This is a genomic window from Niallia sp. HCP3S3_B10 (genome assembly GCF_052064465.1).
GTDB lineage: Bacteria > Bacillota > Bacilli > Bacillales > Cytobacillaceae > Niallia > Niallia hominis.
Map to the genome: position 1 here is coordinate 1 of NZ_JBQHVO010000027.1, position 57,671 is coordinate 57,671.

The window sequence follows — 57,671 nt, forward strand, 5'->3', positions numbered from 1 at the left end:
CCTGAAAGATGATCAGGTTGATAGGTCAGAGGTGGAAGCGTGGCGACATGTGGAGCTGACTGATACTAATAGATCGAGGACTTAACTAAAACGAAAAGCGGAAACGCCTGTTTATCGGCGTACAAACTGGAAGAGCGTCGACTGAGATAAAGGAAACACGATGAACGCAAGTGAATCGATGTTGACTTATCGTAGGGAGATGATCGGAAGTTTGCTAGGCGATAGGCGTTGGAGCTGGACAATAATGATTACTTGGCAAAATGGTTTACTTCTAAATGATTTAGTTTTGAGAGAATAATTCTCTAAATAAATAAGTCTGGTGGCGATAGCGAGAAGGTCACACCCGTTCCCATACCGAACACGGAAGTTAAGCTTCTAAAGCGCCGATGGTAGTTGGGGGTTCTCCCCCTGTGAGAGTAGGACGTCGCCAGGCACGAATAAAACAAGCATCTACTTTGGTGGATGCTTGTTTTTTTATAGTTTACTAATTATTAGATAGATTATTCATCCAAAGATTAGGCTTGGCGTCTTTCTTGTAAAATCCGTGCTTTTCCCATTTGATAAACAAAAAATTGATATTTTGGATCACTTGTTTTGGTGTTGACGATTTCTCTCTCGCAGTCCATACATATAAAAGATTGAAAGAGATGAATTCCTTCTAATTTATTATTTTCACATATAAGACATTTTTCCCCTTTAATTGATTGGGTATGATATTTCCCCATTTTTTCTCCACCTCCATAGAAACTATTTTAACCATTTTAGTAATCATTTATACATTGACTCTCAAAGTCTATCAATCACTTATTTACTTCGTTCTAGCAAGTTTAAAGCTAGGCAATGATAAGATAGTCAAAAAAGTGATACTATAAATAGAGAGAAAAAAGAAAAGAGGAGTACTATTGCAAGAAAAAACACCATTATATTCTAAACTCTTACAGTTTCAGTCGGAAAATAATATATCTTTTCATGTGCCAGGCCATAAGAATGGAGAATTGATTTCTTATAATGACGAGGAATGGAGAAGACAATTATGGAAATTTGATGTTACGGAGCTTAATGACCTAGATGATTTACATGCTCCTATGGGCGTTATTGGTGATGCAGAGAAACTATTAACAGATCTTTATGGAGTGAAAAAAAGCTATTTTCTTGTAAATGGAAGTACTGTTGGGAATTTAGCTATGATACTTGCCTCTTTAAAAGAAGGAGATAAAGTATTTGTTCAAAGGAATAGTCATAAATCAGTAATGAATGGAATAAAGCTTGCTAAAGCAAAACCGATTTTTCTAAGTCCCGATTATGAGGAAGAATGGAAGGTGGAAACAGTCCTTTCAGAAAGAACCGTAAAGCAAGCGATTGCTCAATTTCCTGAAGTGAAAACACTTATCCTAACGTCTCCTAATTATTATGGTATGATTGGAAATTTAGAAGAAATCATTCAATTAGCCCATGCTAACGGAATTTGTGTTTTAGTTGATGAAGCCCATGGTGCTCATTTTATAGGAAATGATAAATTTCCACCATCAGCTGTTCAATTGGGGGCTGATCTAGTTGTTCAGTCCGCACATAAAACACTTCCTGCCTTAACCATGGGAGCATACTTACACTATAATACTGATTTTATAGAGGAGCATGAAGTAAAATATTATCTGGAGATATTGCAGTCCAGTAGCCCCTCTTACTTAATCATGGCTTCCTTAGATAAGGCTAGACACTATTTAGCAACATACAGTGAGGAGGATTGGGATTACCTGCAAAATACTATTAGTCTGTTTCGTAGTGAGCTAGCAAAGGTTTCACAGCTAAAAGTGTTAGGTTATCCTTATATAGGGGATCCCTTAAAAATTACTATTCAATCGACAGTAGATAAAACTGGTTTTATTCTTCAAAAACAATTAGAAAAAGAGGGGATTTATACAGAATTAGCTGATTCTAATAATGTACTATTTGTTTTTCCATTGCTAAAAAAAGAAATAGCATTTCCTCTTAATGAGATTATTACTAAAGTAAGAAAGGCATTGTCTGAGAACCTATCTGAGATTCCCTATGAAAGAAAAGTGTCAGCATCTATAAAAAAAGGGCAGGATATAGTAGAATTAAAACTTGGTGAAACAGAGCAAGCTTTACGAAATAAAAGAGAAATATCATTAAATGATGCCCATCATGCTATTTGTGCAGAAACAATTATTCCGTATCCACCAGGAATCCCTATTCTAATGCCTGGTGAGGAAATAACGATGTATCATATCAATCAAATAAAGAACTTATTAAAAGATGGAGCGAGATTCCAAGGAAGCCCATCTATTTATGAAAATAAAATTACAATTTTCGAGAAATGACAGCTTTAGGAGGACAATACGGTGACAAAAGGGCTCTTTATTACATTAGAAGGACCAGAGGGAGCAGGGAAAACAACGATTATTGATATGTTGTTAAACTATTACCAGGAGCAAGAGAAGCAGATTATTAAGACGCGAGAACCAGGTGGAATCCCTATTTCTGAAAAAATTAGAAGTATTATATTAGATCCCAAGCATACTGAAATGGATGCTAGAACAGAAGCTTTACTTTATGCAGCTGCAAGAAGACAGCATTTAGTAGAGAAAGTAATACCAGCTTTAAACAGTGGAGCAATTATTCTATGTGATCGTTTTATTGATAGCTCTTTGGCATATCAGGGGTTTGCTAGAGGAATTGACATGGATGAAATTTGGGAGATTAATCAATTTGCTATTGGAGATGTGATGCCGGAGCTAACGATTTATTTTGATCTTGACCCACGAGTTGGTTTAGCGAGAATTAACACTACTAGTGATAGGGAGATCAATCGTCTAGACTTAGAAAAAATAGAATTTCATGAATTGGTCCAAGAGGGCTATTATAAGGTGATAGAGAAATTTCCAGAAAGAATTGTTAAAGTGGATGCATCTAAGCCTTTAGAGCAGGTATTTCAAGATACGGTAGAGATTATTAATCAATTTCTGAAATAGTATGGGTACCTTTAAACAAAATATTCATGTAAATCTATTACTTCTAAAGAATGAGTGCTGACAATGCGCCTGAGGAATTATTTTTCCTTTCAGCTGTTTGTTTTTGCATTTATTGCTATAATAGGAACAAGTTATAAAATCATTCGGAAACTATAATAAGGGGCGGGATAAAAATGAAATTAATTCTAACAGTCATTCAAGATAAAGATAGCAATAAATTGCTTAATGCACTTGTTGAAAATAATTTTAGAGCGACAAAGCTTGCGAGTACGGGCGGATTTTTGAAATCTGGAAATACCACCTTTATGATAGGAACGGAAGATATACGTGTGGAAAAGGCTTTGCAAATTATTAAAGATAATTGTCAATCAAGAGATCAATTAGTAGCTCCTGTTTCGCCCATGGGAGGGAATGCAGACTCTTACGTTCCTTATCCAGTGGAAGTGGAAGTGGGAGGAGCAACTGTTTTTGTATTACCTGTTGAGCAATTTAAGCAATTTTAAATCATACATCGGTTAGCTTCGAGTTGCCGATGTACTTTCATGCTTAATGGATAATGGTAGTCTATGCTATCCAGTAAGAAGTAGAACGTTCTTCAGGAGGAAGAATATGAAGATAAATAAAGACATTCGAATTAAGCCTGAAGGGACTAAAATAGAAACAAAAGGTAGTCTAGGTGGTTCGAAATTTCAAGGATATGTCCAACAACAAAACGAGAAATTGAAGATCGAACAGCTTCAGACATTAATGAAAAACATTGATGATATTGGTAACAGGTTGGGGAGATCTCAAAATCTAAAGGATTTGACTAAGTATAAATCCCTTGTAAAACAGTTTGTAAAGGAAGCTGTTGAATATGGGATGGAAGTGAAAAAAGATAATTCTTGGGATCAGTTTGGTCAGGGTAGAGATTTAAGTATTATACATGTCATAGATGATAAATTAGTTGAACTGACAGAAGAAGTAATAGCAAAAGAGAAAAACAGTTTAAATATTTTGGATAAAATTGGTGAAATCAAAGGTTTGCTGATTAATATATATACGTAATGGAGTGATTGTCTTGACAAGAACATGGGAACAGCTTGAACAGACACAGCCCATTGTTTTAAAGATGCTGAAAAACAGCTTAAAAAAAGAACGACTAGCACATGCTTACCTTTTTGAGGGAATGAAAGGTACGGGGAAAAGGGAAATAAGTCTTGTTCTCACAAAGAGTATTTTATGTGAAAATAGTATAAAAGGATATGTTCCATGTGAAACATGTTCTAATTGCAAGAGGATAAATAATGGAAATCATCCAGACGTTCACTTGCTTGAACCAGATGGATTATCAATAAAAAAACATCAGATACAAAGCCTGCAAGAAGAATTTTCAAAAACTGGGGTGGAGTCAAATCAAAAGGTTTACATTCTTGTTCACGCAGATAAAATGACCACCAATGCAGCTAATAGTTTGTTGAAATTTTTGGAAGAACCTAATGCAGAAACAACTGCCATTCTATTAACGGAACAAATTCAGCAAATATTGCCGACTATTTTATCTCGATGCCAAACACTTTCCTTTAAACCATTATCCCCAAATGAAATGGCAAAAGAACTAGTAAGAAATGGAATTAAACCAAATGAAGCCCCTTTGCTTGCGCAGATTACCAATAGTTTTGAAGAAGCATTGACTCTAAGTACAGATGAATGGTTTGTACAAGCACAAAAAATAGTGGTAAAATTATATGAGGTTCTGAATAGAACCCCATTAGAAGCATTAGTGGCTCTTCAAAGAGACTGGTTTTCACATTTTAAAGAAAAAGATCAGTTTGATAGAGGGCTCGATTTATTATTGCTACTATATAAAGATTTATTATATATACAGCTTGGCAAGCACGATCAGATTGTATACGTTGGCGAGAAAGAACGTCTAGAGGCATATGCCTTAAGAACTTCTAATAGGCGCTTAACGGAACAAATGACAGCTATTTTTGAAGCAAAGCGAAAGCTGCAAGGGAATATGAATCCACAGTTATTGATGGAGCAGCTGGTGCTAAAGCTGCAGGAGGGATCTTCAGTTGTATGATGTCGTAGGAATCCGCTTTAAAAAAGCTGGAAAAATATATTATTTTGATCCAAATGAATTAATTATCCAAAAGGGAGACTTTGTCATCGTTGAAACTGTTCGGGGTGTAGAATTCGGGAGAGTAGTAATTGGCCCGAAAAAAGTAGATGAAAATGACGTTGTTTTACCTTTAAAGAAAGTATTAAGAATTGCGGATCAGAAAGATCAAATGATTGTAGAGGAAAATAAATTCGCAGCCAAAGAAGCATATGATGTTTGCTGTGAGAAAGTGACGCTACATGAATTAGAGATGAAATTGGTTGATGTAGAATATACATTTGACCGTAATAAAATCATTTTTTATTTTACCGCAGATGGTCGAGTAGATTTTAGGGAATTAGTAAAAGATTTAGCATCCATTTTTAGAACTAGAATTGAGCTTCGTCAGATTGGGGTTAGAGATGAGGCGAAAATGTTAGGTGGCATTGGTCCTTGTGGAAGGATGCTTTGCTGTTCAACTTTCTTAGGGGATTTTGAACCAGTATCTATTAAGATGGCAAAAGATCAAAACCTTTCCTTAAATCCAACAAAAATTTCTGGATTATGTGGACGATTAATGTGTTGTTTAAAATATGAAAATGATGATTATGAAGCTGCAAAAGAACTTTTACCTGACTTAGGTGACTGGATTAATACACCGGATGGAAAGGGAAAAGTTGTTGGTTTAAATATTTTAGAACGTGTACTCCAAGTGGAAATTTCTGAACAAGAACGAGTGCTTGAATATACATTAGATGAAATACTGCAAGAAGATGCTGTTTCAGTTCAATCCACAGATTAATGAGGTGGAAGAGTGGATAAAAAAGAAGTTTTTGAATCAGTAATAAATATGGAAAGTCAAATTGGTAATTTATATAAGCAATTAGGTGATCTTAAACAGCATGTAGCTGAACTTATTGAAGAAAATAATAGGTTGAAGCTAGAAAATGAGAATCTAAGGAAGCATTTAGAGGATATACCAAGAGAGAAAGAATCAAGACAGGATAATCAGAAAAAAAGAAACGCAAAACAAAGTAAGATGATAGAGGAAAAAAACATTGATATAGGGGAAGGATATGATAACCTCGCAAGATTGTATCAAGAAGGTTTCCATATTTGTAATCTTCATTTTGGGAGTCCCCGAAAAGATGGTGATTGTCTATTTTGTTTGTCGTTTCTTAATAAAAAATAAGGATGTCTCAAAGAAAATAATCCCAGTGAAAATAAGCAATACAACCAATTGTATTGGATGGGATGACTCTTTCTTCTTGAGACATCTCTTTTTCTATGTAGGTAATAAATAAATGGAGGTTAAAGGTAGTGGTACCATTAATTGGAGATGAAAGATTAGATTATTTATTGGATGAACGTTTAAGGATTATCCAAAGTCCATCCGTATTTTCATTCTCGTTAGATGCAGTATTATTAGCTGATTTTGTAGGTATTCCCTTAAAAAAAGGGAAGATAGTCGATTTATGTAGTGGCAATGGGGTTATTCCACTTTTTTTATCACTTCGTACACAGGGAGAAATCATAGGAGTCGAGATACAGGAACGATTATATGATATGGCGAATCGAAGTATACAGTATAATCAGTTAGAAGAGAAAATTAAAATGATTCATGGTGATATTAAGAATGCCCCTAGCTTCCTTGGATCGGAGAAGTATGATGCAGTTACGTGTAATCCCCCTTACTTTAAGAAGACTAATTCTATAGAAGAGATTAATATAAATGAGCATCTTGCTATTGCGAGGCATGAACTCCTCTGTACGTTGGAGGACTCCATTAGTGTAGCTAGCCAATTAGTTAAACAAGGTGGAAAAGTGGCTTTTGTCCATAGACCAGGAAGATTATTAGATATCATTACATTAATGCGAGCAAATCGATTGGAGCCAAAGCGTATACGATTCGTTTATCCAAAAGCAGGGAAGGAAGCGAATATTTTGCTAGTCGAAGCGATAAAAGATGGCAAACCGGACTTAAAAGTTTTACCTCCGTTATTTGTTTATAAAGATGGCAACAATTATACAGAGGAAATGAGTAAAATTTTATATGGAAAGTAAGAAGCATTATTTCTATGTACTAATTTGTAATGATGGAAGCTATTATGCAGGCTATACAAATGATCTTCAAAAGCGTTTGAATACACATAATGCCGGAAAAGGGGCAAAATATACTAGAGGGCGTTTGCCAGTAGCGATTATTTATCAGGAGGAATTCCAAACAAAACAGGAAGCCATGCAACAAGAGTATGCCTTTAAACAATTAGGGAGAAAGAAAAAAGAGCAGTTTCTAAAGAAGGAGCTTGGTGAAGGAAATGAAGCAACAAAAAAGCTATAAAGAAAAAAGAGGATCTCTGTATCTAGTCCCTACTCCTATTGGGAATTTAGAAGATATGAGTTTTCGTGCAATCAGGATTCTGAAAGAGGCAGATGTTATTGCTGCCGAAGATACACGTAATACAAAAAAGCTTTGTAACTATTTTGAAATCACTACACCTGTGGTTAGTTATCATGAGCATAATAAAGAGACGAGTGGCCAGAAGCTAATACAAGCTTTAAAAGAAGAAAAAGTTATTGCCTTAGTAAGTGATGCAGGGATGCCAACTATTGCAGATCCAGGATATGAACTAGTTATAGATGCGATTGCTCAAGAAATTCCAGTTATTCCACTTCCAGGAGCCAATGCGGCATTAACAGCACTTATTGCTTCAGGTCTTCCGACACATCCCTTTTATTTTTATGGATTTCTTAATCGACAAAAAAAGGAGAAGAAAAAAGAATTACTTTTCCTTAAGACTATTCCAGGTACGATTCTTTTATATGAATCTCCACACCGTTTAAAAGAAACTTTAACTTTAATAATGGATATACTTGGTAATAGAAAGATCACTTTATGCAGAGAATTGACCAAGCTATATGAAGAATTTATTCGTGGTACAGTAGAGGAAGCAATTGCATGGTCGCAATCAGAAGAAATTAGAGGAGAATTTTGTTTAGTAATTGAGCAGGGTGAATTCCAAAAAGAAGAAGAAAATAATTGGTGGGACGAATTGACCGTTGTACAACAAGTGAATCATTATGTTCAAAAAGAAGGAATTACAGTAAAAGAAGCAATTAAAAAGACAGCATTAGATAGAGGAATGCAAAAAAGAGACGTCTACCAAGAATATCATATTGAATAAGAAAAGAGCTGCCGTCATAAAAGTGAACATAAAATAACATGGTGTTCACCTTTAATAAGGCAGCCCTTTGTTTATAAAAAAAGAATGAATAGGTTCTAGTTACTTCAAGGAGCTTCTAATCCAATAAAAAGATGGATGGATAAATACTAGTTGAAAAAGTACCTACACATTTCTTATTTTATTCTTATTTAGAAACTTCAAAGTTACTTTTAATTTCTTGGATTAATTGCTCTGCACCTTCACGGCTAAGGATTAATTTACCGCCAGCTAAAGAAAGGTTGTCATCTGAAACTTCTCCAGTAACTTGGCAAGTCATGTTTGGCTTATATTTTTTTAAGATGATTTTTTCATCATCTACATAAATTTCTAGAGCATCTTTTTCAGCAATACCTAATGTACGTCTTAATTCGATTGGAATAACTACACGACCTAATTCATCAACTTTACGAACAATACCTGTAGATTTCATTTATTTTCTCCTCCCAAAAAGTGAATATTTATATTTTTTTCGCTAATTTTCGACAAATTTCTTTGTATGTCATTATAATACCAGCCATTCCCATAAACGTCAATTATTTATTTTCAAATTATTGTATTTTAAAAAGCCTTGTTATATTAGGCTTTTGCGAGAAGTAGTCAGATACTTACCTAGTTAGTGGGATAAATTAGTATATTTTAATAGTATTATTTATGTTCTTTTTTCGACAAAAACCAACATTTTTATTTCTTTTCCAACAGGCTTTAAAATGTCTGTTGCATAAACTAGTAATTTTAGGTATATTTTGATGGGATAAAAGGAAAAAATGGCAATGATTATGCGGTTTATACGAATGTTCTTATACTTTTTTGTTTCGATAAAAAAGAAGAATGGTTACAATAGTAATATCGGTTATTTTTATTTTACTAAAGGTACATATGTATACATATATATAGGAGGGAACTAAGTGAAGGATCAAGAAAAATCTTTTTATATTACTACGCCAATTTATTATCCAAGTGGTAATTTACATATTGGACATGCTTACACAACAGTTGCTGGAGATGCAATGGCTCGTTATAAAAGAATGCGAGGCTATGAAGTTCGTTATTTAACCGGAACGGATGAACATGGACAAAAAATCCAACGAAAAGCAGAAGAAGCAGGAATTACGCCTATTCAATATGTAGATGAAATTGTTGCAGGAATTAAAGAACTATGGGGTAAACTGGATATTTCTTACGATGATTTTATTCGTACTACAGAAAAAAGACATACAGATATTGTGGAAAAAATGTTTAAGAAGCTAGTGGATCAAGGAGATATTTATTTAGACGAGTATCAAGGCTGGTATTCTGTTTCTGATGAAACATATTATACAGAGCTTCAACTAGTTGATCCTATCCATGATGAAAATGGAAAAGTAATTGGAGGTAAAAGCCCTGATAGTGGTCATGCTGTTGAATTAGTGAAAGAAGAATCTTATTTCTTTAGAATGGGAAAATATGCTGATCGTTTATTAGCGTTTTATGAGGAAAATCCAGCATTTATTCAACCAGAATCTCGTAAGAATGAGATGATTAATAACTTTATTAAACCTGGATTAGAAGACTTGGCTGTTTCAAGAACTACATTTGATTGGGGAATTAAAGTTCCAGGAGATCCGAAGCATGTTGTTTATGTGTGGATTGATGCACTTTCCAATTATATTACCGCACTAGGATATGGTTCTGATGATGAGACATTATATAAGAAGTTCTGGCCAGCAAATGTCCATTTAGTAGGGAAAGAAATTGTACGTTTCCATACAATTTATTGGCCAATTATGTTAATGGCATTAGACCTTCCATTGCCGAAGAAGGTTTTTGCACATGGTTGGATCCTTATGAAGGATGGCAAAATGTCTAAATCAAAGGGCAATGTGGTTAATCCTGTTACATTAATTGATCGTTATGGTTTAGATGCCCTTCGTTATTATTTACTAAGAGAAGTTCCGTTTGGTTCTGATGGTGTATTTACTCCTGAAGCATTTGTAGAAAGAGTGAATTTTGACTTAGCCAATGATTTAGGTAATTTATTAAATCGTACAGTGGCGATGATTAATAAGTACTTTAATGGAGAAATACCTACTTATAAAAATTCGGAAGGACCGTTTGAACAATCTCTTGTTGCGGCACATAGAGAAACAGTGGAAAAATATGCAGAGCATATGGATAATATGGAGTTCTCTGTTGTATTAACAACATTATGGCAATTAATTAGCAGAAATAATAAATATATTGATGAAACACAACCATGGGTGTTGGCAAAAGAAGAAAGAACAGAAGAATTAGCAATTGTTATGAACCATTTAGCGGAATCTTTAAGAAGAATCGCTATTTTACTAAAACCTTTCTTAACAAGAACTCCTGACAAGATTTTTAAACAATTAAATATACAGGACGTTTCTTTGCACACTTGGGATAGCCTAGAACGTTTTGGGGTCATACCTGCAGGTACTATAGTTGAGAAGGGAGATCCTATTTTCCCTAGGTTAGATATCCAAGAAGAGGTGGAATTTATCAAGGAAGAGATGAAGGGACCTCAAAAGGAAGAAGAGAAGAAACCAGAAGTCCAAGAAGTTCCAGAAGTAGATGAAATCACGATAGATGACTTTATGAAAGTGGACTTACGTGTTGCACAAGTTCTTGAAGCAGAACCAGTGAAAAAAGCAGACAAGTTATTGAAGCTACAATTAGATTTAGGTTATGAGAAACGACAAGTAGTTTCTGGTATTGCTAAATATTATTCTCCAGAAGACTTAGTTGGACGAAAAGTTATTTGTGTAACAAATTTAAAACCGGTTAAATTAAGAGGAGAGCTTTCACAAGGTATGATTTTAGCTGGAAGTCATGATGGTGAACTGTCTCTTGCGACAATTGCAGAAGCTTTACCATTGGGTTCAAAAGTAAAATAAAAACAAATCAATGAAAAAACATGGAGATGTTCCTAAAGAGGAATCGCCTTTCTTAAAAAGGTGAGGAAAACAATGGGTTAAACATCTCTATGTTTTTTCTTCTTACAGTATGAAAAAAAGAGGAATCAACATAAGCAATAAGCGATTGTAAGTATATCTAACAAAAGATGGAGGGAAGATTTTCATGTTATTTGATACCCATACACATATTAACGCAGATGAGTTTCAAGAGGATTTAGAAGAAGTTATAGAACGGGCAATGGATGCTGGGATGGAAAAGATGGTAGTTGTTGGATTTGATAGACCTACCATCACAAGAGCGATGGAGCTTATTGAGCAATATGAATTTGTTTATGCAAGTATAGGATGGCACCCAGTAGATGCAATTGATATGAAAGAAGAAGACTTAGTTTGGATTGAAGAGTTAGCTAAGCATCCAAAAGTAATTGCAATTGGAGAAATGGGATTAGATTATCATTGGGATAAATCGCCAAAGGAAATTCAAAAAGAGGTATTCAGAAAACAAATTCAACTAGCAAAAAAAGTAAAACTTCCAATAATTATTCATAATCGTGAAGCAACAGCTGATATTGTAGAAATTTTAAAAGAGGAAGATGCGAAAGAAGTTGGAGGGATTATGCACTGTTATGGTGGGAGTGTAGAAACTGCACTAGAATGCATAAATATGAATTTCTATATCTCGCTAGGTGGAACGGTGACTTTCAAAAATGCCCGGAAACCAAAAGAGGTTGCAGAAGCAGTTTCACTAGATCATTTATTAATTGAAACAGACTGTCCATATTTAGCGCCGACACCGTTTAGGGGTAAAAGAAATGAACCGAGTTATGTAAAATTAGTGGCAGAGGAAATTGCTGCGATTAAAGGGATTTCTTATGAAGAGGTGGCTAGAAAAACAACAGAAAATGCAAAAAAATTATTCGGCATAAACTGATAAAGATTTTTGTCGAATAACGAAAAAGTTTGTCTGAAATTCACCTTATTTTTAATCATTCTACATCGCTTTCTTTTCTCATAGACTAATTATGTCGAGATTTCTTTCTTTCCTTTCGCTTGTTTTTTTTGCATAATAAGAAATACGTTCAAAGATTCTTAAGGGTTGACAGCAGACATGATACTCTATATAATCACTCCGAGAGAAAAGGAGGCGTTTTTCATCGTAATCCAAAACATGAAAAACCTGTTTTCGAAATCTTTGAGCAGGAAAAAGGTGTCCATCTTTTTAGCTAGTTTCATCGTTTTTGCAAGTAGCTTAGGCTTTATAATTTATGAAACTACTAAAAATACTGTGGCGCTGACGCTAAATGGTAAAGAACAAATCATCGAGACGCACTCATCTACTATAAAACAAATATTTGATGACTTGGACATTGCTATTGGCTCAAAAGATTATGTGTTTCCCTCGTTAAACACAAAGGTTACAGATAACCTTGAAGTTGTCTGGAAGAAAGCTAAACAGGTTGAATTGCAAAAAGACGACGAGAAGAAAACGGTTTGGACAACAGTAGATACTGTTAAGGAGTTTTTAGAAGAACAAAAAATTTCTTTGAACGAGCATGATCAGATCAATCAGAAAGAAACTAACGCTATAGAACATAATATGGAAGTTGTCGTACATACAGCATTTCCAGTCACACTAGTAGACGCAGGAAAGAAAAAACAAGTATGGTCCACTTCGACTACGGTCGCTGACTTTTTAACACAACATGAGATATCACTTGCTAAATTAGACCGAGTTGAACCAGATCTAAAAGAAAAAGTGAAAGAGGAAACTGTTGTAAATATAAAAAGAATAGAAAAGGTCACCGATGTAGTGGAACAACCGATTAACTTTGCCGTTATTACCCAAAAGGACGATAATCTTCCGGCAGGTACTGAGAAGATACTGAAAAAGGGCACAGAAGGATTAGTCTCTAAAAAGTATGAAGTTACCAAGGAAAATGGCAAAGAGATTTCCCGGAAATTACTCAGTGAAACAACAGTGAAAGAAAAGCAGGACAAAATTGTATCTGTTGGAACAAAAGGCGATGTCATACAACTAGCATCCCGAGGAGAAGAAAGCGGGAAAGAAGTGTACGTCAATTCAACAGCATATACTGCTAGTTGTAATGGATGTTCTGGCCGAACGGCTACTGGAATTGATCTGAAAGCTAATCCAAATGCAAAAGTAATTGCTGTCGACCCAAGTTTTATCCCATTAGGAACAAAGGTTTATGTTGAAGGCTATGGCTATGCTGTTGCAGGTGATACAGGTGGAAGCGTGAAAGGACAGAAAATCGATGTTTTCTTTTCTTCAAAAGCAGAAGCTTACCGTTGGGGTAACAGGCAAGTTATGATAAAAATAATTAATTAGCAATCAATAAATCTAGACACTTTATTACCTATTTAAAGGATAAAAAGATAGCTAATCTGGCAGAGGAATCAATTCCTCTGTCTTTTTCTTTGCTTTTGTTCACATTTTCTCACATAATAACTAGTCACAACAAATCGCCGTTTGTTAAAACATAAATATTAGCTATAATGATAGTGATTATAAATATTTCTCTCTCTGTATATATAGACGTTTCATGTTACAATTATGTTTCATTTTTTTTTCAAATTTTATAAATTATTTTTTGGAGGTTCCATGAAGATTAAAGAAATAATAGTAGTGGAAGGACGCGATGACACAACTGCTATTAAACGAGCAGTTGATGCAGATACTATTGAAACAAACGGTTCAGCAATTAATCAAGAAACATTGGTTAAAATAAAGCTAGCACAAAAAACAAGAGGGGTTATTGTGTTAACCGACCCAGACTATCCTGGTCAAAAGATTCGTCATACGATTGAAAAACATATTCCTGATTGTAAACATGCTTTTATACCAAAGGAGCTTGCAATCCATAAGCATGGTAAAGGTGTTGGGGTGGAACATGCATCAATAGAGGCAATTAGAGAAGCTTTAAAAGATGCTCATCTTATGCAGGAATTGATAACGGAGGAAATTACAAAAGAAGACTTAATAGATGCAGGATTGATTGGTGGTGCAGATTCTAAGGAGCGTAGAGAGCAGTTGGGAAAGCTGCTTAAAATTGGGTATACAAATGGGAAACAGCTTTATAAGAGATTACTGATGTTTCATATTACTAAGGAAGAGTTCGCACAAGCCATGAAGGAAATGCGTCAGGAGGGTAAGGATGTATAAAGATATCGCAACACCAGCAAGAACGAGAGCAATTCTAGATAAGTATGGTTTTTCTTTTAAGAAAAGCTTAGGGCAAAATTTTTTAATTGACACAAACATTTTGAGAAATATTGTAGATCATGCAGAGTTAACAGAAGAATCGGGTGCAATAGAGGTTGGTCCGGGAATTGGGGCATTAACAGAACAGCTTGCTAAGCGAAGTAAAAAGGTTGTTGCATATGAAATCGATCAACGCTTGCTGCCAATTTTAAACGAAACGCTTGAGCCTTATCCACATGCGAAGATTATTCACCAGGACATTTTAAAAGTAAACGTAAAGGAAATGTTAGAAACAGAGTTTAATGATATTCGGGATATTATGCTCGTTGCTAATTTGCCTTATTATGTAACAACACCAATCATTATGAAGATTTTGGAAGAGAAACTTCCTTTAAGAGGCATTGTTGTCATGCTGCAAAAAGAGGTAGCAGAGCGAATATCTGCTAAACCAGGAACGAAGGAATATGGATCTCTTTCAATTGCTATTCAGTACTATACTAAACCAGAAGTAGTGATGATTGTTCCGAAGACAGTCTTTGTTCCTCAACCAAATGTAGATTCTGCTGTAATTCGTTTAACCATTCGAAAAACACCATCTGTTTCGGTAAAAAATGAAGACTTTTTCTTTCAAATAACAAGAGCAAGCTTTGCTCAAAGGAGAAAAACGATTTTAAACAATCTCTCTAGCCAGCTAGAGGGCGGAAAAGAAAAGAAGGGTGAAATAATCGCTGCGCTTGAACAAGCGGGGATTGAGCCTTCTAGACGTGGAGAATCATTGTCTATCGAAGAGTTTGCAAAGTTAAGTGATGTTCTTTATGAAATATTTACTAAATAATGAGTAGAAATAGATGTACAGATGATTTTCTTTTCCCTAAAAGAATGACTGGGGAGAGAAGCTTTCTGTTCATCTTTTTTTGTTGTTGATGAATATAGCCTTTTATGTTTTCGTTCTTCTCTTTCGAATTGCTCACAACTTTCTAGACATATGCATAATTTATCAGAGATAGATTTTGAATACTAATAACCACTCAGAAACGTGTTTGGGTTAATTGGAGTGACGACAGTGGCTGTAAACATCATGGATATCGTCGGAAGAGAATCATATCAATGCGATATGTTATTTCGAATAATTGATATGAAAGAGGTAAATGGTCAAAAAATCGCGATTCTTTATGGGGAGGATTTTCGTCTTATTGCAGATGCTCCATATGAGGATTTAGTGTTAATTAATCAACCGATGCAACGGAAAATTTCACAAAAGGTCCAGTTGATGGAGGAGCAATCTCTCCAATTATTTCGACAAGATGTGAATCTCTTAAGAAGAAAACAGGAGTATCAAGTAACAGAGGCATACAGCAAACCTTCCAACTATTTTCAACTACCAGGCAAAGTGCTGCATATTGATGGCGATCCTAATTATTTAAACAAATGTTTAACTTTATATGAAAAAATTGGAATCCCTGTAAATGGAGTTCATTGCCATGAAAAAGAGATGCCCAGTAAAATAAGCAGTCTTTTGGATTATTATCGTCCAGATATCCTTGTTATAACAGGGCATGATGCCTATTCTAAGGCGTTAGGGGAGAAAAACGATATTAATGCATACCGACATTCAAAATACTTTGTACAGACCGTCAGAGAAGCGAGAAAGAAACTTCCTAATTTAGATCAATTAGTTATTTTTGCTGGTGCCTGTCAATCTCACTTTGAGTCCCTTATCTATGCAGGTGCTAATTTCGCAAGCTCTCCTTCGAGGGTAAATATTCATGCACTTGATCCGGTTTATATTGTTGCAAAGATTAGTTTTACGCCATTTATGGAACGAGTAAATGTTTGGGATGTATTAAGGAATACCTTAACTGGCGAAAAAGGGTTAGGTGGAATAGAAACCAAAGGAGTTCTTCGAACAGGTATGCCATATCATACGAATCAATCAGAAGAAGGGTAAATAAATGGAACACACAGGATGATAATAGCTTAAGCAAGCATAGCAGGACTGCTTAAGCTATCCATCCTGTGTGTTTCTTTGTTGATTCAGTTAAGATTATCATGCATCCTTTTTCCAGCAGTTTAAAAAAATCAAATTTTTCTACATATTTATCTTTACGTCGTGCATACTAATCTTTGTTGAAAAATTGGAGAAAAATAAGAATAAAAAATATTGACAACTTCCAAAAAAGACTGTTATAATTTATGTTTTTATTTGACTCTGTTATGTCAGTGTGATATACTTTACACAGTGAGGTGGACCGAATGGCAAAAACATTATCAGATATAAAAAAGGCTCTTGATTCAAATTTAGGAAAAAGGCTTATGCTGAAGGCAAATGGCGGTCGTCGTAAGACAATTGAGCGTTCTGGCGTGTTGGCAGAGACTTATCCATCTGTGTTTGTAGTGGAGTTAGATCAGGATGAAAATGCATTTGAACGTGTATCATACAGCTATGCAGATGTTTTAACAGAAACGGTTCAAATTACCTTCTTTGAGGATACATCAGGACAAGTTGCTTTAAGCTAACTATATATTGCTTGAAAGCATTAAGCGGCAGTAAACGATTTGTTTGCTGCTTTTTTCATGCAATAAAAATGGAAGCATGGCCATTTTTTAATAAAGTCAGCTGTGAATGTATAAATAAGTATCGCTTCTGGCAACAAATAGATAACATGAAAAACTAATGATAGTTACATACTAAATCTACCGTGGGTGATGAAAGGAGAGATTCACTATGGGTAGACGAAGAGGAATTATGTCTGAAGGATTAAAAGAAGAATTGGCAAAAGAACTTGGTTTCTATGATGTGGTCCAACAAGAGGGCTGGGGCGGTATTCGTGCAAGAGACGCAGGGAATATGGTCAAAAGAGCAATAGAAATTGCAGAACAAAGTCTTCTTACTCAAAATAAAGAGTAACTTCAACATCACTTAACGTCCATCTTTTTTATATTATAATCACAATGGATTTACTCACGGTAACAATAGGATCTATCATTAGCTACTATCTATATTCCAAAATATAGATAGAAAGGATAATGATAGATCCTTTTTTATTCGAAGATGAATGAGTTAATATTACCTATAAAATCATGATAATAATTCAGGAAATCATAATCTCTATTACATGTAATAGACTAATTTGTGGTAAAATCACTATATCGAAATAGAAGATTAGATGAGCATAATGCTTAGATAGGTACGGAATAAGGAAAAGATAGAGTTCGTCTAGCCTACTATTATTACCTCCTTCCAAGGAAAGCTGTTTTCTTTAGTGAGAGGAAAAAAGTAAATGATGAAATTTGTTAAGTGGGTGGAAATATTGAAGCTTTTGGTTAAAGCGCCAGCTAAAATCAATTTGTCATTGGATGTGCTTCGTAAGAGACCTGATGGGTATCATGAAGTAGAAATGATTATGACAACAATTGATTTAGCAGATAGAATTGAGCTAGCACTGCTAGATAGCGATGTAATAAAAATAACTTCTCTTAATAGATTTGTTCCTGATGACCAACGTAATCTTGCTTATCAAGCAGCAAATATATTAAAAGAAAAGTTCCGTGTAAAGAAGGGGGTAGAAATAAAAATAGAAAAGAACATCCCTGTGGCAGCTGGCTTAGCTGGAGGAAGCAGTGATGCGGCGGCAGTATTACGCGGTCTAAATAAGTTATGGGGTTTAGGGCTAACATTAGATGAGTTAGCGATAATTGGGGCTGAAATAGGATCTGATGTGTCTTTCTGTGTCTACGGAGGAACCGCACTTGCAACTGGAAGAGGAGAAATCATTAAGGAATTACCTGCACCTCCAGTTTGTTGGGTTATTTTAGCGAAACCATTTATTGGTGTATCAACAGCTGATATTTATAAAAGACTAGATGTAGAGACAATTGAGCATCCAAATACGGAAAAAATGATTGAGTCAATTTCATCCAAGGATTATGATTTAATGTGTGAGTGTGTAGGGAATGTACTAGAAAATGTCACTTTATCCTTATATCCTGAGGTTGCCCAAATAAAAGAGCAAATTTGTAAGTTTGGGGCAGATACAGTACTTATGAGCGGAAGTGGCCCTACGGTTTTCGGATTAATTCAACATGATTCAAGAATGAACCGTGTTTACAACGGATTAAGAGGATTTTGTGACCAAGTATTTGCAGTTAGAATGATTGGACAGCGACATACTCTTGATTAAATCCGTATAATAATGTAATATTGTCCTTAAATATTCGGATTTTGGGGGTTCTGTTATGAAGTTTCGTCGTAGTGAACGTTTAATAGACATGACGAATTACTTGCTGGAGCATCCTAGGCAATTAGTGTCTCTTTCTTATTTTGCAGAAAAATACAGTTCGGCCAAGTCTTCTATAAGTGAAGATTTGGCTATTATTAAGGAAACTTTTGAGCAAAGAGGAATAGGGACGTTACATACATTGCCAGGAGCTGCTGGTGGAGTAAAGTATCAAGTAAGAGTCAGTGAAGAGGAAGCAAAACCATTTGTTGAGGAGCTTTGCGATTTAATTAAAAGCCCGGAAAGACTATTGCCAGGTGGATACCTATATATGAACGATATATTAGGCAACACGGCTATCGTTCAAAAAGTAGGTAGGCTTTTTGCATCAGCTTTTGCTGATACGGATATAGATGTAGTCATGACAGTAGCAACAAAGGGAATTCCTTTGGCGTATGCAGTAGGGAATTATTTAAATGTTCCTGTAGTTATGGTTAGAAGAGATAGTAAAGTAACAGAAGGTTCTACTGTAAGTATCAACTATGTTTCTGGTTCTACTAAAAGAATTCAAACCATGCTATTGTCAAAAAGAAGCTTGGAAGATGGTTCAAAAGTTTTGATTGTGGATGACTTTATGAAAGCTGGTGGTACCATCAATGGTATGATTAGCTTGTTAGAGGAATTCAATGCAAGTGTTGCAGGAATAGCAGTATTAGTTGAGGCAGAAGAAGCGGAAGAAAGATTAGTAGATGATTATTTATCACTAGTGAAATTATCAGGCGTTGATGTGAAAGAAAAGAAAATTTCAGTGAAAAATGGCAATTATTTTGACAAAAAATAGATCTTAGGGGGAAAAGACACATGAAAGTTGTTCAAACAAGTAATGCACCAGCAGCTATCGGGCCATATTCTCAAGGTATTATTGTTAATAATCTGTTTTTCAGTTCAGGTCAAATTCCTTTAACTGCTGAAGGGACCTTAATCGAGGGAGACGTTCAGACACAGACACATCAAGTATTTAAAAATTTAGCTGCCGTTTTAAAAGAAGCGGGGGCATCGTTTGAAACGGTTGTTAAAGCGACTGTATTTATTAAAAATATGGAAGACTTTCAAGCAATTAATGAGGTATATGGGGAATATTTCTCAACGCATAAACCTGCTCGATCTTGTGTAGAGGTAGCAAGGTTACCGAAAGATGTATTGGTTGAAATCGAGGTAATTGCTCTTTGTAAGTAAGGTAATTCATATGAAGAATAGTCGAAGTTTTAGTGAAAAAGCGAGGATTTTATCACTTTTCGGCAATTTTTCTTTATTTTATCCGAAATATTCTAAAAAATTTCGCCTTTTAAGAAGGAGTTATGAAAGTTCTGTTGAATTTATTAACTAGATTTTATCTTCTAGTAAAGGTGGTGAACAGGATGGAAGTAACTGATGTAAGGCTACGCCGAGTTAATACGGATGGACGAATGAGAGCTATTGCCTCTATTACACTAGATAATGAATTTGTTGTTCACGATATTAGGGTAATTGATGGAAATAATGGATTATTTGTAGCGATGCCAAGTAAGCGAACACCGGATGGTGAATTTAGAGATATCGCTCATCCAATTAACTCTGGTACAAGAGGAAAAATCCAGGAAGCAGTTTTGGCAGAATACCACCGCCTGGGTGAATTAGAAATTGAATTTGAAGAAGCTGGAGCTTCCTAAAATAATCTGCAGCTAGAGCCTACTTCCTAAGAGTAAGGCTCTTTTTTTTACCTATTAAAAAGCGGTTGAGATACAAAGCAGTAAAATAAGCACTATATAGCACAAAGAGAATTATACATATAGGTCATAATAAATGTATTACACTTCTATATACCCCTTTATTTTCCAATGAAAACCTCTTTTACTTTTAGTATCATAAAATAGTTAAGAAATAATTTATATCCCTGACTTTTTCGGTATATTTAATCCGTTTCATGTAGAGTAAGAGAAGAATCCCCTATTGCTTAAAGCAAGGAAGTCCTACTATGGTGGTCTCTTAAAAAGTGAAATGAAAGTAAGATCCTCTCTCTTAAGCAATTATTAGTGTTTTTCCTATTTAGATAAATTTATTTTTGGTACGGAATAAGCAAATAATTAGTATAAAAAAGAAACTTTTCTAAATAACCATACATAAAATGTGAATCCTTCCTTGAAATCAAGAGGTATTTAAGATATATTTTTTAGTGGATAAAAAGGTTATTGGAGGCCTGTGAATGACAACTCGTTACGCAGTGATTTTAGCCGCAGGACAGGGAACTAGAATGAAGTCAAAGCTTTATAAAGTACTTCATCCTGTTTGTGGAAAACCGATGGTACAGCATGTTGTAGATCAAGTAGAGAAGCTACAAGTGGATTCAATCGTAACAGTAATTGGCCACGGTTCAGAAAAAGTAAAAGCACAGCTTGGCAATAGTGTTAATTATGTGTATCAACAAGAACAGCTTGGAACAGCACATGCGGTAATACAAGCAAAAGATATTCTTGGAGACAAAGATGGAGTGACATTAGTTATTTGTGGGGATACACCACTTATGACGAGTGAGACTATAGAAGCGCTCTTTTTACAACATGAGAAAATGGGAGCAAAGGCAACCATTTTAACTGCAGAAGCAAGTAAACCAGATGGTTACGGTAGAATTGTTCGTAACGAAATGGGAGTAGTAGAAAAAATAGTCGAACATAAAGATGCTACGGAAGCGGAAAGAAAAATAACAGAAATTAATACAGGTACCTATGTATTTGATAATGCATTGTTATTCCAGGCATTAAATAACGTTTCGAACGAAAATGTTCAAGGTGAATATTATTTGCCAGATGTTATTGAGATTTTAAAGCAGCAGGGAGAAACAGTTAGTGCATTCCAAACAAATGATTTTGATGAAACCATTGGTGTGAATGATCGTGTGGCTTTATCGGAAGCAGAAGCAATTATGAGAAAACGTATTAATGAACTGCATATGCGAAATGGAGTAACGCTTATTGATCCATTAAATACGTATATCGAAGCAGATGTAACGATTAAGGAAGATACTGTTATATACCCAGGGAGTATTCTTAAAGGTACGACTGTAATAGGTTCAGAATGTATCATAGGACCCAATACAGAAATAAATAATTGTATTGTTGGAAATAATACAGCTATCAAACAATCTGTTGCACATGATAGTAGCATAGGTTCAGATGTGAATATAGGACCATTTGCTCATATTCGACCAGCGTCTACAATCAATGATGAAGTGAAGATCGGGAATTTTGTTGAAATTAAGAAAGCGACATTTGGAAAAGGAAGTAAAGCATCCCATTTGAGTTATATTGGAGATGCAAGTGTTGGCAATGATGTAAATATTGGCTGTGGTACAATCACGGTTAATTATGACGGCAAGAATAAGTTTATGACTACAATAGAAGATGGCGCATTTATTGGTTGCAATTCCAATTTAATTGCTCCTGTCACAATTGGTAAAGGTGCTTATGTTGCAGCAGGTTCCACCATAACAGATGATGTTCCTTCTGAGGCACTATCCATTGCCCGTTCCCGTCAAGTTAATAAAGAGAATTACAAACGTAAATAATCAGATTTAAAAAAGAGAAGAATAAGTAGCTTTTATTCATACATTCTTCGTATCATTAGTGGAAAAAGACCAGTGGAGGTTCAGCATGCCAGTTAAGAATTTAGATCCAAATTTGAAGGTATTCAGTTTAAACTCTAATCCAGCATTAGCGCAAGAAATTGCAGAGTCAATTGGAGTAGAATTAGGGAAATGTTCTGTGACGCGTTTTAGCGATGGAGAAATTCAAATTAATATTGAAGAGAGTATTCGTGGTTGTGATGTATATGTCATTCAGTCAACTAGTGCACCTGTTAACGAACATATTATGGAATTGTTAATTATGATTGATGCATTAAAGCGTGCATCAGCTAAAACGATTAACCTAGTTATTCCTTATTATGGTTATGCTAGACAAGATAGAAAAGCACGAGCACGTGAACCAATTACAGCAAAATTAGTAGCAAATTTACTAGAAACTGCTGGAGCAACCCGTGTTATTACATTAGACTTGCATGCCCCGCAAATTCAAGGATTCTTCGATATTCCGATTGATCACTTAATGGGTGTACCAATCCTAGGCAACTATTTCAGTCAGCGTGAATTTGATGGAGAACTTGTTATTGTATCACCAGATCACGGTGGTGTTACGAGAGCAAGAAAGCTTGCAGAACGATTAAAAGCACCAATTGCTATTATTGATAAAAGAAGACCAAAACCAAATGTTGCGGAAGTAATGAATATTGTTGGTAATATAGAAGGGAAAATTGCCATTCTTATCGATGATATTATTGATACAGCTGGTACCATCACACTCGGTGCTAATGCTCTTGCTGAAAATGGCGCTAAAGAAGTCTATGCATGCTGTACACATCCCGTATTATCAGGACCTGCAATGGATAGAATCAATAATTCCAAAATTAAAGAGCTGGTTGTAACAAACTCTATTGAACTTGGAGACAAGAAACTTTCTGCGAATGTCATCCAATTATCAGTTGCTGATTTACTAGGTGAGGCTATTTTACGTGTACATCAAGATCAGTCTGTAAGTTTCTTATTTGATTGATAGATTTAAAAGCAAAACTTTCTGATTAGTCGCTTGCCTTTTGGCAGGCGACTATTAGTATTGTCGTACTCTATTTAATAGAGAAGCAAAATTCTCTATGTTTAAATTTCTTCCATTTAGGGCATTTTTTATATAAGAGTGTTCATTGAATAAATAATGGAAGGTGAAATAATGACGACAACTTTACAAGCAAAAAAACGTATGACAGACAAGCATTCAAGCTTAACGAAATTAAGAAATGAGGGAGAAATCCCAGGAATTGTGTATGGATCAAAAGTAGAAAATACGTCGATTTCCTTAAGTGAGGCAAATTTCTTAAAAACGATTCGTGAGGTTGGAAGAAATGGTGTTATTTCGCTGGATATCGACGGGGAAACCTATAATGTCGTTTTAAATGAATATGATTCCGATCCAATAAAGCGAGCAGTACTGCATGTGGACTTCTTGGCAGTTGATTTATCAAAAGCTATCAGTGCACCAGTGAGAGTTTCCTTAGTGGGAGAAGCAGCTGGAGTGAAAGATGGCGGCGTTATGCAGCAGGCATTACATGAAGTAACAGTAACAGCAAGACCTAATGACATACCGACTAGTATTGATATTGATGTAACAGAACTCCAAGTTGGAGATACGATTACTGTCGGAGATGTTAAGGGTTATGATAAAATAGAAATAGACCATGAACAAGAAGAAGTAATCGCATCAATTCTTGCTCCAAGACAGGAAGAAGAGATTAGTACAGGAGAACAACAAGAAGAAGGAATGCCTGATAATGTAGAAGGCAGAGAAACGGAGCCGGATACAAAAGAAGAGTAATGCAATTCCTACAAATGAATTCTCCCTGTACGTTTAGAAAGTACATTTCTAAAGAAGGCTAGCAAAAAAAGGTTTGACCGGTAAGTGTTTCTATTGGCCAAACCTTTTTCATATATAGCTTACATAGTGATTAATAAATCAGGGGGATTGTCATGAAATTAATCGTGGGCCTTGGGAATCCAGGGAAGCAATATGATAGAACAAGACATAATATAGGTTTTGAAGTAATAGATTTTTTATCCAACCATTACAATATTCCATTAGATAAAGCGAAATTCAAAGGGAATTTTGGAATAGGGAATATTGGGGGCGAAAAAATAATTTTACTAAAGCCGCTTACATATATGAATCTCTCAGGAGAATCAATTCGTCCGATTATGGATTACTATAATCTTGAGCCAGAGGATTTAGTAGTCATTTATGATGATTTAGACTTACCTGTTGGGAAAATTAGACTTCGTCAAAAGGGAAGCTCTGGTGGACATAATGGGATCAAGTCTACGATTCTTCATGTTGGGACAGAAAAATTTAATCGTATAAGAGTTGGAATTGATCGTCCTAAAAATGGTATGAAGGTTGTTGATTATGTCCTTGGAAAATTTACAAAAGAAGAAATGGACATATTAGAGGGAACGATCAGAAAATGCGCGGACGCATGTGCACAATGGGCTGAGGAACCTTTTTTGCAAGTAATGAATAAATATAATATCCAGTAAGATATTGTTCCATTCCTGTTTATTCGGTTATATTTAGCTACGAATAGGTTAATACTAGCATTATTATAATGTGCTAGTAAGGAGGCCTTGGAATGGCTATACATTATCATTGCAGACATTGTGGTGTGCATATAGGTTCACTTGATACAGGAGCAGTAGAAGCAAATCGCTTAGGATTCAATCATTTAACAGATGAAGATCGTTCAGAAATGATTCAATATCATCAAACAGGAGATATTGAGGTAAAATCAATTTGTGAGGATTGTCAAGAATCATTGTCTAAAAATCCTGGTTACTATGAAAATGATTATTTGATTCATTAATAGACTGTTTAAAAAGATACTGTTTTTAATTAGGAAAAAAGCTTTGGACTAATCCAAAGCATTTTTCCGTTGTCTATATACATGTTTTCTTTTGCAGCAGGAATATAGGCAAGATATCTCGTATATAACAACATAAAGGAGTATTTTCTCCACATTTTAACAAAGCCGCTTTTAGGAGAGGGTCAAGTCTTCTCAGGCTACTGCGTGTGGGAGCTTGGACTTTCACGCAGCTTCTCAGGCTGCTCAGTATCTCTAATTGTTTATTTATCATATTGAGAAAGTAACAATCTTTTAGAAAACAGCTTTTTCAAAAGAAACATATAGATGATGTCTTTATAAGAACTAAATAGATGGCAATTATAAATATTTATATAAGATAGGAACAGATTATAGGTTAAGTGCTTATCTTAAAAAAGGGCTAGATAGCTAGTGCTATGTCACTTTACTAAAATGTATAAACAAACTAGCTCTGCACCACTTATTATGGTGCCTTTGCTTTTAAATGGGAGGGAAAATTTTTTGTTAGGGCTAAAAGAGTTATTTAAACAGCAAGAAGATATACAAAATGTCATTTCTGGATTAGAGGCTGGATTGCATGAGCAATTAGTTTCAGGTCTTTCCAATTCAGCACGTACTTTATATATGACTTCTATTTACGAAAAAACGAAGAAACCTTTATTAATAGTGACACATAATTTATTGCAAGCACAAAAGCTATATGATGATATTACAAATATTGTGGATGAAAAGGAAGTCTTCCTTTATCCAGCGAATGAATTAATTGCTGCTGAGATTAGTATTGCGAGTCCAGAGCTTAAGGCACAGCGTATTGAAGTATTGAACTATTGGGCTAAGAAAAAATCAGGAATCATGATTGTTCCAGTAGCCGGGCTAAGAAAGTTGCTGCCTCCAAAAAAGCTATGGAAGGAAGCGCAATTAAAGCTTGAGATAGGGCAGGATTTGGATTTAGAGGCATTTTTATTAAGGCTTGTTCATATGGGATATGTGCGAGCAGAAATGGTTTCTTCACCTGGAGAATTTAGTGTGCGTGGTGGAATATTAGATATCTATCCATTGACAGAAGAAGATCCTCTTCGCATTGAATTATTTGATACGGAAATTGATTCCATCAGGGCTTTCTCACTTGAGGATCAACGCTCGAAAGAAAAGAAAGAAGTGGTTAGCATTGGGCCGGCTACAGAAATTCTTTATGATGAAAAAGCAGTCGATGAACTATTAAGCAAGCTGGAAAAGGGCCTAGCTCAAAGTTTAAAAAAGATAAAAGATGAAGCGACGAAAACGTTACTTGCGCAAAACATAGGCAGAGAAATAGAACAGTTAAGAAATGGACAAAAGCCAGAACAATTATATAAATACTTATCCATTCTTTATGGGGAACATGTAAGTTTAATAGACTATTTACCGACAAACGGCTTTTTAATTATTGATGAAATTAGTAGAGTGCAAGAAATGAACGACACGCTAGAGAAGGAAGAGGCTGATTGGTATACGAGCTTATTAGGCGAGGGAGCAATCATTCATGGATTAACCTTATCCCAAAGTATAAGCCATCTTTTACATCAAGCAAAACAGCCAATTGTCTATCTATCTTTGTTCTTACGCCATGTGCCAAATACTAATCCGCAGAATATAATCAATGTTTCTTGTAAACAAATGCAAAATTTTCATGGTCAAATGAATGTGTTAAAAACAGAAATAGAAAGATGGAAAAAGAATCATTACACCGTTTTATTGCTTGGTAATAGTGGGGAACGTATAGAAAAGCTAGATCAAGTTCTACGGGATTATGATATGGAAGTAATGATTCAAAAGAATGCCAAGAAGATTGCTGAAGGGAAAATCCAACTAGTAGAAGGGCATCTGCAATCAGGATTTGAACTTCCTATTTTAAAGCTAGCTGTAATAACAGAAGAGGAATTATTTAAAACAAAAACAAAAAAAATCTCTAAAAGAAGACAAAAGCTATCAAACGCGGAAAGAATAAAAAGCTATTCGGAATTAAATGTTGGAGATTATGTTGTTCATGTTAACCATGGAATTGGTAAATATCTTGGAATTGAAACACTTCAAATAAATGGTGTTCACAAGGATTATTTACATTTACGATATCAAGGAAATGATAAGCTATATGTTCCTGTTGAACAAATTGACTTAGTTCAAAAATACGTAGGGTCAGAGAGTAAAGAACCGAAAATATATAAATTAGGCGGCAATGATTGGAAGCGTGTGAAGAAAAAGGTAGAGTCTTCTGTTCAAGATATAGCCGATGATCTTATAAAGCTATATGCAGAAAGAGAGGCATCTGTTGGCTATGGGTTCTCTCCAGATGGAGAAATGCAGCGGGAATTTGAAGCAGCATTTGCTTATCAGGAAACAGAGGATCAGTTGCGCTCCATTCATGAAATTAAAAAGGATATGGAAAGAGAAAGACCGATGGATCGCCTTCTTTGCGGAGATGTTGGTTATGGGAAAACAGAGGTTGCTATTCGTGCAGCTTTTAAAGCGATAGCTGATGGAAAACAAGTTGCTTTCTTAGTGCCAACGACAATCTTAGCTCAACAGCATTATGAAACGTTGAGAGAGCGTTTTCAAGATTATCCGATTGAAATAGGTTTATTAAGTAGATTCCGGACGAGAAAACAGCAAAACGATACAATAAAAGGGCTAAAAGCGGGAACTATTGATATTGTTGTAGGAACACATCGGATTCTTTCTAAGGATATTTCCTATCGAGATTTAGGTTTGTTAATTATTGATGAAGAACAGCGATTTGGGGTAACGCATAAGGAGAAAATTAAACAGTTAAAAACAAATGTTGATGTGTTGACATTAACAGCAACCCCAATTCCAAGAACACTCCATATGTCGATGTTAGGTGTACGAGATTTATCTGTCATCGAAACACCTCCTGAAAATAGATTTCCTATTCAAACCTATGTAATGGAGTATAATGGTGGACTTGTAAGAGAAGCGATTGAAAGAGAGCTAGCAAGAAATGGGCAAATATATTTTCTATACAATCGTGTAGAAGATATTGAAAGAAAAGCGGAAGAGATATCCATGTTAGTCCCTGATGCAAGAGTAACATATGCACACGGTAAAATGACGGAAAATGAATTAGAATCAGTAATGCTTGGATTTTTAGAAGGAGAATACGATGTTTTAGTAAGTACAACCATTATTGAAACAGGGGTAGATATTCCGAATGTAAATACATTGATTGTCCAAGACGCAGATCGCATGGGGCTATCGCAGCTCTATCAATTACGGGGAAGAGTAGGTCGTTCTAATCGAGTAGCCTATGCTTACTTTACGTATAAGAAGGATAAGGTCTTAACAGAGGTAGCGGAAAAAAGGCTGCAGGCAATTAAAGAGTTTACAGAGTTAGGGTCTGGTTTTAAAATTGCCATGCGGGATTTAACGATTCGTGGGGCTGGAAATCTCCTAGGTGCTCAGCAGCATGGATTTATTGATTCTGTCGGATTTGATTTATACTCTCAGATGCTGAAAGAGGCGATTGAAGAGAGAAGAGGCACCATAGATGAAGAACAAAAACGAACAATCGAAATTGATTTAGATATTGATGCCTATATTCCTGAGTTCTATATAAGCGACGGACAGCAAAAGATTGAAATGTATAAAAGATTTAGAGGCGTTGCAACTTTAGATGATATGGAAGAACTAAGAGAAGAATTAACAGACCGTTTTGGAGACTATCCAGAGGAAGTTTCTAATCTTTTCAGGATTACAGAAATGAAGATTTATGGGAAGCAAGCTGGAGTAGAATTAATTAAACAAACAAAGGAAGAAGTGCTGATTCTCTTATCAGAACAAGGTAGTGACCGCATGGATGGTCAAAAAATATTTGAGAAAAGTTCTAAATATGGCAAAATGATTGGTCTTGGCATGGAAGGAAGAAAACTAAAGATGATCTTCCATGTAAAGGGTGTAGAGAAGGACAAATGGCTTAAGGTGTGTCAAGAAATGATAGAAGCATTGAGTACCTTTAAAAAAGAACCAGAGGAAGTTACTAAGTAAATGTAGATGACGAATAAAAATGTGAATAAAAGCCAAACAACCCATATTTACGTGTGGATTGTTTGGCTTTTTTGTTTGGCTGGAATACTTATGTCCAAACCTCTTTAATACCCAAAGTTATGAAGAAAATTGTGGAAAACGAATGTTTAATAAGGGGGGACAAGGGTATACACAAATATAGATAAAGGATAAAAAGTTCTCATTAAATGATATCTAAGTTAAGTACCGGAATAAATAAATGGTTATACCCAAATTTGGGATATAATATTCCCGCTTGTTAAAAATATGGTAAATGTTTTTGTTAGGTGAAATATTCACCAAGGAAAATAAAGCTACCTAGAGAAAATTTTGCATGATTAATGTATAGAACTTACCATATGAAAGATACTATGTTTAAATATGGTGAACATTTCATGTATAGTGAGAATGCACTCACCAATTTTAAAAATCATCTGATGAAAGTGAGGCAACACGGAATGAAAGCAACTGGAATTGTGCGTCGAATCGATGATTTGGGTCGTGTCGTTATCCCAAAAGAAATCAGAAGAACATTACGAATTCGTGAAGGTGATCCATTAGAGATTTTTGTTGATCGAGATGGAGAAGTAATTTTAAAGAAATATTCACCGATTAGTGAGTTAAGTGATTTTGCTAAAGAGTATGCAGAAGCTCTTTATGACAGTTTAGGAAGTGCTGTATTGATTTGTGACAGAGACTCTTACATTGCCGTTTCGGGTGGATCGAAGAAGGATTATTTAAATAAAAATATTAGTAATATAGTGGAAAAGGCAATGGAAGATAGAGGAACTATTCTTATGAATCAACAAGATCAAGTTTCCTTAGTGGATGGTACTACCGAAACTATTTCTGCTTATACAATTGGTCCAATCATTGCAAATGGAGATCCAATTGGAGCGGTTGTCATCTTTTCAAAAGAAGACTCCCTTGGTGATGTAGAGAAAAAGGCTGTAGAGACTGCGGCAGGATTTTTAGCTCGCCAAATGGAATCATAATCATGCTTGCATAACGTTTTCTTTTACTAATCCATATATTGTTTAAACCGTCGACAAACTCAGGAATTGGAGTTGTCGACTTTTTTTGTACTTACATAAATAATAGGAACTTCATTTTTTATTTGGAAAATGAATATTGTTCTATTCAAACTAGAACAATATTGTTATAATAAGTATATAACAGTTTAAGGTGGATGATTATGTATATTCAAATTAATCCTGATTTAGAAATGCCGATTTACGAACAGCTTTCGATGCAAATTATGATAGGGGTAATAAGAAAAGATATACAGGATGGAGATGTATTGCCTTCTGTTCGTTCATTGGCAGCTGATTTAGGCGTAAATATGCATACTGTAAATAAAAGCTATCACGAATTAGAGAAAAAGGGACTAATTCAAATTATTCCTAAATCTGGTGCAGTTATCCGAACCGCTAATCGAAAGCTATCTGAAGAAGAGAAAAACAGAACATCAGATAATTTAAAGCCGACTATAGTGGAAGCATTAGTGCTAGGGATGAATGAGGAAGACATATTAAGCATAGCAAAATCAATTATTCAAAACTTGAAGGAGGAATAGTAATGGAAGCACTTATATTTATTATGATGATGTTGTTAACAGTCATGCTTGAGGCAGCTATCCCTTTTCTAATAAGAAAAACAATCGTATTTGGGGTTTCCATTCCAAGTACACAAATAAAGCATCCACAAATTTCTGTATATAAAAAAAGATATTCTCTTTTAATTGTGGTACCTGCTCTTCTTCTTCTTCTTGCTTATTGCATTTGGCAAGCAACCAATAGTCCCCAAGCCAATCAAGTAGCGATTGTTGGAACGTTTCTTTTGTTTGGAACTTTATTTTGGAGCTTTAGCCTTTATTTCTATTTTCATGGGAAAATGCTTGAATTGAAAGGTGAAAATAAATGGGAAGAACAGTTAAAAGTAGTAAGTGTAACAGAGCTTGGGATTAGACAAAAGGATGAAATGCTTCCGTGGTATGTGTTTCTAATTCCGATGATTATTACGGTAGGATTCCTTCTTTTTACTGCAACTCAATATGATGTGTTGCCGACTGAGATACCTGTGCACTGGGGAGCTGATGGTAAAGCTGATCGATTTACGACAAAGACACCTATCTCTTCTGTGTCATTGCTTCTCGTTTTGCTAACAATGCAATTCATGTTTTTAGGTATTAATATAGCGACAAAGAGATCAGGGATCAAAATAATTGCTAATAATAAACAAGCATCCAAGCGAAGACAGCTAAAGTATCGTAAATATTCAAGCTGGCTTAATCTTCTTATATCCATTACCATAACTGTTCTGTTCATTCTTTTACAATTAACAACGTTATACAATAATATTTTCAGTGATTACATGATAGTTATTATTCCTCTCCTCCTTACAGTAGTCCTATTAATTTGTACCATTGTATTTACGTTTAAGGTAGAGCGGTTAAATCGGGAATTAGATGGAAAAGAGCAAGAAACGCAGGAAATTTCCACTTTTGATGCTGATAACCATTGGAAGGGTGGCTTGTTTTACTTTAATAAAAATGATCCTTCTATTTTTGTTGAAAAGAGATTTGGAATTGGTTGGACAATAAACTTTGCAAATCCAATTGGATATTTATTACTATTTATTCCTTTGCTGCTTATCCTCCTTTTAAGCTTTATATAGAGGGACATTAAGAGCGCTTCTTTCCAGGTCTGTATAAACAAATAATTGGAAAACGGCTTGTTGACAGTGTTTCTTAATTATTAGTAGGTAGAAAGGAAGGATATGGATGTAAGCAGGCATCTTCCTTCCAACTATGCTATAATACAAGGCGAAGTAATTATGGAAGGAGCTAGACATGTGAAGACTTCGCAATCAAATGTCTGGTTTAAAGGCGCTTTTATTCTGATGTTAGCTGCCTTAATAACTAAAGTACTAAGCGCTGTATATCGAATACCGTTTCAAAATATTGTCGGTGATAAAGGATTTTATATTTATCAGCAGGTTTATCCTTTTTACGGGGTAATTATTGCTTTATCTACATATGGTTTTCCAGTAGTCCTATCAAAATTGTATATGGAAATGAAAGTAGAGGGGAACCAATCGGGTATAAATAGACTTGTGAGTTCCTCTTTTTACTTGTTTTTTCCCATAGGGATTGCTGCTTTTCTTATTTTGTTTTTCAATGCCGGAAGACTGGCTACTTGGATGGGAGATCCCTATTTAGCATCTTTGTTGAAGGTGATTTCTTTTGCATTTCTTTTTTCTCCATTGACAGCTATTTTGCGAGGAATCTTTCAAGGGGAGGGCAATATGATTCCGACAGCAGTATCACAGGTGAGTGAACAACTGCTTAGAGTTGGGATTATCTTATTTGTTGCTGTCTTTTTTTCCTATAAAAGATATTCCTTGTATGCGATTGGTTCTGGGGCTATGTTTGGTTCTGTCATAGGAGGCTTACTTTCCCTGCTAGTACTAATCTATTTTTATCGAAAAAAATCTTTTTCTCTATTCCGAGTTTCCGCCCTTTTTCACAAGGAAAATCGTCTTCTATCTAAAAGAGTAATATTTGAGGGAATCACGATTTCGATTAGTAGTATGCTATTAATATTATTGCAGCTTGCAGATTCTTTGAACTTATATGCCTTATTAATCGAAAATGGAGTCGCGGATGAAACGGCTAAAGTCATGAAAGGTATTTATGATAGAGGGCAGCCGCTCATACAAATTGGAAGTATTATATCCACATCCATGGCTTTAAGTATTGTCCCGCTTATTACAAAGAATCGGCAAAAGGAAAGTAAAAAAGATCTAATGGAGAATATTCATTTCTCTCTTTTAGTCAGTTATTTTATCGGCCTCGGTGCTACTGTAGGTTTGATCGGGATTATTAATGAGACAAACAGGATGCTTTTTGAAAATGATGCTGGGTCTCATGTCCTTGCCATTTTGTTTTTTATTATCTTCTTTAATGCCATTATTGTTACGGTAATGTCCATTCTTCAAGGGTTAGGTCATTCTTTCTATCCGGCCATTTTGATTATATTTGGTTTTATAGGGAAGTATGTTCTTAATATCTGCCTTGTTTCTTCTTATGGGATTGCAGGTGCAGCTTATGCATCGCTCATTATATTATTTATTATTTTACTTTTAATGGTGGTAAAATTGAGAAGAATAGTCAAGGAGCCAATTATTGATCTAAAGCAGATAGCAATCATTATTGGGGCGAGTTTCGTAATGTTACTTGTTCTAAAAGGATATATACCTCTTTCCTCGTTGTTGCTTGAATTTATAGAGAATAATCGCATAAAAAGTGCTATACAAGCATTATCTGGTGTTATGATAGGCGGCATCGTGTATGTGTTTCTTGTTTTGCGAGGAAATGTTTTTAAAGAGAAGGAATTACTTCTATTGCCGTTAGGAAGTAAACTAATTTGGTTTTTACCGAAAAGAAGGAAGGGAACTAAATGAAGCAAATAAAGATTATTGGATTGGGTGCAGGGGATATAAATCAACTGCCATTGGGTGTCTACCGAAGCTTAATGGATGAGAATAAAGCGGTATATGTACGGACGAAGGATCACCCGGTAATATCAACCCTTGAACAGGAAGGTGTCATGTTTTATTCATTTGATTCTATTTATGAGAAACATGATCAATTTGAAGCAGTATATAAAGAAATCGTTGCATTTCTAATAGAAAAAGCTAAAGAGACAGACGTTGTATATGCAGTTCCAGGTCATCCACTTGTTGCGGAAAAAACGGTTCAATTATTAATAGAAAAAGATAGAGAAGGAGTGGTCTCTATTGAAATAGCCGGTGGCCAAAGCTTTTTAGACAGCATTTTTCAGGCATTGCGAATCGATCCAATTGAGGGCTTTCAATTATTGGATGGAACAGACCTTGATCGCTCAAGCATTCAGCTTAGAAATCATTTAATAATTGGCCAAGTATATGATGTCTTTTCTGCATCTGAAGTGAAGCTGACGCTAATGGATATACTGCCATATGACTATCCTATTAAAATTGTAACTGCAGCAGGAAGCAGTTTGGAATGCATAAAAGAAATGGAGCTACATGAGTTAGATAGAGAGATGGACTTAAATAACCTAACGAGTGTCTATGTGCCGCCTGTTCGGGAGGAAAAGCTATTACGTAAAGAGTTTTCTCAGCTACGACGTATTATAGCGGAGCTTCGTGGACCGAACGGCTGTCCGTGGGATAAAAAACAAACACATGAAAGCTTGCGTAAGTATCTACTAGAAGAAAGCTATGAATTAATTGAGGCCATTAATGAAGGAGATATTGATCATATTATCGAAGAGCTTGGTGACGTGTTATTGCAAGTGATGCTTCACGGTCAAATAGGAGAAGATGAGGGCTACTTTTCTATTGATGATGTAATCGAGGGAATATCCGATAAGATGATTCGCAGGCATCCTCATGTATTTGGAGAGGAACAGGCGGAATCTGTCGATGATGTGATGAAGCATTGGCAAAATGCAAAGAAAAAGGAAGCAAAGAAAGAAAAGGATTCTGTGTTAGATGGAATTAATCAGGCATTACCACATTTAATGCAAGCCCACGAATTACAGAAAAAAGCGGCAAAGGTTGGCTTTGATTGGCCGGATGCAGATGGAGCTTGGGAAAAGGTAAAAGAAGAGATTCTAGAGTTTGATAAGGAAATAAAAGAGGCAAGTAATGAAGAAAGGATAGAAAGTGAATTTGGCGATGTTTTGTTCTCGCTAGTAAATATCGCTAGATTTTATAAGGTTAATCCTGAGCTTGCTATCTTGCAGACAAACAAGAAATTTATTCAGCGTTTTTCTTATATAGAAGAGAGGGTGAAGGCGTCTGGAATGGAATGGAGTCAAATGAGCTTAGAGGAATTAGATGGGTATTGGAAGGAAGCAAAGAAAAAACAACGATAAGAAGGAGCGGTTAAGATGCGACTAGATAAATTCTTGAAAATTTCACGCTTAATTAAACGAAGAACGTTAGCGAAAGAGGTAGCGGATCAGGGACGAATTTTAGTAAACGGGCTGCAGGCAAAAGCGAGCACTAATGTGAAGGTAGGAGATGAGCTTCAGGTGCGTTTTGGGCAAAAGCTAGTAACAGCAAAAGTGGAAATGCTACAGGAATCTACGAAAAAAGAAGATGCAGCAAATATGTATAAAATAATGAAAGAAGAGACCATTTCATAAGTTTAATTAGCTGTATTATTGGTAATAAAACAAGGTAGAGTTGTTTCGACTATCTTCCTTTTGAAGGCTTGTTCTAAAATAATTTTTCTTCACATATATTTGTACAAGTAGAGATTGTACTAAGTGATTGTGAGGGATAAAGATGAGCCAATATTATGATTCTAACACGACTAAAAGTAATGTAGTAGAACATGATGTAATTATGAGAGGGAGAAAGTTATTAGATATTACAGGAGTAAAGCAGGTGGAGAGCTTTGACAACGAAGAGTTCATTTTAGAAACAGTAATGGGCTTTTTATCCATTCGTGGTCAAAATCTTCAAATGAAAAATCTCGATGTGGAAAAGGGTATCGTCTCCATTAAAGGAAAAGTGTTTGATTTAGTATATGTAGACGAACAAAGTGGAGATAAGGCTAAGGGATTCTTTAGCAAGATATTCCGATGACGTTATCTACACAATTTATGACCATGCTAGCTATGGTTAGCATGGGTCTATTCTTTGGCATAAGCTTAGATACATATCAGTACTTTTTGAAAAGGCCGATAAGGAAACGAAGTATTGTTTTTATCCATGATATCCTTTTTTGGATTTTGCAAGCCCTTCTTATGTTTTATGTGCTTTTCCTAGTAAACAAAGGAGAGGTCCGCATTTATTTGATTTTAGCTTTGCTGCTAGGATTCGCCATGTACAAAAGTTTATTTCAAGCTCTATATCTTCGATTATTAAAAGCAATTATTTCTTTTTGCATCCATTCTTATCGTTTTTTTATTAAATTGTTTATGAATATTGTATATAAGCCAATTAAATCTATCTTGCAATTGCTCTTGTCGATAATAATTACTTTAGGTAAGGGACTTATGGCACTTGTCAGTGGTATAATTAGGGTATTAAGATTTATCATAAAGATACTATTTAAACCAATTGAATGGCTTTTATCCCTATTATGGCTAATTGTGCCGAAAAAGGTTAAATTATTCGTCGAGAGAATTTCTAGTAAATTGGCAGGATATTACTTTAAAATAAAGAAATATTTGAAAGAATGGGTAGCTAATAGAAAAAAATAATGAAAGGAGGAGCCTCTATGAGTGCCATAAGAAAACCAGATATTACAACATTCCCAACAGAATATAATTTAAAGCATCAAGCGGATAGTCTCAGTGGAGCCAGAAAGAAAAAGTTATTGATGCGCAGGCTGACAACATTCTTCGTATGTGCTGCTGTTATTGGCTTTATCATGATTTCCACACTCATATCACAAAGCTCCACTTTAAACGAGAAAAGAGCAGAGAAAGAGGACTTAGATGGACAACTTGTAGCGCTAGAAAAGCAGGAAGCGGAATTAAAAGATCAAATTGCTAAATTAAATGACGAAGAGTATTTAGCTAAATTAGCTAGAAAAGATTTATTACTATCACAAGAAGGGGAAATTATTTTTAATATCCCAGAAAAAGATGCAAAAAACGCTACTGGAAAATAATAAGGTCGGCTGTAATATTGACACCCTTTTTTTCCATTCTGTATAATATAAATAAGTACGATTTTTTATATCCTTAAGGAGGCAAAACTTTTTTATGTCAATCGAAGTAGGCAGCAAGTTACAAGGAAAGGTAACAGGAATTACTAATTTTGGTGCGTTTGTTGAGCTCCCAGAAGGCGCAACAGGTCTTGTTCATATTAGTGAGGTCGCAGACAATTATGTTAAGGACATTAATGAACACCTAAAAGTAGGCGATGAAGTAGAAGTTAAAGTTATTAATGTCGAGAAAGATGGCAAAATTGGACTATCCATTAAAAAGGCGAAGGATAGACCAGAAAGACCAGAGAGACCACAATACGAACGCGGAGAAAGAAGAGAATCAAGAGGCGGCTATTCCGGTGGGAATTCTCAAAGGTCACGTAATGCAAAATCAAATGAAAATCGTGCTCCTAAAGAGAATTTCGAATCGAAAATGGCTCGTTTCTTAAAAGACAGTGAAGATCGATTAGCTTCTCTGAAAAGAAATACTGAGTCGAAACGCGGGGGAAGAGGCGCGAGACGCGGGTAACTTGCTGCTGAATAACCAATAGATAGCAGGGTTTATCGTTTATATATTCCCATAGCTTAAGCAAGCCTATTAAGGCTTGCTTTTTTGTGTTTTTGATAAAAATGGTTTATTTCCACTGATAAACTTCAGTAAGACTTTCATTTCTTGTTTGGAAGAAGAGGAAGAAAATAGGTTGGAGATCAGCTGTAATAGAAAAAGACATAAAAAAAACCACGTAAAAATTTACGTGGTTTTTTAGATAGCGGCGGAGGGGATCGAACCCCCGACCTCACGGGTATGAACCGTACGCTCTAGCCAGCTGAGCTACACCGCCATAATATTAACAAGACAATTAATATAATACAAATAAATAAATGTAATGTCAATAGGTTTTATTCATTTCATTATTTGTTGGCAAATTTATATTTTATTGTATGGCTGTATTTAAATCTTTTTACATACGTATATAAAGTGTAAAGCTGTAGGAACCACTATTATCGATGGATAACTAAAAAAACATATTGCATGAATTGACAAAAATAAGCAATAAATACAAAAAAGCAGGCAGAAGAAAATGTTTTCTTTCTCCAAACGTACTTCAGTTAAAACCACTTTTTTAATGATAGAATAGCCTCTTTTCTATAAAAGTTTTCCAAATAACGGGCAAAAAGGAATGTATCGAATTTTGTAGCTCCTTAAAAAAATGAAGGAAAGAAGTCGAGCGAAAAGCTGGAACTGCTTCGTTATTTTGACAAACTTTTAAATAGCTACCTTCTATAATGTGGAGCAACGATACTTGATAGGGAGTGGAGTGTATGGAAAAAGTAGAAAGGGATATAATCGATCCGATTGGTGAGGTTGATTTTGGGAAGTCACGGGAAAGCTTCAGCTCAATTCTTCATAAATTTAATTCAAAATTGGAGAATTTTTTTTTAGTAAAAGGCTATTTGCTTTTAATCATTGGTTTCTTGCTTGGACGAGCCTTAATATTAGGACAGCTTACTCCTTTTGCTCTTCCATTTTTTGCAGCGGTGTATTTATCAAGGAAAGATAAAGCCCCACTTGCCCTCATTGGTTTAATTGCTGGTGCGGCTACTTTAGGAATAACGGAGGCGGCTACTAATTTTGTCTTGTCTTTCTTATTCTTGATAAGCTATAAGATTATTTTGAACTGGAAAAATAAAGAACAACAACTCGTACCAGTATTTGTTTTTGGTCTTGTCTTTCTTGGTAGCTTAGTAAAAGCATATCTATTAACAAACGGTTTTACATGGTATGGAGGAATGTTATCGTTAGTAGAAGGAAGTCTTGGTTATATTCTTACATTAATCTTCTTACAAAGCTTACCATTACTCACCGTAAATAAAAGGAGACAAGCACTTAAAACAGAGGAAATTGTTTGTTTGATTATCATGCTAGCTTCTATTATGACTGGAACAATAGGATGGGCGGTCTATGGCATATCCATTGAACATATTATGTCACGTTACTTAGTATTAGTATTTTCCTTTATTGCAGGGGCAACGATTGGCTCTACAGTTGGTGTGGTAACAGGGTTAATTTTTAGCCTAGCAAGTATTTCAAGTTTCTATCATATGAGTTTGCTCGCATTTTCTGGTCTTCTAGGTGGATTACTGAAAGAAGGGAAGAAAATTGGCGTGGCATTGGGATTATTTATTGCTACTCTTCTTATTGGAATGTACGGAGAAGATGGAGGCGTATTATCTGTTTCATTAATGGAAACAACAATAGCTGTTTTTCTATTCCTTCTCACACCAAGAAGTTTAACCTCTCGAATTGCAAAACACATACCAGGAACAACAGAATATTCCCAAGAACAACAGCAATATATGAGAAAAATGAGAGATGTAACTGCCCAAAGAGTTTCTCAATTTTCTAATGTTTTTCAGGCTCTCTCCAATAGTTTTTCGTCTCCCAACATTAGTGAGATGGTGGAGGAGGAAGATAATGAGTTAGACTACTTTTTAAGTAATGTGACGGAAAAAACATGTCAGACATGTTTTCGAAAGGAATATTGCTGGGCTCGCAACTTTAATACAACCTATGATTATATGAAAGACATTATGACAGAAATGGCAGATTCAGGCGGAAATATTTCCCCCAATCTTTCGAGGGATTGGGATAAACATTGTACGAGATCGAAAAAGGTTAAGGATGCTATTCATCAGGAACTGGCACTGTACCAGGCCAACCAAAAATTAAAAAAACAGGTACAGGAAAGCAGAAAACTAGTTGCAGATCAATTACTTGGTGTATCAGAGGTTATGGGTGATTTTGCCAAAGAAATTCAAAGGGAAAGGGAAAATCATTATAAGCAGGAAGAACTAATATTAGAAGCTATTCAAGAATTTGGCATTCATATTGAAAATGTAGAGATATATAGTCTAGAACAGGGGAACGTAGATATCGATATAACCATCCCTTACAGCACTGGTTATGGTGAATGTGAGAAACTGATTGCACCGATGTTATCTGATATTCTTGGGGAAACAATTATTGTAAATAAGGAGGAGGTTGCTGAGTATTCCAATGATTATAGTCATGCAACATTCCGATCAGCCAAAGCTTATACGGTAGAAACTGGCGTTGCACATGCAGCAAAGGATGGGGGATTTATATCAGGTGATAGCTATTCAACGATTGAACTAGGTTTGGGGAAATATGCCATGGCAATAAGCGATGGAATGGGAAATGGAAAGCGTGCCCATGTAGAAAGTGAAGAGACACTACAATTATTGCAAAAAATTCTTCAATCAGGGATTGAAGAACAAGTGGCGATTAAATCGATTAATTCAATCCTTTCTTTACGAACAACAGATGAAATTTTTTCCACGTTAGATTTAGCAATGATTGATCTTCAAAATGCAGCTGTTAAATTTTTGAAGATAGGATCTACCCCAAGTTTTATTAAAAGAGGATCAAAAGTAATGAAAGTTCAGGCAAGCAATTTACCTATGGGCATTCTCCAAGAATTTGATGTAGATGTTGTTAGTGAACAATTAAAGGCTGGCGATTTGCTAATTATGATGAGTGATGGTGTTTTTGAAGGACCAAAACATGTAGAAAACTTTGAAATATGGATGAAGCGAAAAATCAAGGAGCTGAAAACAGAGAATCCCCAAGAGGTAGCAGACTTAATTATGGAGGAGGTTATACGATCTCGTTTAGGGTTAATTGAAGATGATATGACTGTTTTAGTGGCAAAGATTGATCATAATATTCCGAAGTGGGCATCTATTCCGGTAAAAGGTTTTAAGCAAGCAGCAAATTGAATTTGATAACTTATTTCCCTCCTTTTTAACAAATGAAACCTCTCCTCGGTTTCCCTTCTTAAAAAGGGTATAAATTCTTCCTTTTTCGTCGAGAATGGAACTAACTCACGAAGATGGAGGGGAGATATTTATGAAAACAGGTACGTTAAAGCAGGTTCTGCTTATTACAGATGGATGTTCTAATAAAGGAGAAGATCCAATTGCGATGGCAGCGTTAGCGAATGAACAAGGAATTACGGTTAATGTCATTGGAGTAATGGAACAAGATACAATTGACGAGCAGGGGATGAAGGAAATCGAAGGCATCGCACTTTCTGGAGGTGGTGTCAGCCAAATAGTATATGCGCAGCAATTAAGTCAGACTGTCCAAATGGTTACGAAAAAAGCAATGACTCAAACACTCCAAGGTGTAGTCAATAAAGAGCTTCAGCAAATATTAGGTTCCTCGAAAACAATGGAGGATCTTCCGCCGGAAAAGCGAGGAGAAGTAATGGAGGTTGTTGACGAACTAGGAGAGACAGTTGAACTTGAAGTATTGGTATTGCTAGATACAAGCGCTAGCATGAAGCATAAACTGCCAACTGTAAAAGAGGCTTTGCTTGATTTATCTCTAAGCTTGAATGCACGTTCTGGCGAGAATCGTTATTCAGTGTTTGTATTTCCCGGGAAAAAGAAAGATGTCGAAAAATTAATGGATTGGACTCCTCGTTTAGAATCACTAACCAGTATATTTCCGAAATTATCTACAGGAGGAATTACGCCAACTGGTCCAGCTTTAAAAGAAGCAGTCTATTACTTTAAGCATAAGCGCTCATTAAGGAGCTTGATTTCAAGTGATGATGAATACTTCGAAGAGTCCATTTAAAATAAACGGCGGTACGGTAGTAAAAGGAAAGTGGCATAACAAGCAATATACCATCTTGAAGGAGCTTGGCTATGGAGCAAATGGCACTGTTTTTTTAGCAGATTCCCGAATAGGAAAAGTTGCTTTAAAATTAAGCAACAATAGCGTATCTATAACTTCCGAAGTAAATGTATTGAAGTCCTTTGCAAAGGTCCAAGGTTATAGCCTTGGACCTTCTTTAATAGATGTGGATGATTGGGTAACAAATAAGGGGAATATCTCTTTTTATGTAATGGAATACATTAATGGACCTGATTTACTCGCCTTTATTCATAATAAGGAAGGTTCATGGATTGATGTACTAATGATCCAATTATTAAAAGATTTACAAGTTCTCCATGAAAACAACTGGGTTTTTGGAGATTTGAAGCCAGAGAATCTGATTATTACAGGACCACCTACGAAAATTAGATGTATTGATGTAGGCGGAACAACGATTATTGGAAGGGCAATTAAAGAATTTACAGAGTTCTTTGATAGAGGCTACTGGGGATTGGGAACCAGAAAGGCAGAGCCGAGCTATGATTTATTTGCAGTTGCTATGATTATGCTAAATATATATCATCCAAAGCGCTTTAATAAAACAGAAGGCGGAATAAAACAGCTACAAACGATGATTCGGCAAAAAAAAGGACTTCTTCGCTATGAAGGAATTCTTATAAAAGCATTAACGGGAAAATACCAAAGTGCAAAGGAAATGCGATTTGATTTATTGAAATTAACGAATGGTGGTAACACAAGTAGAAGGAAAGTAGTAGCTGGATCTCAAGCAAATATTTCTCGACAAGTAAAAGGACAAAACCTCCAAACTTCCAATACAAGAAGCAAAATGGTTAAAAAGAAGAAAAAAGCCGGTTGGATTGAATCTATGCTTATCATTATTCTTATTTCCATTTGTTACATTTTGTATATATATGGTCAATTAACTTGAAAAGAGGAATTTTAACAATTTTAGAGAATAGTCTTTGGTATCACTTTTAAAAAAGTGATATCCTTGACTATAGTAACTACAACCTCGGATGAAAAAGTAATAACCTGAGTGTTGCTAGAATAGTGATAGTGATAAGGAAGTAATTAGAATGTTTGAGGATCAAGTTTCGAATTATCTGCAAAGAAAAAATGTGACCCTAGAAGGAAAAAAAATCTTAGTTGGAGTATCGGGTGGACCTGATTCTTTAGCGCTTCTTCATTTTTTATGGACAAAGGAAGAAGTATGGAAAATCACTGTGTATGCCGGGCATGTCGATCATATGTTTCGAGGGGAGGAGTCGCTTAAAGAGGCTGAATTTGTGAAATTATTCTGTGAAGAGAGAAATATCCCTTTTTCTTGGGAAAGAATAAATTTGCCTGAGTTTATAAATAAAACAGGGATGAATTCACAAAAAGCTGCAAGAGAATGTAGGTATTCTTTCTATGAAAAAGTGATGAGGGAAAATAACGTAGATTATTTAGCACTAGGTCATCATGGTGATGATCAAATAGAAACAATTCTGATGCGATTAACGAGAGGGAGTTCAGGTAAGGCGAGAGCTGGAATTCCTTTTATCCGTCCTTTCGGAGCAGGAAATATTATTCGTCCCTTTTTATGTTTAGAAAGGGACGACATTGAGGAATATTGTAAAGTACATAATTTAAATCCAAGAAGAGATCCAAGCAATGAAAAAGACACATACAGCCGCAATCGATATAGAAAGTATGTTGTGCCCTTTTTGAAAAAAGAAAACATACACGCGGCAAAGCATTTCCAGCGGTTTAGTGAAGAATTAGCAGACGATGAAGCTTATTTAATGGAGCAGGCAGAAGAAAGGCTTTCATTTATATTAGTCGAAAAACGAGAACAGGAAGCAGTAGTTGATATTAATCGATTTCTTTCAATAGCTATTCCTTTACAAAGAAGATGTATTCAACTAATATTAAATTATCTCTATGACGAGATGCCTATTTCATTATCCGCATTACATACTGAGCAAATGATGATATTACTTAAGAGTCCTCATTCTTCTGGAAATATTGATCTCCCGAATGGTCTGAAAGTGAAAAAGTCGTACCATTATCTTCATTTTCAGCTTAATTTTTCTCCAACAAAATCCTTTTATTATGAATTATCAAAAATGGGAGAGTTATTATTACCAAATGGGTATAATATTAAGGTAGAATATATAGACGGTGAACATCATACTGATAATCATTGTATTCTTTTGGATTCTTCTATTTCCTTCCCTCTTATTATCCGTACAAGAAGCGCTGGCGATAGAATCCATTTAAAAGGGATGGATGGTAAGAAAAAAGTGAACCGCATTTTTATCGATGAGAAGATTCCAATCCATGAAAGAGAGAATTGGCCAATTATTACGGATAGTAATGGTGAAATTCTTTGGATACCTGGACTAAAAAAATCGATATATTCTCATAGTAATACGAATAGTGGTAGTAATCTATTAATAACATATAAAAAGCAATGATCTTCTAGGGGGCACACAAGAAATGAAACACGATATTGAAAAAATATTGATATCTGAAGAAGAAATACAAGGTAAAATCAAGGATTTGGCTTTTCAACTTACAGAGGAATATCAAGATAAATTTCCTTTGGCAATTGGAGTGTTAAAAGGTGCTATGCCCTTTATGGCCGATCTTTTAAAGCGAGTGGATACATACCTAGAGATGGATTTTATGGATGTGTCAAGTTATGGTAACTCTACTGTTTCTTCTGGAGAAGTAAAAATTTTAAAAGATTTGGATACTTCTGTTGAAGGAAGAGACATACTAATTATTGAGGATATTATTGATAGTGGATTAACATTAAGTTATCTTGTAGAGTTGTTCCGTTATCGTAAAGCAAAATCAATCAAAATTGTGACTCTTCTTGATAAACCTTCTGGTAGAAAAACGGATCTTGAAGCAGATTATGTAGGATTTAACGTGCCAGACGCTTTTGTTGTGGGGTATGGATTAGACTACGCAGAAAAATATCGTAATCTACCTTATATTGGTGTTTTAAAACCGGAAGTTTATGCAAGTGATAGTAAATAAGGATAAAAGAAAGGAATTCAGATCCAGAAAGGGTAATTCCTTGAATTTACTTAATTTTCTATGTTACTATACTCTATAGTTTGTTTACCGTGGGAGGAGGTAAGGGATGAACCGTATTTTTCGTAATACCATTTTTTATTTATTAATCTTTTTAGTAATTATCGGTGTGGTTAGTTTTTTCAATGGAAATAATCAGCCTACCAAGCAATTAACATATACTGAATTAATAAATCACCTTGAAGCTGGTGATGTTGCAGAAATAACGCAGCAGCCTGAAAGAGGTGTACTTGAAGTACGAGGGAAATTAAAGGGCTACAAAGAAAATGAAACATTTGTTTCTTATGTAACAAACAATGAAACAAATGCTCAAGTGATCTTGAAAGCTGCTACAGAAGGTTCCAATATTGATGTGCAGCCAGCGCAAGAAACAAGCGGATGGATCACATTCTTTACTTCAATTATCCCGTTTGTGATTATTTTCATCTTATTTTTCTTCTTGCTCAATCAAGCCCAAGGTGGCGGCGGCGGCCGAGTAATGAACTTTGGTAAAAGTAAGGCAAAGCTTTACAATGAAGAAAAGAAAAAAGTTCGCTTTAATGATGTAGCAGGAGCCGACGAAGAAAAGCAAGAACTAGTAGAAGTTGTGGAATTCTTAAAAGATCCACGTAAATTTGCTGAGCTAGGTGCTAGAATACCAAAAGGAGTCCTTCTTAATGGACCTCCAGGAACAGGTAAAACACTACTTGCTAGAGCGGTTGCAGGAGAAGCTGGCGTACCTTTTTTCTCCATCAGTGGTTCTGACTTCGTAGAAATGTTTGTAGGGGTAGGGGCTTCACGTGTTCGTGATTTATTCGAAAATGCGAAGAAAAATGCTCCTTGTATTATCTTTATTGATGAAATAGATGCAGTTGGTCGTCAGCGTGGAGCTGGTTTAGGTGGAGGACACGATGAACGTGAACAAACCTTAAACCAATTATTAGTTGAAATGGATGGATTCGGTGCAAACGAAGGTATCATTATTATCGCTGCTACAAACCGTCCTGATATTTTAGACCCTGCATTATTACGTCCAGGTCGTTTTGACCGACAAATTACAGTTGACAGACCAGATGTTAATGGTCGTGAGGCAGTTTTACGTGTACATGCTCGTAATAAGCCTTTAGATGAGTCTGTCAATCTAAAAAGCATTGCTCAGCGTACACCAGGATTTTCTGGAGCTGATTTAGAAAATCTTCTAAATGAAGCAGCGCTTGTTGCAGCGAGAGCTGATAAGAAGAAAATTGATATGGAAGACATGGATGAGGCAACAGACCGTGTTATTGCTGGACCTTCCAAGAAAAGCCGAGTTGTTTCTAAAAAAGAAAGAAATATTGTTTCTTACCATGAAGCAGGTCATACAATTATCGGTGTTGTGTTAGATGAGGCTGATATGGTTCATAAAGTAACAATCGTACCTAGAGGTCAAGCTGGTGGGTATGCAGTTATGCTTCCTAAGGAAGATCGTTTCTTAATGACCAAGCAAGAGCTTCTTGATAAGATTACTGGATTACTTGGTGGTCGTGTGGCAGAGGATATCGTATTTGGTGAAGTAAGTACTGGAGCACATAATGATTTCCAAAGAGCTACAGGTATTGCTCGTAAGATGGTAACAGAGTATGGAATGAGTGATAAGCTTGGACCATTACAATTCGGTCAAGCACAAAGCCAAGTGTTCCTAGGTAGAGATTTAAATAATGAACAAAATTATTCTGATGCAATTGCATATGATATTGATTTAGAAATTCAACGAATCATAAAAGAGTGTTATGAAAGAGCGAAACAAATTCTTACAGAAAACCGTGAGAAATTGAACCTAATCGCCGAAACACTTCTGGAAATAGAGACATTGGATGCTGAACAAATCAATAGCCTTTACAAAGATGGTGTCTTACCTGATCGTACGATTAAAGCTGATACGACTTTAGGTTCAGATGATGTGAAGGTAAATATTAACAAAAAAGATGACCGAAACGAGTAATTGTTCATCTAGGAAAGGGTACGCGTAAAGCGTACCCTTTTTTTGTCTGTATCGTAAAATATAAAAATAGCTTTTATAAGCAACCGTTGCTTTACACTTTGTCTCTTTCCTGTTGTGTGTTATGATATGTCCAGTATTGGAAAAGACCGTTTATTTATGGCTTTAGGAAAGTGAGTTCTTTGTATGGTGCTTTTCTAGAAAAGCACTTTCTCAGGGCTATAGAATTTAGATGATATAGTAAGCAGAGCTATATGAAATGGGATTTTACCGAATGAAATTAATAAAAAAGTGGTGACCATAATGATTTTTGTCTTTGATATTGGAAATACAAATATAGTATTAGGTGTATATGATAAGGAAGAATTAAAGCATCATTGGAGAATTGAAACGAATCGTTATAAAACGGAAGATGAATATGGTATGATTATTAAATCTTTATTCGACCATGTTGGTTTAACCTTTTCCGATATTACTGGGATCGTTATTTCATCTGTTGTTCCTCCTATCATGTTTTCTTTGGAAAGAATGTGCCAAAAGTATTTTCAGTTGAAACCGTTAGTGGTTGGTCCAGGAACGAAAACAGGTTTAAACATAAAGTATGATAATCCTAAGGAAGTAGGAGCGGACCGCATTGTCAACGCAGTCGCGGCGATACATGAATATGGAAGTCCGTTGATTGTGGTAGATTTCGGTACAGCTACAACTTTCTGCTATATAAATGAGCAAAAGCAATATATGGGTGGAGCGATAGCACCAGGAATTAATATTGCTACAGAGGCTCTGTATTCTAAAGCGGCTAAACTGCCGAGGATTGAAATCGCACGTCCTGAGGGGGTTATTGGTAAAAATACCGTTTCTGCCATGCAATCAGGGATTCTTTTCGGCTATGTAGGGCAGGTTGAAGGGATTGTTAAGAGAATGAAAGAAGAAAGTGCAGTTCAGCCTAAAGTCATTGCTACAGGAGGATTAGCAAATCTTATAGCAAAAGAATCAAACATTATTGATGAAATTGATCCGTTTCTTACATTAAAGGGATTACAGCTTATTTATAAAAAAAATAAGGATACACTAAAATAAACAGAGAAGTTCATACTTGAGCTATTTAACGGAATAATGAATCCGTTGATTAATTGCTAGAAGACAAAGGAGTAAATTATGAGTGATTATTTAGTAAAAGCGTTAGCGTTTGATGGGGAAGTTCGTGCGTATGCAGTAAGAAGTACAGAAACAGTAGGAGAAGGTCAAAGAAGACACCATACTTGGCCAACTGCTTCCGCTGCTTTAGGTAGATCTTTAACAGCAACAGCGATGCTAGGAGCTATGCTTAAAGGAGATCAAAAATTAACGGTAAAAATCAATGGTGGTGGACCAATTGGTCTTATTCTGGTAGATGGTAATGCAAAAGGAGAGGTGCGTGGATATGTTAGCAACCCTCAAGTGCATTTTGACTTAAATGAGCATGGAAAATTAGATGTAAGAAGAGCTGTTGGAACAGAAGGGACATTGTCAGTTGTAAAAGATATCGGGATGCGTGATTACTTTACAGGGCAAGTTCCAATCGTTTCTGGAGAGCTTGGAGAAGATTTTACTTATTATCTATTTAATTCTGAACAGGTACCATCTTCTGTTGGAGTAGGAGTATTAGTGAATCCAGATAATAGTATCTTGGCTGCTGGAGGTTTTATTATTCAATTAATGCCTGGTGCGCAAGATGAAACGATTACGAAGATTGAAAAACGATTGAGTGAAATTCCGCCAATATCTAAATTAATTGAAAAAGGCTTAACTCCAGAGGAACTTCTTGAAGAAATTTGTGGGCAGGACAATGTAAAAGTAATCGAAAAAATGCCCATTTCGTTTACATGTACATGCTCAAAAGAGAGATTTTCTCATGCAATAATCAGTTTAGGCCAAGCGGAAATTGAAGATATAATTAAAACAGATGGTCAAGCAGAAGCAGAATGTCATTTCTGTAATGAGAAATATATATTCGCTAAAGAAGAATTAGAAAAAATGCTAGAAGAAGCAAAGTAAGAAACTAAGATTAGGCAGTCTCAAAGAATGGTTTGCTAAAAATCATATCTGGAGGCTGTTTTTTTATGTTTATAAAGGTAGTATGGTGAACGGTGTCGTTTTATAAATAGTAAAGTAGGATAAAAACATATATTGCTGGAGGAGAGAGCGACAAAGATGCCTTTAATAGATGAGGTATTGCGAAAATTTCTACAATAACGTTGCGTATGTTTGAATGATTAATTTTCGGAAAATACAAACATATTGATTGACAAATGATGGTGTTATTTGATAAATTAATATTATAAAACCAATTAAAATACTCGGAATAATAAGGGGAGATAGAAAATGTCAAAAATCGCAAATTCTGTAGTCGATCTTATCGGTGGAACACCTATTGTTAAATTAAACCGTTTAGTAGAAGATGAGTCCAGTGCAGACGTTTATTTAAAATTAGAATACATGAACCCAGGCAGCAGTGTAAAAGACCGTATTGCGCTTGCAATGATTGAAGCAGCTGAAAAAAGTGGGGACTTAAAGGCTGGCAGCACAATTATTGAGCCTACTAGCGGAAATACAGGAATTGGTCTTGCTATGGTCGCTGCAGCAAAAGGTTATCGTGCGATTTTAGTTATGCCAGAAACAATGAGTATGGAACGCCGGAGATTATTGAAAGCTTACGGAGCTGAATTAGTATTAACACCGGGACCAGAAGGTATGGGTGGAGCTATTCGTAAAGCAGAGGAATTAGCAAAAGAAAACGGCTATTTTATCCCGCAACAATTTAAAAATATTTCTAATCCTGAAGTACATAGATTAACAACAGGACCAGAAATAATTGATGCTTTCGGTGACGAAGGTTTAGATGCGTTTATTGCTGGTATTGGTACAGGCGGAACAATCACTGGTGCTGGGGAAGTATTAAAGGAAAAATATAAAGATATCAAAATTTATGCAGTAGAGCCTGCTGATTCTCCTGTTTTATCAGGCGGTAAGCCAGGTCCTCATAAAATTCAAGGTATCGGTGCTGGGTTTGTTCCAGATATTCTAAATAGTGAAGTGTATGAAGGGATTATTCAAGTTTCGACAGAACAAGCATTTGAGTATGCTCGTCGTGCAGGGAAGGAAGAAGGCGTGTTAGGTGGTATTTCTTCTGGTGCGGCTATTTATGCCGCTTTACAAGTAGCGAAAGAGTTAGGAAAAGGGAAAAAAGTATTAGCAATTATCCCAAGTAACGGAGAACGCTACCTAAGCACACCTCTTTATCAGTTTGATGAAGAATAAGCATAAAAGTTAAAAAGTAAAATGCCTCCCTTCAAGGGGGCTTTTTTGCTTTTTTATATAAAAAGTAGTATTAAAAAATTGCGTAAATAGATACGTGATTTTTTTGTATTTTACTTTATGTATCCTGTATGATGAGAACAGATAAATGTTGAAGGAGAGAAACCTGATTGAAGAATTACAAGATATATAGTAAGACGATTTCTCTGACATATGAGCAGTTCTTTAAGCAATTTTTATCCCTTGCGGAAGGTGAATCACATTATGTTTTATTAGAAAGCGGTCGCGGTGGAAGGTATAGCATTGGTGCTTTTTCACCAGTTGTAAAAATGATCGGTAGATATCATCGTTTAGAAGTGATAGATGAGCAGGGAACTAGATTCATCAAAGGGAATCCACTTCATGCAATAAAAGAAGTAATGAATCAATATGTTGTTGAGTCTAAATCGGAGCTACCTGATTTTCAAGGGGGTGCGCTTGGGTTTATTAGTTACGATTATATTCGGTATATCGAAAAAATTCCTAACCAGACAAAGGATGACTTAAATATTCCTGATGTATTCTTTTTATTATTTGAAGAGTGGTTTACTTATGATCATGAAGAAAATAAGCTATGGATTTCTGGTTTATATGTAGAAGATCAGCTAGCTTTCATTCAGGATAAAATAAAAACCTATGCAAAGGGATGGGCAGAAGAGAATAAAACCGAATATCCGCATGGGAATATTGGGAAATCTGAGGGTCTGAAGGTATCGATTGAAGATAATGAATTCCAACAATCCGTTCGCAAGATTCAGCAATATATTTCCGCGGGAGACGCATTCCAAGTTAACTTATCCGTTCGGCAAGCCAAGCCTTTGCATGTATCTGCGCTCGAGGTCTACAGACAACTGAGGGTTTTGAATCCTTCTCCATACATGGGCTATTTCCATACACCAGAGTTTCAGTTAGTAAGTGGTTCACCAGAGCTTCTAGTTAAAAAGAAGGGACAGGAAGTGAGTACACGACCGATAGCTGGAACGCGATCACGGGGGGAAAACGATGCTGAGGATATAGCTCTTGCTAATGAATTGATGGAGAGTGAAAAAGAAAGAGCAGAGCATGTGATGCTAGTCGACCTAGAAAGAAATGATTTAGGAAGAGTATGTGCATATGGGAGTGTTCAAGTAGACGAATTTATGGTAATCGAAAAGTATTCCCATGTGATGCATATTGTATCTAATGTAAAAGGAAAGCTTTCAGAAGAAAAAGATGAGTACGATCTCATTGATAGCATGTTTCCAGGTGGAACGATTACAGGTGCACCGAAGATACGAACGATGGAAATTATTGAAGAACTAGAGCCAGTTCGACGTGGACCGTATACTGGTTCTTTAGGGTGGATTGGTTATAATCATGATGTAGAGCTAAATATTATGATACGGACGATGCTGGTGAAGGAAAACCGAGCATATGTTCAAGCCGGTGCAGGAATTGTGATCGATTCCATCCCTGCAAATGAATACAAAGAATCGATGAAAAAGGCTAGGGCACTCTGGAATGCGAAAGAATTAGCTGAAGAGAAATTGGGTGGCAGCAAATGATATATATGATTGATAACTATGATTCTTTCACTTATAACCTTGTGCAATACCTAGGATCATTAGGGCAAGAATTAAAAGTGAAAAGAAATGATGAAACCTCTTTAGAGGAAATAAAAAAAGAAAATCCGGCATATTTGATGATTTCTCCAGGACCGTGTAGTCCTAATGAAGCAGGGATAAGTTTAGAGGCAATTCAATCCTTTGCTGGTGATATGCCAATCTTTGGAGTATGTTTGGGTCATCAAGCAATTGGACAGGTTTTTGGAGGGGAGGTTGTACAAGCAGCAAATTTAATGCATGGAAAAACCTCTCTCATTTATCATGATAATAAAACGATTTTTCAAGGCTTACCTAACCCTTTTTCCGCTACACGTTATCATTCCTTGATTGTGAAAAAGGAAACATTGCCTTCTTGTTTAGAAATCTCTGCTTGGACAAAGGAAGGAGAAATCATGGGGATTAGACATAAAGAACTTCCAGTTGAAGGGGTGCAGTTTCATCCAGAATCAATTATGACAGAGATTGGTATGGAGTTATTGGAAAATTTTATTCAATATTATAAAGAAGGAAGTAAGAAATAAAATGTTTATGTACATAAACGGGCAGGTTGTTAGCGAGGAAGAAGCGGCTATCTCTGTTTTTGACCATGGCTTTATATATGGACTAGGCTTATTTGAAACATTTCGTGTATATGAGGGACATCCTTTTCTATTAGATGACCATCTTTGCAGGTTAAATGAAGGTTTAAAAGAGATGAACATCCAATTATCTTTTGAAAGAGAAGAAGTGGTCGCTATTATTCAAAGTCTATTGAAAAAAAACAATATTAATAATGCTTATATTCGCTGGAATGTTTCAGCTGGAAATGGAATGATAGGACTTCAAACAGATCCATATTTAGAACCAAATACAATCGTGTATATAAAACCCCTTCCACCAGCAAATGGGATGCCGGAAAAAATAGGACAGGTAGTGACGATTCCAAGAAATACACCAGAAGGGGTTTTTCGCTTAAAATCTCATCATTTTTTTAATAATATCTTGGCGAAGCGAGAGATTGGTGCAGATATGACAATCGAAGGATTTTTTTTAACAAAAGAAGGCTATGTTGCTGAAGGAATAACTTCCAATCTTTTTTGGGTTATCAATGAAGTGCTTTATACTCCTAGCCTGCAAGCTGGTATATTAAATGGAATTACGAGACAGTTTGTTTTAAGCCTTGCAAAGAGCATGGGTTTAGTAGTAAAAGAGGGGATGTTTCCGTTGGTTATGCTTGCAGGTGCAGAAGAAGTATTTGCAACGAATTCTATTCAGGAAATCATCCCAATAAAAAAAATAGATGGATATGACTATAAAGGAGTAGAAGGCAAGGTTGTTGCTAAGCTTTATAAGGAATATAGAAAGCATTCCACTCAATTATGGTCGAAAGAAGAGCTAGGAGGAATAAAGGAATGATAAATAAAATAGCATGTGGTCCGTACACATTGGATTTTGAACAAAAAACAATGGTAATGGGTATTTTAAATGTAAATCCTGATTCCTTTTCTGATGGCGGTAAATTTAACAAAGTTGAAACAGCATTAAACCACGCTCGTCAGATGGTAGAGGATGGGGCGGATATTATCGATATCGGCGGAGAATCTACAAGACCTGGCTATACAGAAATTTCAATCGAAGAAGAATTAGAGCGAGTAATTCCTATTATTGAGCGATTAACGGGAGAGGTAGATGTTCCTTTATCAATTGATACATATAAAGGAGAAGTAGCGAGACAGGCTTTGCAAGCAGGAGCGCATATTATCAATGATATATGGGGAGCAAAAAGAGACCCAAAAATGGCGTCCGTTGCAGCTGAATTTCAAGCTCCAATTATTTTAATGCATAATAGGGATAATCTTAACTACTCGTCTTTTTTAGAAGAGGTAGTAGCTGACTTGCAGGATAGTATTGAGATTGCAAAGGCAGCGGGGGTCCCTTTTGATAATATTATTCTTGATCCAGGTATTGGCTTCGCGAAGGATTTAAACAGAAACATAGAAATGATGCGCGGGTTAGATAAGCTTGTTGATATGGGGTATCCTGTGCTGCTTGCAACTTCAAGAAAATCATTGATTGGGAATGTGTTAAATTTACCTGTAACGGAAAGAGTAGAAGGAACAGGGGCTACTATTTGCTATGGTATTCAAAAAGGATGCCATATTATTCGTGTCCATGATGTGAAAGAAATGACACGCATGGCTCGTATGATGGATGCTTTAATGGGAAAGGGAGAATACGGTGGATAAGATAATATTAAACCAAATGGAGTTCTATGGATATCATGGAGTATTTAAAGAAGAGAATAAGTTAGGTCAGCGTTTTATCGTAGATTTACAAGTAGAAGTGGATTTAGCGAAGGCTGGAGAAACAGATGACTTACAATATTCGGTTAATTATGGCCAGCTTTTCTTTGACGTGAAGGAAATTGTTGAAGGTAAGCCATATCAATTAATAGAAGCAGTTGCAGAAAATATAGCAAAGAAGCTTTTGGTATCTTATTCCCTTATTGAAAGTATTACCGTTCGTATTATTAAACCAGATCCTCCAATTCCAGGTCATTATAAATCGGTTGCTGTTGAAATTACGAGGAGCAGAAAAGGATGAATAATGTTTACTTATCATTAGGCTCAAATATAGGCAATCGATTGGAATACTTACGCGAGGCTGTACAAATGCTTCATAATCATAAGCAAATTAAAGTGGTAAACATTTCCTCTGTTTATGAGACCGACCCAGTAGGATATGAGGAACAAGCACTATTTTTGAATATTGTTGTACAGATTGAAACATCATTAAATCCTTCTTCGGTATTAGAGAAATGCCAAAGTATCGAAAACGAACTTGGGAGAAAAAGGATAATTCGATGGGGTCCTAGAACAATAGACCTTGACATTTTATTGTATAATCACGAAAATATAGTATCAGATAAGCTAATAATTCCACATCCGAGAATAGAAGAGCGAGCATTTGTTTTAGTTCCGCTAATAGAAATTGCTCCAGACATAAAGTTACCGAATAAATCAATGCGTTTAAAAGAAAGTTTGAAGCTTTTGCCAGATAGAGAAGGAGTAAGGGTATGGAAACAACAGAAAAATGGGGAAGACGTATTCGAGCTTTTCGAAAGCTAAAAGGATATACACAGGAAAGTCTAGCAAAAGAGCTACTTGTTTCTGTTTCTATTTTAGGGGAGATTGAACGAGGTAATCGTATGCCTTCGGAAGAGATGATTGATTCTATTGTAGGTGTGCTAAAGATAACAAGAGAAGAATTAGATCCACATCAAAGTAAATAAGCACTGCCCATCAAGGAGGTAAAAGTTTGTTTAAAATAGGAAATGTTGAAATAAGCAACCGTGTTGTACTTGCACCAATGGCAGGAATTTCAAATTCTGCATTTCGTTTAACAGTGAAAGAATTTGGAGCTGGTCTTGTTTGTGCGGAGATGATAAGTGATAAAGGGATTGTTTTAAAGAATAAGAAAACGATGGATATGCTTTATATAGACGAGCGGGAAAACCCATTAAGCTTACAAATTTTTGGTGGAGAAAAAGAAACGCTAGTGGAAGCGGCACAATTTGTTGATAAAAATACCAATGTGGATATTATCGATATTAATATGGGCTGTCCTGTGCCGAAGATTACAAAATGTGATGCGGGTGCTAGATGGTTGTTGGATCCAGATAAAATCTATGATATGGTTTCTGCGGTTGTAGAAAATGTAGATAAACCAGTAACGGTCAAAATGCGTATGGGATGGGATGAAGACCATATATATGCGGTTAGAAATGCTCAGGCGGTTGAAAAGGCAGGCGGAGCAGCCGTTGCATTGCATGGTCGCACGCGTGTTCAATTATATGAAGGAACAGCAAATTGGGATATTATCCGTGAAGTAAAACAATCGATTAATATTCCTTTATTGGGAAATGGCGATGTGAAAACACCCCTAGATGCGAAAAAAATGTTAGATGAGACGGGCTGTGATGGGGTAATGATTGGGAGAGCAGCACTAGGGAATCCGTGGATGATTTATAGTACAGTTAAGTATTTAGAAACTGGAAAATTAGTGGGTGATCCATCTGTTCGCGAGAAGATAGATGTGTGTATTCTTCATCTGGATCGTTTAATTAGCCTAAAAGGTGAGTATGTAGCAGTTAGAGAAATGCGAAAACATGCTGCGTGGTACTTAAAAGGTATAAAAGGAAATGCAAAAGCAAGGACTGCGGTTAATCAATGTGAAACAAGAGAGCAGTTAGTAACATTATTAAATGCACTAGTATTAGAAGTGGAAGCGAAAGAACAAACCGAAATCCAAGTAGGTTAATTTTTAAGGTAACTGTTTAAATTTCCTGTAATATGTGCAAAAATAAAGCTGTTGGATAAAAATCTGACAGTTTTTTTTCTTTTTTAGTGTCTGTAAACGTGACATTGTGTAGAATAATAAAGTATGTATAAAATTGAACGATTCCTTTTTTAGGTGATCATACATAAAAAGATAGTGGAGATGATTAAGCATGAGTCATGATGAATTAAACTTAAATGACCAATTACTAGTGAGACGTAACAAAATGAATGAGTTACGCGAACAAGGAATAGATCCGTTTGGTAAACGTTTTGATAGAACTCATTTATCTGAAGGGTTAAAAAAACAATATGAATCTCTAGAGAAAGAAGAGCTAGAGGAAAAAAATATTACTGTAACAATTGCTGGTAGAGTAATGACGAAAAGAGGAAAAGGAAAAGCAGGGTTTGCTCATATTCAAGATCTTGAAGGACAAATTCAACTATATGTTCGTAAAGACAATGTAGGAGAAGAGCAATATGCTATTTTCAACGCTGTAGACTTAGGGGATATCGTTGGTGTTGAGGGTGTTTTATTTAAAACAAATGTAGGGGAGCTTTCCGTTAAAGTAAAAGATTTCACGCTACTTACAAAAGCGTTGCGCCCGTTACCGGATAAATTCCATGGTTTAAAAGATATTGAACAACGTTATCGTCAACGTTATTTAGATTTAATTTCAAGTGAAGAAAGTAAGCATACATTTATTCTTCGCAGTAAAATTATTCAATCTATGCGCCGTTATTTAGACAGCCACGGTTATTTAGAAGTAGAAACACCGATGATGCATTCCATTGCAGGAGGAGCATCTGCACGTCCTTTTATAACACATCATAATGCGTTAGATATGCCTTTATATATGCGTATAGCTATTGAACTTCACCTTAAAAGATTAATAGTTGGTGGGTTAGAAAAAGTATATGAAATTGGTCGTGTATTCCGTAATGAAGGTGTATCAACAAGACATAATCCAGAATTTACAATGATTGAGCTTTATGAAGCATATGCTGATTATCGTGATATTATGAGTCTTACAGAAAATTTAGTAGCTCATATTGCACAAGAAATCCATGGTTCTACTACAGTAGCATATGGAGATTATCAAGTCGATTTGAAGCCAGAATGGACAAGACTTCATATGGTAGATGCAATTAAGCAATACACAGGTGTAGATTTCTGGCCGGAGATGAGTGTAGAAGAGGCAAGAAAATTAGCTAAAGAGAATAATATAGAGATTAATGATAATATGACATATGGCCATATTGTTAATGAGTTCTTCGAGCAAAGAGTAGAAGAAAAATTAATTCAGCCTACATTCATTTACGGACATCCGTTAGAAATTTCGCCATTAGCGAAGAAGAATGAGGAAGACCCTCGTTTTACAGATCGATTTGAATTATTCATCGTAGGAAGAGAGCATGCGAATGCCTTCACTGAATTAAATGATCCAATTGATCAAAGAGAAAGATTTGAAGCACAATTAAAAGAGCGTGAGCAAGGAAATGATGAAGCACACTTAATGGATGAGGATTTTGTAGAGGCTTTAGAATATGGAATGCCTCCTACAGGTGGGTTAGGAATCGGCATTGACCGTCTTGTTATGCTGTTAACTAATTCTCCTTCTATAAGAGACGTGTTATTATTCCCGTTAATGAGACATCGTTAATACAGAGACGTGGTACCTGCAGAAAGGTACCACGTTTTTTATTTTCTTTAAATAG

Annotated in this window: 58 protein-coding genes, 1 tRNA gene and 2 rRNA genes; 58 read left to right on the top strand and 3 right to left on the bottom strand. The window is 35.7% G+C overall.

The window, feature by feature from the left end; translation table 11 throughout:
- Together ACTNDN_RS12975 and rrf are read left to right on the top strand one after the other, a co-directional pair.
- Positions 1-89 (top strand): 23S ribosomal RNA (locus ACTNDN_RS12975); the annotation flags it as partial.
- A gap of 226 nt (positions 90-315) precedes the next feature.
- Positions 316-433 (top strand): 5S ribosomal RNA (gene rrf / locus ACTNDN_RS12980).
- A gap of 82 nt (positions 434-515) precedes the next feature.
- Here rrf and ACTNDN_RS12985 read toward each other — a convergent pair.
- Positions 516-725: a sigma factor G inhibitor Gin gene (locus ACTNDN_RS12985; RefSeq protein WP_031540302.1), complete on the bottom strand. Its 210-nt coding sequence runs from the start codon at positions 723-725 to the stop codon at positions 516-518.
- A 177-nt stretch (positions 726-902) separates the two neighbouring features.
- On the opposite strand from ACTNDN_RS12985, the gene ACTNDN_RS12990 reads away from it, so the two are divergent.
- From ACTNDN_RS12990 to rsmI, 10 genes are all read left to right on the top strand, one after another.
- The gene (locus ACTNDN_RS12990) at positions 903-2,342 is read left to right on the top strand and encodes an aminotransferase class I/II-fold pyridoxal phosphate-dependent enzyme (protein ID WP_031540303.1); all 1,440 of its coding nucleotides are present in this window, start codon (positions 903-905) and stop codon (positions 2,340-2,342) included.
- Between the two features lie 21 nt (positions 2,343-2,363).
- On the top strand, positions 2,364-2,993 hold the full coding sequence (tmk, locus tag ACTNDN_RS12995; protein ID WP_031540304.1) for a dTMP kinase: 630 nt from the start codon (positions 2,364-2,366) through the stop codon (positions 2,991-2,993).
- Between the two features lie 173 nt (positions 2,994-3,166).
- Positions 3,167-3,496 carry a cyclic-di-AMP receptor gene (locus ACTNDN_RS13000; protein ID WP_031537105.1) on the top strand — a complete coding sequence of 110 codons (330 nt, stop codon included), beginning with the start codon at positions 3,167-3,169 and terminating at the stop codon, positions 3,494-3,496.
- 106 nt (positions 3,497-3,602) lie between these two features.
- Positions 3,603-4,040, top strand: a complete 438-nt coding sequence (locus ACTNDN_RS13005; RefSeq protein WP_048719094.1) for a YaaR family protein — start codon at positions 3,603-3,605, stop codon at positions 4,038-4,040.
- A gap of 13 nt (positions 4,041-4,053) precedes the next feature.
- The gene (gene holB / locus ACTNDN_RS13010) at positions 4,054-5,061 is read left to right on the top strand and encodes a DNA polymerase III subunit delta' (protein WP_031537107.1); all 1,008 of its coding nucleotides are present in this window, start codon (positions 4,054-4,056) and stop codon (positions 5,059-5,061) included.
- Positions 5,054-5,881 (top strand): PSP1 domain-containing protein, encoded by an 828-nt coding sequence (locus ACTNDN_RS13015; RefSeq protein WP_031537108.1) that lies wholly within the window; start codon positions 5,054-5,056, stop codon positions 5,879-5,881. Before holB ends, ACTNDN_RS13015 begins: the two co-directional genes overlap by 8 nt.
- A gap of 12 nt (positions 5,882-5,893) precedes the next feature.
- Complete coding sequence (gene yabA, locus ACTNDN_RS13020; RefSeq protein WP_031537109.1) at positions 5,894-6,271, top strand: DNA replication initiation control protein YabA; 378 nt, start codon at positions 5,894-5,896, stop codon at positions 6,269-6,271.
- A gap of 128 nt (positions 6,272-6,399) precedes the next feature.
- A complete protein-coding gene (locus ACTNDN_RS13025) occupies positions 6,400-7,143 on the top strand; it encodes a tRNA1(Val) (adenine(37)-N6)-methyltransferase (RefSeq protein ID WP_031537110.1) in 744 nt (247 codons plus the stop codon).
- Positions 7,133-7,420, top strand: a complete 288-nt coding sequence (locus ACTNDN_RS13030) for a GIY-YIG nuclease family protein (protein ID WP_031537111.1) — start codon at positions 7,133-7,135, stop codon at positions 7,418-7,420. The genes ACTNDN_RS13025 and ACTNDN_RS13030 overlap by 11 nt, the downstream gene beginning before the upstream one ends.
- Positions 7,398-8,264 carry a 16S rRNA (cytidine(1402)-2'-O)-methyltransferase gene (gene rsmI, locus ACTNDN_RS13035; RefSeq protein ID WP_031537112.1) on the top strand — a complete coding sequence of 289 codons (867 nt, stop codon included), beginning with the start codon at positions 7,398-7,400 and terminating at the stop codon, positions 8,262-8,264. Before ACTNDN_RS13030 ends, rsmI begins: the two co-directional genes overlap by 23 nt.
- Before the next feature lie 184 nt (positions 8,265-8,448).
- On the opposite strand, the gene ACTNDN_RS13040 is transcribed toward rsmI, so the two are convergent.
- A complete protein-coding gene (locus ACTNDN_RS13040) occupies positions 8,449-8,733 on the bottom strand; it encodes an AbrB/MazE/SpoVT family DNA-binding domain-containing protein (RefSeq protein ID WP_031537114.1) in 285 nt (94 codons plus the stop codon).
- A gap of 475 nt (positions 8,734-9,208) precedes the next feature.
- Between ACTNDN_RS13040 and metG the strand changes: the two genes are divergently transcribed.
- The 28 genes from metG to ACTNDN_RS13180 all read left to right on the top strand — a co-directional run bounded on the left by metG (position 9,209) and on the right by ACTNDN_RS13180 (position 37,473).
- Positions 9,209-11,197 carry a methionine--tRNA ligase gene (gene metG, locus ACTNDN_RS13045; protein WP_031537115.1) on the top strand — a complete coding sequence of 663 codons (1,989 nt, stop codon included), beginning with the start codon at positions 9,209-9,211 and terminating at the stop codon, positions 11,195-11,197.
- A gap of 184 nt (positions 11,198-11,381) precedes the next feature.
- Positions 11,382-12,149, top strand: a complete 768-nt coding sequence (locus ACTNDN_RS13050; protein WP_031537116.1) for a TatD family hydrolase — start codon at positions 11,382-11,384, stop codon at positions 12,147-12,149.
- 237 nt (positions 12,150-12,386) lie between these two features.
- Entirely contained in the window at positions 12,387-13,568 is a 1,182-nt protein-coding gene (locus ACTNDN_RS13055; protein ID WP_031537117.1) for a G5 and 3D domain-containing protein, read from the top strand.
- A gap of 273 nt (positions 13,569-13,841) precedes the next feature.
- A complete protein-coding gene (gene rnmV, locus ACTNDN_RS13060) occupies positions 13,842-14,402 on the top strand; it encodes a ribonuclease M5 (RefSeq protein WP_031537118.1) in 561 nt (186 codons plus the stop codon).
- Positions 14,395-15,276 (top strand): 16S rRNA (adenine(1518)-N(6)/adenine(1519)-N(6))-dimethyltransferase RsmA, encoded by an 882-nt coding sequence (gene rsmA, locus ACTNDN_RS13065; RefSeq protein ID WP_031537119.1) that lies wholly within the window; start codon positions 14,395-14,397, stop codon positions 15,274-15,276. Before rnmV ends, rsmA begins: the two co-directional genes overlap by 8 nt.
- Positions 15,277-15,504: 228 nt before the next feature.
- A complete protein-coding gene (gene yabG / locus ACTNDN_RS13070) occupies positions 15,505-16,389 on the top strand; it encodes a sporulation peptidase YabG (RefSeq protein WP_031537120.1) in 885 nt (294 codons plus the stop codon).
- 305 nt (positions 16,390-16,694) lie between these two features.
- Positions 16,695-16,958: a biofilm formation stimulator Veg gene (gene veg / locus ACTNDN_RS13075; protein WP_031537121.1), complete on the top strand. Its 264-nt coding sequence runs from the start codon at positions 16,695-16,697 to the stop codon at positions 16,956-16,958.
- Between the two features lie 208 nt (positions 16,959-17,166).
- Positions 17,167-17,349, top strand: a complete 183-nt coding sequence (locus tag ACTNDN_RS13080; protein WP_031537122.1) for a small, acid-soluble spore protein, alpha/beta type — start codon at positions 17,167-17,169, stop codon at positions 17,347-17,349.
- 403 nt (positions 17,350-17,752) lie between these two features.
- Positions 17,753-18,622 (top strand): 4-(cytidine 5'-diphospho)-2-C-methyl-D-erythritol kinase, encoded by an 870-nt coding sequence (ispE, locus tag ACTNDN_RS13085; RefSeq protein WP_048719110.1) that lies wholly within the window; start codon positions 17,753-17,755, stop codon positions 18,620-18,622.
- Positions 18,623-18,677: 55 nt separating this feature from the next.
- Positions 18,678-19,499 carry a pur operon repressor gene (gene purR / locus ACTNDN_RS13090; RefSeq protein WP_031537124.1) on the top strand — a complete coding sequence of 274 codons (822 nt, stop codon included), beginning with the start codon at positions 18,678-18,680 and terminating at the stop codon, positions 19,497-19,499.
- Positions 19,500-19,519: 20 nt separating this feature from the next.
- Positions 19,520-19,894 carry a RidA family protein gene (locus ACTNDN_RS13095; RefSeq protein WP_031537125.1) on the top strand — a complete coding sequence of 125 codons (375 nt, stop codon included), beginning with the start codon at positions 19,520-19,522 and terminating at the stop codon, positions 19,892-19,894.
- A gap of 182 nt (positions 19,895-20,076) precedes the next feature.
- On the top strand, positions 20,077-20,367 hold the full coding sequence (gene spoVG, locus ACTNDN_RS13100) for a septation regulator SpoVG (protein ID WP_026574035.1): 291 nt from the start codon (positions 20,077-20,079) through the stop codon (positions 20,365-20,367).
- Positions 20,368-20,900: 533 nt separating this feature from the next.
- Positions 20,901-22,259, top strand: a complete 1,359-nt coding sequence (glmU, locus tag ACTNDN_RS13105; protein WP_031537126.1) for a bifunctional UDP-N-acetylglucosamine diphosphorylase/glucosamine-1-phosphate N-acetyltransferase GlmU — start codon at positions 20,901-20,903, stop codon at positions 22,257-22,259.
- 85 nt (positions 22,260-22,344) lie between these two features.
- Positions 22,345-23,301 (top strand): ribose-phosphate diphosphokinase, encoded by a 957-nt coding sequence (locus tag ACTNDN_RS13110; protein WP_031537127.1) that lies wholly within the window; start codon positions 22,345-22,347, stop codon positions 23,299-23,301.
- Positions 23,302-23,472: 171 nt separating this feature from the next.
- Positions 23,473-24,114: a 50S ribosomal protein L25/general stress protein Ctc gene (locus ACTNDN_RS13115; RefSeq protein ID WP_031537128.1), complete on the top strand. Its 642-nt coding sequence runs from the start codon at positions 23,473-23,475 to the stop codon at positions 24,112-24,114.
- 152 nt (positions 24,115-24,266) lie between these two features.
- Complete coding sequence (gene pth / locus ACTNDN_RS13120) at positions 24,267-24,830, top strand: aminoacyl-tRNA hydrolase (RefSeq protein ID WP_031537129.1); 564 nt, start codon at positions 24,267-24,269, stop codon at positions 24,828-24,830.
- A gap of 92 nt (positions 24,831-24,922) precedes the next feature.
- Entirely contained in the window at positions 24,923-25,153 is a 231-nt protein-coding gene (locus tag ACTNDN_RS13125; protein ID WP_109768913.1) for an anti-sigma-F factor Fin family protein, read from the top strand.
- A 519-nt stretch (positions 25,154-25,672) separates the two neighbouring features.
- Positions 25,673-29,212: a transcription-repair coupling factor gene (gene mfd, locus ACTNDN_RS13130; RefSeq protein WP_048719099.1), complete on the top strand. Its 3,540-nt coding sequence runs from the start codon at positions 25,673-25,675 to the stop codon at positions 29,210-29,212.
- Between the two features lie 476 nt (positions 29,213-29,688).
- A complete protein-coding gene (gene spoVT, locus ACTNDN_RS13135) occupies positions 29,689-30,225 on the top strand; it encodes a stage V sporulation protein T (RefSeq protein WP_031537132.1) in 537 nt (178 codons plus the stop codon).
- A 200-nt stretch (positions 30,226-30,425) separates the two neighbouring features.
- Positions 30,426-30,806 carry a GntR family transcriptional regulator gene (locus ACTNDN_RS13140; protein ID WP_031537133.1) on the top strand — a complete coding sequence of 127 codons (381 nt, stop codon included), beginning with the start codon at positions 30,426-30,428 and terminating at the stop codon, positions 30,804-30,806.
- A gap of 2 nt (positions 30,807-30,808) precedes the next feature.
- A complete protein-coding gene (locus ACTNDN_RS13145; RefSeq protein WP_031537134.1) occupies positions 30,809-31,906 on the top strand; it encodes a DUF1648 domain-containing protein in 1,098 nt (365 codons plus the stop codon).
- Positions 31,907-32,083: 177 nt separating this feature from the next.
- Complete coding sequence (locus tag ACTNDN_RS13150; RefSeq protein ID WP_081836616.1) at positions 32,084-33,694, top strand: putative polysaccharide biosynthesis protein; 1,611 nt, start codon at positions 32,084-32,086, stop codon at positions 33,692-33,694.
- Positions 33,691-35,154 carry a nucleoside triphosphate pyrophosphohydrolase gene (gene mazG / locus ACTNDN_RS13155; protein WP_031537136.1) on the top strand — a complete coding sequence of 488 codons (1,464 nt, stop codon included), beginning with the start codon at positions 33,691-33,693 and terminating at the stop codon, positions 35,152-35,154. Before ACTNDN_RS13150 ends, mazG begins: the two co-directional genes overlap by 4 nt.
- Before the next feature lie 15 nt (positions 35,155-35,169).
- Positions 35,170-35,427, top strand: a complete 258-nt coding sequence (locus tag ACTNDN_RS13160; protein WP_031537137.1) for an RNA-binding S4 domain-containing protein — start codon at positions 35,170-35,172, stop codon at positions 35,425-35,427.
- Positions 35,428-35,569: 142 nt separating this feature from the next.
- On the top strand, positions 35,570-35,872 hold the full coding sequence (gene yabP, locus ACTNDN_RS13165; RefSeq protein WP_031537138.1) for a sporulation protein YabP: 303 nt from the start codon (positions 35,570-35,572) through the stop codon (positions 35,870-35,872).
- Positions 35,869-36,492 carry a spore cortex biosynthesis protein YabQ gene (gene yabQ, locus ACTNDN_RS13170; protein ID WP_048719101.1) on the top strand — a complete coding sequence of 208 codons (624 nt, stop codon included), beginning with the start codon at positions 35,869-35,871 and terminating at the stop codon, positions 36,490-36,492. The genes yabP and yabQ overlap by 4 nt, the downstream gene beginning before the upstream one ends.
- A gap of 17 nt (positions 36,493-36,509) precedes the next feature.
- Positions 36,510-36,905, top strand: a complete 396-nt coding sequence (locus ACTNDN_RS13175; protein WP_031537140.1) for an FtsB family cell division protein — start codon at positions 36,510-36,512, stop codon at positions 36,903-36,905.
- A 94-nt stretch (positions 36,906-36,999) separates the two neighbouring features.
- Entirely contained in the window at positions 37,000-37,473 is a 474-nt protein-coding gene (locus tag ACTNDN_RS13180; RefSeq protein WP_031537141.1) for a S1 domain-containing RNA-binding protein, read from the top strand.
- Positions 37,474-37,712: 239 nt separating this feature from the next.
- Here ACTNDN_RS13180 and ACTNDN_RS13185 read toward each other — a convergent pair.
- Positions 37,713-37,786, bottom strand: a tRNA-Met gene (locus tag ACTNDN_RS13185).
- A gap of 481 nt (positions 37,787-38,267) precedes the next feature.
- On the opposite strand from ACTNDN_RS13185, the gene spoIIE reads away from it, so the two are divergent.
- The 18 genes from spoIIE (at position 38,268) to lysS (ending at position 57,616) form a co-directional block, all read left to right on the top strand.
- The gene (spoIIE, locus tag ACTNDN_RS13190) at positions 38,268-40,745 is read left to right on the top strand and encodes a stage II sporulation protein E (protein ID WP_031537142.1); all 2,478 of its coding nucleotides are present in this window, start codon (positions 38,268-38,270) and stop codon (positions 40,743-40,745) included.
- Between the two features lie 130 nt (positions 40,746-40,875).
- Positions 40,876-41,610: a vWA domain-containing protein gene (locus ACTNDN_RS13195; protein WP_031537143.1), complete on the top strand. Its 735-nt coding sequence runs from the start codon at positions 40,876-40,878 to the stop codon at positions 41,608-41,610.
- Positions 41,579-42,580 carry a protein kinase domain-containing protein gene (locus tag ACTNDN_RS13200; protein ID WP_031537144.1) on the top strand — a complete coding sequence of 334 codons (1,002 nt, stop codon included), beginning with the start codon at positions 41,579-41,581 and terminating at the stop codon, positions 42,578-42,580. Before ACTNDN_RS13195 ends, ACTNDN_RS13200 begins: the two co-directional genes overlap by 32 nt.
- 148 nt (positions 42,581-42,728) lie before the next feature.
- The gene (gene tilS / locus ACTNDN_RS13205; RefSeq protein WP_048719103.1) at positions 42,729-44,111 is read left to right on the top strand and encodes a tRNA lysidine(34) synthetase TilS; all 1,383 of its coding nucleotides are present in this window, start codon (positions 42,729-42,731) and stop codon (positions 44,109-44,111) included.
- A 22-nt stretch (positions 44,112-44,133) separates the two neighbouring features.
- Complete coding sequence (gene hpt, locus ACTNDN_RS13210) at positions 44,134-44,682, top strand: hypoxanthine phosphoribosyltransferase (RefSeq protein WP_048719106.1); 549 nt, start codon at positions 44,134-44,136, stop codon at positions 44,680-44,682.
- Positions 44,683-44,788: 106 nt separating this feature from the next.
- A complete protein-coding gene (gene ftsH / locus ACTNDN_RS13215) occupies positions 44,789-46,699 on the top strand; it encodes an ATP-dependent zinc metalloprotease FtsH (protein WP_048719108.1) in 1,911 nt (636 codons plus the stop codon).
- Between the two features lie 300 nt (positions 46,700-46,999).
- The gene (locus ACTNDN_RS13220; RefSeq protein ID WP_031537148.1) at positions 47,000-47,776 is read left to right on the top strand and encodes a type III pantothenate kinase; all 777 of its coding nucleotides are present in this window, start codon (positions 47,000-47,002) and stop codon (positions 47,774-47,776) included.
- 78 nt (positions 47,777-47,854) lie between these two features.
- Positions 47,855-48,733, top strand: coding sequence for an Hsp33 family molecular chaperone HslO (hslO, locus tag ACTNDN_RS13225; protein ID WP_031537149.1), 879 nt, complete (start codon positions 47,855-47,857; stop codon positions 48,731-48,733).
- A 327-nt stretch (positions 48,734-49,060) separates the two neighbouring features.
- The gene (gene cysK, locus ACTNDN_RS13230; RefSeq protein WP_031537151.1) at positions 49,061-49,996 is read left to right on the top strand and encodes a cysteine synthase A; all 936 of its coding nucleotides are present in this window, start codon (positions 49,061-49,063) and stop codon (positions 49,994-49,996) included.
- Positions 49,997-50,163: 167 nt separating this feature from the next.
- Positions 50,164-51,576 (top strand): anthranilate synthase component I family protein, encoded by a 1,413-nt coding sequence (locus ACTNDN_RS13235; RefSeq protein WP_035416381.1) that lies wholly within the window; start codon positions 50,164-50,166, stop codon positions 51,574-51,576.
- Complete coding sequence (gene pabA / locus ACTNDN_RS13240) at positions 51,573-52,157, top strand: aminodeoxychorismate/anthranilate synthase component II (protein WP_031537153.1); 585 nt, start codon at positions 51,573-51,575, stop codon at positions 52,155-52,157. The genes ACTNDN_RS13235 and pabA overlap by 4 nt, the downstream gene beginning before the upstream one ends.
- 1 nt (position 52,158) lies before the next feature.
- A complete protein-coding gene (pabC, locus tag ACTNDN_RS13245; RefSeq protein ID WP_031537154.1) occupies positions 52,159-53,031 on the top strand; it encodes an aminodeoxychorismate lyase in 873 nt (290 codons plus the stop codon).
- Entirely contained in the window at positions 53,028-53,861 is an 834-nt protein-coding gene (gene folP / locus ACTNDN_RS13250) for a dihydropteroate synthase (protein ID WP_031537155.1), read from the top strand. The genes pabC and folP overlap by 4 nt, the downstream gene beginning before the upstream one ends.
- Positions 53,854-54,219: a dihydroneopterin aldolase gene (gene folB, locus ACTNDN_RS13255; RefSeq protein WP_031537157.1), complete on the top strand. Its 366-nt coding sequence runs from the start codon at positions 53,854-53,856 to the stop codon at positions 54,217-54,219. Before folP ends, folB begins: the two co-directional genes overlap by 8 nt.
- Positions 54,216-54,743 (top strand): 2-amino-4-hydroxy-6-hydroxymethyldihydropteridine diphosphokinase, encoded by a 528-nt coding sequence (folK, locus tag ACTNDN_RS13260; protein ID WP_031537158.1) that lies wholly within the window; start codon positions 54,216-54,218, stop codon positions 54,741-54,743. Before folB ends, folK begins: the two co-directional genes overlap by 4 nt.
- Positions 54,692-54,907: a helix-turn-helix domain-containing protein gene (locus ACTNDN_RS13265; RefSeq protein ID WP_031537159.1), complete on the top strand. Its 216-nt coding sequence runs from the start codon at positions 54,692-54,694 to the stop codon at positions 54,905-54,907. Before folK ends, ACTNDN_RS13265 begins: the two co-directional genes overlap by 52 nt.
- Positions 54,908-54,933: 26 nt before the next feature.
- Entirely contained in the window at positions 54,934-55,935 is a 1,002-nt protein-coding gene (gene dusB, locus ACTNDN_RS13270; RefSeq protein ID WP_441131307.1) for a tRNA dihydrouridine synthase DusB, read from the top strand.
- A 190-nt stretch (positions 55,936-56,125) separates the two neighbouring features.
- On the top strand, positions 56,126-57,616 hold the full coding sequence (lysS, locus tag ACTNDN_RS13275; RefSeq protein ID WP_031537161.1) for a lysine--tRNA ligase: 1,491 nt from the start codon (positions 56,126-56,128) through the stop codon (positions 57,614-57,616).
- Positions 57,617-57,671: the final 55 nt, after the last annotated feature.

Bases quoted from the DNA above. Each gene is read 5' to 3' on its own strand.
- ACTNDN_RS12985 (WP_031540302.1), bottom strand. From the start codon at position 725: ATGGGGAAATATCATACCCAATCAATTAAAGGGGAAAAATGTCTTATA.
- ACTNDN_RS13000 (WP_031537105.1), top strand. From the start codon at position 3,167: ATGAAATTAATTCTAACAGTCATTCAAGATAAAGATAGCAATAAATTG.
- ACTNDN_RS13005 (WP_048719094.1), top strand. From the start codon at position 3,603: ATGAAGATAAATAAAGACATTCGAATTAAGCCTGAAGGGACTAAAATA.
- ACTNDN_RS13030 (WP_031537111.1), top strand. From the start codon at position 7,133: ATGGAAAGTAAGAAGCATTATTTCTATGTACTAATTTGTAATGATGGA.
- rsmI (WP_031537112.1), top strand. From the start codon at position 7,398: ATGAAGCAACAAAAAAGCTATAAAGAAAAAAGAGGATCTCTGTATCTA.
- ACTNDN_RS13040 (WP_031537114.1), bottom strand. From the start codon at position 8,733: ATGAAATCTACAGGTATTGTTCGTAAAGTTGATGAATTAGGTCGTGTA.
- ACTNDN_RS13050 (WP_031537116.1), top strand. From the start codon at position 11,382: ATGTTATTTGATACCCATACACATATTAACGCAGATGAGTTTCAAGAG.
- ACTNDN_RS13055 (WP_031537117.1), top strand. From the start codon at position 12,387: ATGAAAAACCTGTTTTCGAAATCTTTGAGCAGGAAAAAGGTGTCCATC.
- rnmV (WP_031537118.1), top strand. From the start codon at position 13,842: ATGAAGATTAAAGAAATAATAGTAGTGGAAGGACGCGATGACACAACT.
- rsmA (WP_031537119.1), top strand. From the start codon at position 14,395: ATGTATAAAGATATCGCAACACCAGCAAGAACGAGAGCAATTCTAGAT.
- veg (WP_031537121.1), top strand. From the start codon at position 16,695: ATGGCAAAAACATTATCAGATATAAAAAAGGCTCTTGATTCAAATTTA.
- ACTNDN_RS13080 (WP_031537122.1), top strand. From the start codon at position 17,167: ATGGGTAGACGAAGAGGAATTATGTCTGAAGGATTAAAAGAAGAATTG.
- purR (WP_031537124.1), top strand. From the start codon at position 18,678: ATGAAGTTTCGTCGTAGTGAACGTTTAATAGACATGACGAATTACTTG.
- ACTNDN_RS13095 (WP_031537125.1), top strand. From the start codon at position 19,520: ATGAAAGTTGTTCAAACAAGTAATGCACCAGCAGCTATCGGGCCATAT.
- spoVG (WP_026574035.1), top strand. From the start codon at position 20,077: ATGGAAGTAACTGATGTAAGGCTACGCCGAGTTAATACGGATGGACGA.
- glmU (WP_031537126.1), top strand. From the start codon at position 20,901: ATGACAACTCGTTACGCAGTGATTTTAGCCGCAGGACAGGGAACTAGA.
- ACTNDN_RS13110 (WP_031537127.1), top strand. From the start codon at position 22,345: ATGCCAGTTAAGAATTTAGATCCAAATTTGAAGGTATTCAGTTTAAAC.
- ACTNDN_RS13115 (WP_031537128.1), top strand. From the start codon at position 23,473: ATGACGACAACTTTACAAGCAAAAAAACGTATGACAGACAAGCATTCA.
- pth (WP_031537129.1), top strand. From the start codon at position 24,267: ATGAAATTAATCGTGGGCCTTGGGAATCCAGGGAAGCAATATGATAGA.
- ACTNDN_RS13125 (WP_109768913.1), top strand. From the start codon at position 24,923: ATGGCTATACATTATCATTGCAGACATTGTGGTGTGCATATAGGTTCA.
- spoVT (WP_031537132.1), top strand. From the start codon at position 29,689: ATGAAAGCAACTGGAATTGTGCGTCGAATCGATGATTTGGGTCGTGTC.
- ACTNDN_RS13140 (WP_031537133.1), top strand. From the start codon at position 30,426: ATGTATATTCAAATTAATCCTGATTTAGAAATGCCGATTTACGAACAG.
- ACTNDN_RS13145 (WP_031537134.1), top strand. From the start codon at position 30,809: ATGGAAGCACTTATATTTATTATGATGATGTTGTTAACAGTCATGCTT.
- mazG (WP_031537136.1), top strand. From the start codon at position 33,691: ATGAAGCAAATAAAGATTATTGGATTGGGTGCAGGGGATATAAATCAA.
- ACTNDN_RS13160 (WP_031537137.1), top strand. From the start codon at position 35,170: ATGCGACTAGATAAATTCTTGAAAATTTCACGCTTAATTAAACGAAGA.
- yabP (WP_031537138.1), top strand. From the start codon at position 35,570: ATGAGCCAATATTATGATTCTAACACGACTAAAAGTAATGTAGTAGAA.
- yabQ (WP_048719101.1), top strand. From the start codon at position 35,869: ATGACGTTATCTACACAATTTATGACCATGCTAGCTATGGTTAGCATG.
- ACTNDN_RS13175 (WP_031537140.1), top strand. From the start codon at position 36,510: ATGAGTGCCATAAGAAAACCAGATATTACAACATTCCCAACAGAATAT.
- ACTNDN_RS13180 (WP_031537141.1), top strand. From the start codon at position 37,000: ATGTCAATCGAAGTAGGCAGCAAGTTACAAGGAAAGGTAACAGGAATT.
- spoIIE (WP_031537142.1), top strand. From the start codon at position 38,268: ATGGAAAAAGTAGAAAGGGATATAATCGATCCGATTGGTGAGGTTGAT.
- ACTNDN_RS13195 (WP_031537143.1), top strand. From the start codon at position 40,876: ATGAAAACAGGTACGTTAAAGCAGGTTCTGCTTATTACAGATGGATGT.
- tilS (WP_048719103.1), top strand. From the start codon at position 42,729: ATGTTTGAGGATCAAGTTTCGAATTATCTGCAAAGAAAAAATGTGACC.
- hpt (WP_048719106.1), top strand. From the start codon at position 44,134: ATGAAACACGATATTGAAAAAATATTGATATCTGAAGAAGAAATACAA.
- ftsH (WP_048719108.1), top strand. From the start codon at position 44,789: ATGAACCGTATTTTTCGTAATACCATTTTTTATTTATTAATCTTTTTA.
- ACTNDN_RS13220 (WP_031537148.1), top strand. From the start codon at position 47,000: ATGATTTTTGTCTTTGATATTGGAAATACAAATATAGTATTAGGTGTA.
- hslO (WP_031537149.1), top strand. From the start codon at position 47,855: ATGAGTGATTATTTAGTAAAAGCGTTAGCGTTTGATGGGGAAGTTCGT.
- cysK (WP_031537151.1), top strand. From the start codon at position 49,061: ATGTCAAAAATCGCAAATTCTGTAGTCGATCTTATCGGTGGAACACCT.
- pabA (WP_031537153.1), top strand. From the start codon at position 51,573: ATGATATATATGATTGATAACTATGATTCTTTCACTTATAACCTTGTG.
- pabC (WP_031537154.1), top strand. From the start codon at position 52,159: ATGTTTATGTACATAAACGGGCAGGTTGTTAGCGAGGAAGAAGCGGCT.
- folP (WP_031537155.1), top strand. From the start codon at position 53,028: ATGATAAATAAAATAGCATGTGGTCCGTACACATTGGATTTTGAACAA.
- folK (WP_031537158.1), top strand. From the start codon at position 54,216: ATGAATAATGTTTACTTATCATTAGGCTCAAATATAGGCAATCGATTG.
- ACTNDN_RS13265 (WP_031537159.1), top strand. From the start codon at position 54,692: ATGGAAACAACAGAAAAATGGGGAAGACGTATTCGAGCTTTTCGAAAG.
- lysS (WP_031537161.1), top strand. From the start codon at position 56,126: ATGAGTCATGATGAATTAAACTTAAATGACCAATTACTAGTGAGACGT.